General features: G+C 52.8%; 56 protein-coding genes and 1 pseudogene (1 of these 57 only partly in view). 18 read left to right on the forward strand and 39 right to left on the reverse strand.

The window, feature by feature from the left end; translation table 11 throughout:
* Window positions 1–582: 582 nt before the first annotated feature.
* From PJE062_RS23320 to PJE062_RS23370, 11 genes are all read right to left on the reverse strand, one after another.
* The gene (locus tag PJE062_RS23320) at window positions 583–1203 is read right to left on the reverse strand and encodes a TetR/AcrR family transcriptional regulator (RefSeq protein WP_008552665.1); all 621 of its coding nucleotides are present in this window, start codon (window positions 1201–1203) and stop codon (window positions 583–585) included.
* An 11-nt stretch (window positions 1204–1214) separates the two neighbouring features.
* Window positions 1215–2072 carry a crotonase/enoyl-CoA hydratase family protein gene (locus tag PJE062_RS23325; RefSeq protein ID WP_008552658.1) on the reverse strand — a complete coding sequence of 286 codons (858 nt, stop codon included), beginning with the start codon at window positions 2070–2072 and terminating at the stop codon, window positions 1215–1217.
* Between the two features lie 105 nt (window positions 2073–2177).
* Entirely contained in the window at window positions 2178–3278 is a 1101-nt protein-coding gene (locus tag PJE062_RS23330) for a serine hydrolase (protein ID WP_208982460.1), read from the reverse strand.
* A 305-nt stretch (window positions 3279–3583) separates the two neighbouring features.
* Window positions 3584–6808: a 2Fe-2S iron-sulfur cluster-binding protein gene (locus PJE062_RS23335; RefSeq protein WP_008552663.1), complete on the reverse strand. Its 3225-nt coding sequence runs from the start codon at window positions 6806–6808 to the stop codon at window positions 3584–3586.
* Window positions 6809–7278: 470 nt separating this feature from the next.
* Window positions 7279–7662 (reverse strand): hypothetical protein, encoded by a 384-nt coding sequence (locus PJE062_RS23340; RefSeq protein ID WP_008552632.1) that lies wholly within the window; start codon window positions 7660–7662, stop codon window positions 7279–7281.
* A 225-nt stretch (window positions 7663–7887) separates the two neighbouring features.
* A complete protein-coding gene (locus PJE062_RS23345) occupies window positions 7888–8424 on the reverse strand; it encodes an AAA family ATPase (protein WP_008552627.1) in 537 nt (178 codons plus the stop codon).
* Between the two features lie 24 nt (window positions 8425–8448).
* A complete protein-coding gene (locus tag PJE062_RS23350; protein ID WP_008552555.1) occupies window positions 8449–9582 on the reverse strand; it encodes a helix-turn-helix transcriptional regulator in 1134 nt (377 codons plus the stop codon).
* Window positions 9583–9632: 50 nt separating this feature from the next.
* A complete protein-coding gene (locus tag PJE062_RS23355) occupies window positions 9633–10763 on the reverse strand; it encodes a helix-turn-helix transcriptional regulator (RefSeq protein ID WP_008552525.1) in 1131 nt (376 codons plus the stop codon).
* Between the two features lie 8 nt (window positions 10764–10771).
* On the reverse strand, window positions 10772–11905 hold the full coding sequence (locus PJE062_RS23360) for a helix-turn-helix transcriptional regulator (protein WP_008552667.1): 1134 nt from the start codon (window positions 11903–11905) through the stop codon (window positions 10772–10774).
* A gap of 223 nt (window positions 11906–12128) precedes the next feature.
* A complete protein-coding gene (locus tag PJE062_RS23365) occupies window positions 12129–13445 on the reverse strand; it encodes a HAMP domain-containing sensor histidine kinase (RefSeq protein ID WP_208982461.1) in 1317 nt (438 codons plus the stop codon).
* A complete protein-coding gene (locus PJE062_RS23370) occupies window positions 13435–14139 on the reverse strand; it encodes a response regulator transcription factor (RefSeq protein WP_014287189.1) in 705 nt (234 codons plus the stop codon). Before PJE062_RS23370 ends, PJE062_RS23365 begins: the two co-directional genes overlap by 11 nt.
* 222 nt (window positions 14140–14361) lie before the next feature.
* On the opposite strand from PJE062_RS23370, the gene PJE062_RS23375 reads away from it, so the two are divergent.
* Window positions 14362–14772: an OsmC family protein gene (locus tag PJE062_RS23375; protein ID WP_008552626.1), complete on the forward strand. Its 411-nt coding sequence runs from the start codon at window positions 14362–14364 to the stop codon at window positions 14770–14772.
* 14 nt (window positions 14773–14786) lie between these two features.
* On the opposite strand, the gene PJE062_RS23380 is transcribed toward PJE062_RS23375, so the two are convergent.
* Together PJE062_RS23380 and PJE062_RS23385 are read right to left on the reverse strand one after the other, a co-directional pair.
* Window positions 14787–15812 carry an NADP-dependent oxidoreductase gene (locus PJE062_RS23380; RefSeq protein WP_037038122.1) on the reverse strand — a complete coding sequence of 342 codons (1026 nt, stop codon included), beginning with the start codon at window positions 15810–15812 and terminating at the stop codon, window positions 14787–14789.
* A 75-nt stretch (window positions 15813–15887) separates the two neighbouring features.
* Window positions 15888–16739: a PhzF family phenazine biosynthesis protein gene (locus PJE062_RS23385; protein WP_008552587.1), complete on the reverse strand. Its 852-nt coding sequence runs from the start codon at window positions 16737–16739 to the stop codon at window positions 15888–15890.
* A gap of 114 nt (window positions 16740–16853) precedes the next feature.
* Between PJE062_RS23385 and PJE062_RS23390 the strand changes: the two genes are divergently transcribed.
* A complete protein-coding gene (locus tag PJE062_RS23390) occupies window positions 16854–17309 on the forward strand; it encodes an Lrp/AsnC family transcriptional regulator (RefSeq protein WP_008552661.1) in 456 nt (151 codons plus the stop codon).
* Window positions 17310–17321: 12 nt separating this feature from the next.
* Here the strand turns inward: PJE062_RS23390 and plsY are convergent, their stop codons facing one another.
* Complete coding sequence (gene plsY, locus PJE062_RS23395; RefSeq protein WP_008552574.1) at window positions 17322–17945, reverse strand: glycerol-3-phosphate 1-O-acyltransferase PlsY; 624 nt, start codon at window positions 17943–17945, stop codon at window positions 17322–17324.
* An 11-nt stretch (window positions 17946–17956) separates the two neighbouring features.
* Window positions 17957–18547, reverse strand: a complete 591-nt coding sequence (locus tag PJE062_RS23400; RefSeq protein WP_008552581.1) for a TetR/AcrR family transcriptional regulator — start codon at window positions 18545–18547, stop codon at window positions 17957–17959.
* Between the two features lie 248 nt (window positions 18548–18795).
* On the opposite strand from PJE062_RS23400, the gene PJE062_RS23405 reads away from it, so the two are divergent.
* From PJE062_RS23405 to PJE062_RS23440, 8 genes are all read left to right on the forward strand, one after another.
* On the forward strand, window positions 18796–19944 hold the full coding sequence (locus PJE062_RS23405; RefSeq protein ID WP_174519224.1) for an isovaleryl-CoA dehydrogenase: 1149 nt from the start codon (window positions 18796–18798) through the stop codon (window positions 19942–19944).
* Window positions 19944–21551 carry a carboxyl transferase domain-containing protein gene (locus PJE062_RS23410; RefSeq protein WP_008552520.1) on the forward strand — a complete coding sequence of 536 codons (1608 nt, stop codon included), beginning with the start codon at window positions 19944–19946 and terminating at the stop codon, window positions 21549–21551. The genes PJE062_RS23405 and PJE062_RS23410 overlap by 1 nt, the downstream gene beginning before the upstream one ends.
* A 10-nt stretch (window positions 21552–21561) precedes the next feature.
* Entirely contained in the window at window positions 21562–21891 is a 330-nt protein-coding gene (locus tag PJE062_RS23415; RefSeq protein WP_008552510.1) for a hypothetical protein, read from the forward strand.
* Window positions 21891–23879, forward strand: a complete 1989-nt coding sequence (locus PJE062_RS23420; RefSeq protein ID WP_008552669.1) for an acetyl/propionyl/methylcrotonyl-CoA carboxylase subunit alpha — start codon at window positions 21891–21893, stop codon at window positions 23877–23879. Before PJE062_RS23415 ends, PJE062_RS23420 begins: the two co-directional genes overlap by 1 nt.
* A 3-nt stretch (window positions 23880–23882) precedes the next feature.
* Entirely contained in the window at window positions 23883–25514 is a 1632-nt protein-coding gene (locus PJE062_RS23425; protein ID WP_008552634.1) for an acyl-CoA synthetase, read from the forward strand.
* Window positions 25515–25520: 6 nt separating this feature from the next.
* Window positions 25521–26384: a hydroxymethylglutaryl-CoA lyase gene (locus PJE062_RS23430; RefSeq protein WP_008552556.1), complete on the forward strand. Its 864-nt coding sequence runs from the start codon at window positions 25521–25523 to the stop codon at window positions 26382–26384.
* Window positions 26381–27166: a crotonase/enoyl-CoA hydratase family protein gene (locus PJE062_RS23435; protein ID WP_008552609.1), complete on the forward strand. Its 786-nt coding sequence runs from the start codon at window positions 26381–26383 to the stop codon at window positions 27164–27166. The genes PJE062_RS23430 and PJE062_RS23435 overlap by 4 nt, the downstream gene beginning before the upstream one ends.
* A gap of 108 nt (window positions 27167–27274) precedes the next feature.
* Complete coding sequence (locus tag PJE062_RS23440) at window positions 27275–28555, forward strand: TCR/Tet family MFS transporter (protein WP_008552651.1); 1281 nt, start codon at window positions 27275–27277, stop codon at window positions 28553–28555.
* Between the two features lie 4 nt (window positions 28556–28559).
* Here PJE062_RS23440 and PJE062_RS23445 read toward each other — a convergent pair whose 3' ends face one another.
* From PJE062_RS23445 to PJE062_RS23460, 4 genes are all read right to left on the reverse strand, one after another.
* The gene (locus PJE062_RS23445; protein WP_008552582.1) at window positions 28560–29120 is read right to left on the reverse strand and encodes an isochorismatase family protein; all 561 of its coding nucleotides are present in this window, start codon (window positions 29118–29120) and stop codon (window positions 28560–28562) included.
* 152 nt (window positions 29121–29272) lie between these two features.
* Window positions 29273–29821, reverse strand: coding sequence for a cysteine hydrolase family protein (locus tag PJE062_RS23450; protein WP_008552628.1), 549 nt, complete (start codon window positions 29819–29821; stop codon window positions 29273–29275).
* A gap of 34 nt (window positions 29822–29855) precedes the next feature.
* A complete protein-coding gene (locus tag PJE062_RS23455; RefSeq protein ID WP_008552656.1) occupies window positions 29856–30416 on the reverse strand; it encodes a cysteine hydrolase family protein in 561 nt (186 codons plus the stop codon).
* A 159-nt stretch (window positions 30417–30575) separates the two neighbouring features.
* Window positions 30576–31124, reverse strand: a complete 549-nt coding sequence (locus PJE062_RS23460) for a cysteine hydrolase family protein (protein ID WP_008552568.1) — start codon at window positions 31122–31124, stop codon at window positions 30576–30578.
* A gap of 98 nt (window positions 31125–31222) precedes the next feature.
* Between PJE062_RS23460 and PJE062_RS23465 the strand changes: the two genes are divergently transcribed.
* Complete coding sequence (locus PJE062_RS23465; RefSeq protein ID WP_008552561.1) at window positions 31223–32158, forward strand: GlxA family transcriptional regulator; 936 nt, start codon at window positions 31223–31225, stop codon at window positions 32156–32158.
* Here the strand turns inward: PJE062_RS23465 and PJE062_RS23470 are convergent.
* From PJE062_RS23470 to PJE062_RS23510, 9 genes are all read right to left on the reverse strand, one after another.
* Complete coding sequence (locus tag PJE062_RS23470; protein ID WP_008552537.1) at window positions 32155–32712, reverse strand: cysteine hydrolase family protein; 558 nt, start codon at window positions 32710–32712, stop codon at window positions 32155–32157. The two genes, PJE062_RS23465 and PJE062_RS23470, sit on opposite strands and share 4 nt — an antisense overlap.
* A gap of 259 nt (window positions 32713–32971) precedes the next feature.
* Window positions 32972–33496, reverse strand: coding sequence for a hypothetical protein (locus tag PJE062_RS23475; RefSeq protein ID WP_157039316.1), 525 nt, complete (start codon window positions 33494–33496; stop codon window positions 32972–32974).
* A 6-nt stretch (window positions 33497–33502) separates the two neighbouring features.
* Window positions 33503–33955 carry an ABZJ_00895 family protein gene (locus tag PJE062_RS23480; protein ID WP_008552530.1) on the reverse strand — a complete coding sequence of 151 codons (453 nt, stop codon included), beginning with the start codon at window positions 33953–33955 and terminating at the stop codon, window positions 33503–33505.
* 117 nt (window positions 33956–34072) lie between these two features.
* Window positions 34073–35296, reverse strand: coding sequence for an NADH:ubiquinone reductase (Na(+)-transporting) subunit F (nqrF, locus tag PJE062_RS23485; protein ID WP_008552571.1), 1224 nt, complete (start codon window positions 35294–35296; stop codon window positions 34073–34075).
* Window positions 35297–35309: 13 nt separating this feature from the next.
* Window positions 35310–35918 (reverse strand): NADH:ubiquinone reductase (Na(+)-transporting) subunit E, encoded by a 609-nt coding sequence (nqrE, locus tag PJE062_RS23490; RefSeq protein WP_008552594.1) that lies wholly within the window; start codon window positions 35916–35918, stop codon window positions 35310–35312.
* Window positions 35919–35920: 2 nt separating this feature from the next.
* The gene (locus PJE062_RS23495) at window positions 35921–36577 is read right to left on the reverse strand and encodes an NADH:ubiquinone reductase (Na(+)-transporting) subunit D (RefSeq protein ID WP_008552607.1); all 657 of its coding nucleotides are present in this window, start codon (window positions 36575–36577) and stop codon (window positions 35921–35923) included.
* A complete protein-coding gene (locus PJE062_RS23500) occupies window positions 36577–37398 on the reverse strand; it encodes a Na(+)-translocating NADH-quinone reductase subunit C (RefSeq protein WP_008552579.1) in 822 nt (273 codons plus the stop codon). Before PJE062_RS23500 ends, PJE062_RS23495 begins: the two co-directional genes overlap by 1 nt.
* Window positions 37391–38599: an NADH:ubiquinone reductase (Na(+)-transporting) subunit B gene (locus tag PJE062_RS23505; RefSeq protein ID WP_008552528.1), complete on the reverse strand. Its 1209-nt coding sequence runs from the start codon at window positions 38597–38599 to the stop codon at window positions 37391–37393. The genes PJE062_RS23500 and PJE062_RS23505 overlap by 8 nt, the downstream gene beginning before the upstream one ends.
* A gap of 3 nt (window positions 38600–38602) precedes the next feature.
* Window positions 38603–39955: a Na(+)-translocating NADH-quinone reductase subunit A gene (locus PJE062_RS23510; RefSeq protein ID WP_008552523.1), complete on the reverse strand. Its 1353-nt coding sequence runs from the start codon at window positions 39953–39955 to the stop codon at window positions 38603–38605.
* Between the two features lie 533 nt (window positions 39956–40488).
* On the opposite strand from PJE062_RS23510, the gene PJE062_RS23515 reads away from it, so the two are divergent.
* Window positions 40489–41517: an FAD:protein FMN transferase gene (locus PJE062_RS23515; RefSeq protein WP_008552671.1), complete on the forward strand. Its 1029-nt coding sequence runs from the start codon at window positions 40489–40491 to the stop codon at window positions 41515–41517.
* A gap of 12 nt (window positions 41518–41529) precedes the next feature.
* Entirely contained in the window at window positions 41530–41763 is a 234-nt protein-coding gene (gene nqrM / locus PJE062_RS23520) for a (Na+)-NQR maturation NqrM (RefSeq protein WP_008552621.1), read from the forward strand.
* 55 nt (window positions 41764–41818) lie between these two features.
* Here nqrM and PJE062_RS23525 read toward each other — a convergent pair whose 3' ends face one another.
* Window positions 41819–42268: a hypothetical protein gene (locus PJE062_RS23525; protein WP_208982462.1), complete on the reverse strand. Its 450-nt coding sequence runs from the start codon at window positions 42266–42268 to the stop codon at window positions 41819–41821.
* Between the two features lie 96 nt (window positions 42269–42364).
* Window positions 42365–42580 carry a hypothetical protein gene (locus tag PJE062_RS23530; RefSeq protein WP_008552545.1) on the reverse strand — a complete coding sequence of 72 codons (216 nt, stop codon included), beginning with the start codon at window positions 42578–42580 and terminating at the stop codon, window positions 42365–42367.
* Between the two features lie 437 nt (window positions 42581–43017).
* Here PJE062_RS23530 and PJE062_RS23535 point away from each other — a divergent pair, with 437 nt between their 5' ends.
* Window positions 43018–44841, forward strand: coding sequence for a DEAD/DEAH box helicase (locus PJE062_RS23535; RefSeq protein WP_008552606.1), 1824 nt, complete (start codon window positions 43018–43020; stop codon window positions 44839–44841).
* Window positions 44842–45791: 950 nt separating this feature from the next.
* On the opposite strand, the gene PJE062_RS23545 is transcribed toward PJE062_RS23535, so the two are convergent.
* The 6 genes from PJE062_RS23545 to PJE062_RS23570 all read right to left on the reverse strand — a co-directional run bounded on the left by PJE062_RS23545 (window position 45792) and on the right by PJE062_RS23570 (window position 53014).
* Window positions 45792–46859, reverse strand: a complete 1068-nt coding sequence (locus PJE062_RS23545) for a hypothetical protein (protein WP_008552532.1) — start codon at window positions 46857–46859, stop codon at window positions 45792–45794.
* 148 nt (window positions 46860–47007) lie between these two features.
* Window positions 47008–47484, reverse strand: a complete 477-nt coding sequence (locus tag PJE062_RS23550; protein ID WP_008552584.1) for a YaiI/YqxD family protein — start codon at window positions 47482–47484, stop codon at window positions 47008–47010.
* Between the two features lie 71 nt (window positions 47485–47555).
* Window positions 47556–48875, reverse strand: coding sequence for an amidase (locus tag PJE062_RS23555; RefSeq protein WP_208982463.1), 1320 nt, complete (start codon window positions 48873–48875; stop codon window positions 47556–47558).
* 136 nt (window positions 48876–49011) lie between these two features.
* Entirely contained in the window at window positions 49012–49389 is a 378-nt protein-coding gene (locus PJE062_RS23560) for a CesT family type III secretion system chaperone (RefSeq protein ID WP_008552613.1), read from the reverse strand.
* The gene (locus tag PJE062_RS25880; protein ID WP_157039317.1) at window positions 49379–50260 is read right to left on the reverse strand and encodes a hypothetical protein; all 882 of its coding nucleotides are present in this window, start codon (window positions 50258–50260) and stop codon (window positions 49379–49381) included. Before PJE062_RS25880 ends, PJE062_RS23560 begins: the two co-directional genes overlap by 11 nt.
* Before the next feature lie 297 nt (window positions 50261–50557).
* Window positions 50558–53014: a Tex family protein gene (locus PJE062_RS23570; RefSeq protein WP_008552560.1), complete on the reverse strand. Its 2457-nt coding sequence runs from the start codon at window positions 53012–53014 to the stop codon at window positions 50558–50560.
* A 208-nt stretch (window positions 53015–53222) separates the two neighbouring features.
* On the opposite strand from PJE062_RS23570, the gene PJE062_RS26210 reads away from it, so the two are divergent.
* Together PJE062_RS26210 and PJE062_RS23575 are read left to right on the forward strand one after the other, a co-directional pair.
* Window positions 53223–53501, forward strand: coding sequence for a hypothetical protein (locus tag PJE062_RS26210; RefSeq protein ID WP_157039318.1), 279 nt, complete (start codon window positions 53223–53225; stop codon window positions 53499–53501).
* Window positions 53502–53526: 25 nt separating this feature from the next.
* A complete protein-coding gene (locus PJE062_RS23575; protein ID WP_008552668.1) occupies window positions 53527–54210 on the forward strand; it encodes an alpha/beta fold hydrolase in 684 nt (227 codons plus the stop codon).
* A gap of 57 nt (window positions 54211–54267) precedes the next feature.
* Here PJE062_RS23575 and rpiB read toward each other — a convergent pair.
* A pseudogene (gene rpiB, locus PJE062_RS23580) lies at window positions 54268–54717 on the reverse strand (ribose 5-phosphate isomerase B).
* Window positions 54718–54818: 101 nt separating this feature from the next.
* Entirely contained in the window at window positions 54819–55733 is a 915-nt protein-coding gene (locus tag PJE062_RS23585) for a DMT family transporter (protein WP_008552644.1), read from the reverse strand.
* A 76-nt stretch (window positions 55734–55809) separates the two neighbouring features.
* On the opposite strand from PJE062_RS23585, the gene PJE062_RS23590 reads away from it, so the two are divergent.
* Entirely contained in the window at window positions 55810–56148 is a 339-nt protein-coding gene (locus tag PJE062_RS23590; protein WP_008552529.1) for a helix-turn-helix domain-containing protein, read from the forward strand.
* A gap of 189 nt (window positions 56149–56337) precedes the next feature.
* A complete protein-coding gene (locus PJE062_RS23595) occupies window positions 56338–56760 on the forward strand; it encodes a thioesterase family protein (RefSeq protein ID WP_008552526.1) in 423 nt (140 codons plus the stop codon).
* A 37-nt stretch (window positions 56761–56797) separates the two neighbouring features.
* Here PJE062_RS23595 and PJE062_RS23600 read toward each other — a convergent pair whose 3' ends face one another.
* A protein-coding gene (locus tag PJE062_RS23600; protein WP_008552592.1) for an ATP-dependent RecD-like DNA helicase crosses the window boundary here: on the reverse strand, window positions 56798–57671 show its 3' portion. The gene runs 236 nt beyond the window's last position; only the last 874 of its 1110 coding nucleotides appear in the window; the start codon falls outside the window, past its right edge; it ends in the stop codon at window positions 56798–56800.

Raw genomic sequence — 57671 nt, forward strand, 5'->3', positions numbered from 1 at the left:
GTTGCTATGTCAGCAAAGCTCCAAACAAACGCGATTGACGGCCAGAGTTAAAGAGCTCACAGAGCGGGCAAGCCTAGGGCAAAAGGCCCGACCCTATGCCCCTTCAACCAACATTTATCGCCGCAATCACAAAACTTATGCCCGCGAAGACCAACACCACACAACAACAGGCATAGCCAGACCAGATGCCAACACCGCTGCTCAGACCAACGACCTGTCATTCCACCAAACGCTCAAACTAACCCCACCTCAAGCCCCAACTTCACGCCAATCGCAAACCGCAGCCCATTTCCAGCTACCAGTTCACCAGCACCAAAGTCTTAAGGAGAACATTACGGGAATAGACCACGACCAAAACACGCTCCATGCTCTAGCCATGCAAACAGCAGACGGACAAGTCCGGGATCTTTGACAACTGAAAAACGAAAAGCATCTCCTCAAGACAAAGCGGGAGAGGCTTGCAATGCAGGCTAGTCCCTCAGGCTTTGACCACACCTACGAGCGATCATGCACCAAACCGAAGCGGCGAATGACCGTCAGTAGCGCAAGCTAAAAAAGGAAGAACACCGAAAGTCAACATCATCACTTACGCAAAAACTGCTCCAATAGGTAACGCCCCTCAAACTGCCAATGCGACAGGCGTCCTGTATGTCCCATAATCAGCAAGCCCATACATTGAGCAATGGAGCCCGCAGTCCATTCCTTTGCTCGATCACCAAACTCAACGGCAGCACTGCATTCAATCATACGAACGGTTGCGCCGACCTGGCGATTGAGCACAGCATCAAGCTCACGCCCCAGACCAACCGGCTTGAGGCCGTTGAACAGATATAGGCCAAGAGCAAGGTCATCTGGGCGACTGTCATAAAAGTCAAAGAACGCAAGTACTCCGGCAGAGGCAGACTGCGCAGGAAATGCAGCACCCTCGATTGCTTCAGTCACCGCATGATGAAGCTGTTCAAGTGTTTCTTGCAGGACAGCACAATAGAGCTCTTCTTTGCCGTGAAAGTAAGGATAGATGGCTCCTGTCGTACAACCCACAGCGCGGGCGATGGACCGCATTGATGCTCCATCAAGCCCGTCTTGTGAAAACACGTCGCGGGCAGCTTTGGCAATGAGGGAACGGCGAGCTTCACGCAAATGCTCAGCCCGCTTCTGCCGTGCCTCAGCTTCTGCATCTTCCTGATGATTTAAGTTGGCCATAGTCACTTACATTATAGAGGAGCATTTATCGGTCTGTTTGCGGTCCAGTCAAAAGTACCTTGATCACGCTCACGAACGGCCTGCTTCCAGGAGACATCTTCAGCGCGCTTCTTGAAGTTCATCCCTTCCGGGCTATGGCGAGTAATACCATCAAACAGCGTGGCAATCATTTGCGTCTGGTAAAGCCCCATAGACTCGATTGCTTGATTGATCATGAGTTTTTGCATCATCAACTGGTTTATCGGAATGCCAGCCATGCGCTCGGCTAGTCTTTCAACTTCCGCATCAAGCTGATCAGCTGGCACTGCCTTGTGAACCAGTCCAATTCGCTCAGCTTCATGGCCATCAATCTTATCACCTGTCAGCAACATACGTTTCGCACGTTCAGCGCCAAGCCGATACACCCACATCGCAGTCGTTGGACAGCCCCAAACACGCACCGGCATATAGCCGATATGAGCATCTTCTGACATCACGATCATATCTGAACAAAGAGCAATATCAGAACCACCAGCAACGGCATGGCCATGCACCTTAGCGATAACAGGCCGATAACTGCGCCATAATGACATGAACAGGTCCGTGTTCTGCTTCATGAAGGCATAGTCCTTCATCGGGTCCCATGGCATTTCTTGTACACCCGGGTTACTGCCTTCGGTTTCGGCATAAGCCGTCAGATCATAACCTGCACAAAACGCCGGGCCGTTTCCTCCCAGCACGATCACATGAACACCGTCGTCTGTATTGGCTCGTGCCACACAGGCAGCCAACTCATGCGGAATATCCATATCAATGGCATTCATCACATCAGGTCGGTTTAGTGTAATGCGCGCAATCCGCCCGTCTTTCTCATAAAGTACCTTTGCCATGATCCCCTCCCATAACGACTCAACTAAAATATAACAGTGTTATATCGAGAGGAATTGGCCAAAAGAAGAACCCGGCAACACCATCAGTTACCGGGCTTTAATGAGCTAGAGCTCTTCCAGATTGGGAAGAGCCATACGATCAAGGACGAGAAGAGGTGTAATCCACTGATCCGGACGATTGTAAGCTCCACAAAAAACAGTAACGACAATATCAAGAGCAGGAACCACAAAAAGCCGCTGCCCACCATTACCAGCACCGGAGATGACAGGAAAAGCGCGATTGGCCGCTGGTACAAAATGCTCCTGCCAATACCAGGAGTTGCTGTACTGCGAGCCAAAAGCAGTTCTCACCTGTGGTGTCATGTAAGTCTCAAGCCATGTATCAGGAACAATCTGCCGCCCATTCCATTTTCCACCAGCAGCAACCATCTGGCCAATGCGGGTCAATCCCTCCGCCGTCAATCTTAGGCCGGAAGCTGGAGAAGGAACCCCATCCGAACCTCGCATCCAATGGAACTGCGAGATGCCAAGAGGTGCGAAAAGATTTTCTTTGGCAAACGCCTCAAGATCCTGCCCTGTTCCAGCAGAGATCAGGCGTCCTAACAACGCAGTGCAGCCACCGTTATAGTGCCACCGCACGCCTGGCTGCTCAATGATCGGGCGATCCAGAATAAAGCGATATCTGTCTGGAGCATTCTCCATCATAATTTCACTGTTGCGTGGATCAGAATACGGCAGATCTTCGTTCCACTCAGTACCCATCGTCATGTTAAGCGCATTGTTGATGGTCCAGGCAGCGCGCTGCGGGTCTTCTTTCAAATCAGCATAATCTGGGAAAGCATCAAACAAAGACGCATCCGGAGAAGGCACCTTGCCCATCCCCAATGCAATGCCATAAAGCAAACTGGTGATGCTCTTGGTTACAGAGCGCAGATCATGCAGCGTATCGCGTTGAAACTTCACCGTGCCCAGATCTTCTGCCCATGCAAAATCTCGTCCTTCAAAAAAGTGCTCAAATACAATTTTGTCGCCATGGGCAATCATCACCCCATGCAGATCGGTCAGCAGACCTGACTTCACGCCAAGTTCCAGCTTCTCAGAAAGATCATGTGCTGTTTTGAACTGAGCCTGTACCGCTCCAGTTCCGGCAGCCAAGGTCATGCTTCCAACCGCCATTTTCAGCACGCTCCGTCTGTTCATTGTCATTCTGATGATCCTATTCCAGTGCCGAGATGTCCCCTTGCTCGAAAAAACGCGCGATGAAAAAGCGTGAGAAGGTTGGAAGAGATTCCGGCAGAAAAGCCAACTGGCAAATTTCTAGTAGTGTTTATTGTGGTTCCAAAATGGAAAAATCAAAGATCTTGGAAAGTTCAGTAAAGGCACACCAACGTGTCACCCTACGCAGAAAACGCAAGATCCAGACCTAAGATAGAAACTACCTTTAGATCCATCAAGGTGGAAATCTACGCTTCCGCCTTGAAACCTCAAAGAAAACACCGCGAGTTTTTCACCTAAAGCTCAAGCAGAAGCTCTGCGCCTGCGTCCTTTGCACGTGAGCAGCATAGAACCAGAGTGTCTTCCTTCTCTTTTCCGCTCAGCACAAAGTCACGGTGCTCAACATCGGCACCCTTGTATTTTGCGGTGCAGACGCCACAAATACCGTCCGAGCACTTGGTTGGAACAGAAATACCGTTCTCGTTCAGTACATCCGCTGCGCTCTTGTCCTCAGGGATCTCAATGCGCTCACCTGTTGAGGCCAGTTTCACAAAGAAGCTGGTGTTCACGTAGTCGCCCTGATCCGGAACGGAGAAGTACTCTTTGTGCAGGCTTTCTTCTGCCCAGCCATTAGCAGCAGCCGTATCCAACACCCCATCCATGAAGACATCAGGGCCACACGTATAGACATGATAGCCATCCTCATAGTTGGCAAGAATGGATTTCAGATCAGCACGCGTGCCTTCGCTGGAACAATGAATGAAGGCTTTATCTGCCCACTGCGCATTTTGGATTTCTTCGATGAAGCCCGCTTTGTGGCGATGGCGGAAGCAGTAATGCAGCTCAAAAGGTTTGCCGAGCGCATGCAGTCGGTGCGCCATGGCGATCATCGGCGTTACCCCAATACCGCCACCAAACAAAAGCGTCTTCTTGGCATCTTCATGCAAAGGGAAATGGTTGATCGGCTTGGAAATGAACACACGGCGTCCTTCGTGGAAAATCCGATGCATCAGCGCAGAACCGCCGCGCCCTTCTTTTTCTTCCAAAACGCCAATAACATACTTGCTGTTATCTGCCGGATCACCCGCCAGCGAGTATTGGCGCAAGAACTCAGGCGCAACAACCACATCAATATGGGCACCCGCCTCAAATACAGGAAGCGGAGAACCATCATCCAATGTGAACTCGTAGCGCGACACGCCTTCAGCTTCCACATTCACTTTGGACAGGCGCACCGCTAAAACAGGCGAGGAGCTTGCACTCACCTTGTAAACAGGAGCAAGGTCGTTAGATCCGGAAGCGAGACGAGCCTTGTACTCTTCCGCAGAAATCATGCCCTGATAAGCCTTGATGCCCGCTTCACGGTCCATCATGAACGGGAACGGCCACGGATGCGGCGCGAGGTTGGCCGGGTACACGGCAAGGGTCTGGTCTTCGTATTTCAGATCGAGGTCCAGCTGCAACTCACGCGCGTTGGTCTCCTCCGCAATCACGTAGTTGCCTTCGCCGCTGGCAACCAGATCCCACCACCATTTCTTGACGGGGTTGATGGAACCGTTCCCCAGCTTGTCATCAAGCTTGGCAAGCATTTTGGCCGAAGAAGGCATCTTCATCGCAGTCCAGCGGAACGGGGCTTCACTGAACAAGCCCTCAAGGTTCCACGGACACGTCTTCATACAGCGGCCACACAAGGAACCCGCTGGCTGAGACACGCGGTAGCGAGCGCATTTTTCGGAGTCAGACTTCCAGATCTCATAGCCGTTGAACATACGTTTCGGCCCGGCAGTGATCGCGCCGGATGGGCACTCACGCGCACACTTGTTACAGCTTTCACAGAAACGCTGCAGGCCGAAGTCGATGGGCTTGTCATAAGTGAACGGCATGTCGGTGGTCACAACGCCGGACTTCAGGCGCGGGCCGAGATATGGGTTCAGAATAACCTCACCAATGCGACTCACTTCGCCAAGGCCGGAAAGCAGCAGCAGCGGAGGCTGGAGCACTTCGCCGTCCACGACAGAGTGACACCGCGCCGGATAACCTAGACGGCGGATCTGCTCAGCAACGATACCACCGATAATGGAGGTACGCAGATAGGCGCGCATAGACTGGGCGCCAGAGATCCAGTCGTCCCCGCTGGCACCCTCCATCGTCTCATGCCCCTGATCCACCAGAATGGAGATCGCGTTCTTATGATACGGCTTAATCGGCTCGCCGCGCGCATCATGGGAGTAATAGGCATAGTCTGGGCAGCGGGATAGGCCAACGGCATCAGCCCCGAGGAAATACAGCGCTGACTTCACATTGGCTGCATTCTTATCCGGATCCACCGCACTTGGTGAAATTTCCGACGCCGTATCACCGTCCTGCAGCAGGATCAGCGCGGCTAGGGCGCGGCGGGCGCAGTATCCCATCGGGTTTTTTGCCAGATAGCCACCGTTTTTGGCAGCCTCCTGCAACGGTTTGCCCATATCGCCGAACAGCGCACGTGCAAACATGTCGGTTCGCTTGGGAACGCGAGGCACACGCGGCTCATCAATGAAGGTGGTCGTCTCTTCAACCCGCTTGATCCGCTCAAACGGAAACGCCCCCATATGATAGTCGCGGTTTTCAAAGGGCTTACGGTTGAAGGCGTTTTTGAACGTCCCCATACCCAGCTGCCAGGCAGGGCCGTGTGAACTCCAGATATCAGCCAGGTTACGAGGCGCAAGCGGTTGATCCGGCGTCAGCTCCAGCGTGGTGGTGATGGCGGCCAGAGTGAACTCGCGGCCAACGTACGGATTGGAAACAACCGTCTCACCATCCTTCTCCACCACCTCAACAAGACCTGCTGAAACAGCCAGCCGGTTCAGATCCACATCCGCACTGCTGGTGGTATGCGCACGTGCCTCCACACCCAGCAAGCGCAGATAGTTGGCTAGTACTACGGCCACTTCTGCTGCCCGAATGGCAGAGCGCTGTTCGCAGGTGCCGGTGATCCAGTCCCCACCCGGCTCATCAGCTCTCGGTGCGCGTGGATGCTCCATCAACACAACGAGCGCAGATCTATGATGCGTCACAGGCCCCGGCGTGCCAGCTGCACTGTCGCGCACATCTGCCATGGTCACGTCAATACCGGCAGCAAGCGTCTTCGGCTGGAACGTCTGCAGATCTTTCGCAAGTTTATCCAGGTCAGGATTGCGCAATGGCTGATCGAGGAAGTGCTCAGGAACCAGATCACAGGTTCCCATCATGGTCGCATCAAAGAAGTAACCCGCAGCCTTGAGGTGATTGGCCCGATCCTGCGGATCATCAGGAATCTCAGAGAGCTTGGCATTGTGCGCGCCGTCACGGATCGCATCCATGATCGCGCTGAAAGACGCCATCGAGTTGCTCAGGATCTCGGGATTATCAGCTTGAGAGTAAATCGTCGGCTGCACACGGGGCACACGCCCCAGATCCACAGCCTCTTGCGTCCGCTTCAGTCGTTCAGAAGGATACGGTCCAAGATGAACCTTTCTGTTTTTGTATGAAAACAGACGCATAATATTCTCCCCAACCGGTGTGAGCTTGGCGATGCTCTTACTCCGGCTTTTTTAAGCAGCAGCAGTAGTACAGCCCTCCCCGACCGGACCACTGCGAAAATTCATCAATCAACTCATAGGCATTGCTGAGCTCATGTCAACAATAAGCACCCGGATCACGGCGACGTGAAAGGAAAGCCGCAGCTAAACGACAATATAATTGCCAGCAAAGCGACCACAATTGAGATTTTCACTCAAATCACCTCGCATTTGAGGGGATACTGCCAGTTTCAACCCTGCAACACCCTTTCTCAATTCCATCTGCCGGAACCGGCCAGAGGCACCCCAGCAAGCCGTAGAAGCAGCATATGATCACTAAATCCGCTTCAGCCAAATCACAGAGACGCGGAGGACTACGCCATCATCCGCACATAAAAAAAGAGGCTCAGCATTTTCAGCTGAACCTCTTATGCGATGGAGCCTGCGAGCTTTTACTTGATCTCAATCTCATAGGTATTTCCGCCGGAGATCACGCGACCCGACGTGTACATCCGAAACTTCGTCACCACTTTGTCTGTGCCGCGAAAGTCCTTGTCCGGCGAGTAGTACATGATCAGATCGTTCGTCACCTTACCCGCGCACTTACCTGCAGAACTTGGCAGCGCAGAGCGGGATTGCACAAAGCGCACAACACCATGCTCCGGCTTTTTGACGAAAGAGACCTTAGGCAGCTCTGCGGAGCCGCAGGTTTCAGGAACGTAATAGCTATAAACGTTGAGTTTTGCAGTGCGATTGGCTGCAACCTGCTTCCGGATGATCTCTGCATTTACACTGAATGAGAACATCACAAACACGAAGACTAAAAAATACTTCATCGCAATTCTCCCAAAATTTAAATCAAAATTATATAAACTAGAGAATCGACAAAGCACAATAAAACATATGTAATATTCATATTGAGCACACAGATAGATCTATTCTTTAATTTCAAGCATCTCCTTTACGTCAGGTTCTATTTTAGCAAAACAACACAAGCTAATATTTAGAATGCAAACTCTAGTTCTACATCGAATTCTTATAAATCATTGATTGTGCAAGGCTCATGCAGATATTCGTAGCACTTGAGCGACCAGTTCCTCTCGCGTAAGCCGTCCATCCAATCGCAAAGCGGGCTTACCGCAGCTTTTCATCCACGCCTCATGCCGATGCCGGCTTCTGCCAGTGAACTCAGGATTTTCGTATTGTGATGCCCATTTAAAGAAGGCGTCATGGATCTCAAACATGTCTCCACCTTCCAGAATGCGATCTCCAAAACGCTCTTGCTCTCGCTTCTTCAGGCGTCGCAACCGCAACTCTTGCGGCAAGCTGAGAAAAACAATAAGGGTCGCATCCGCTATAAAATCTTTGGCCCAGTTCTCGCAGGCACCAGTCAACACCCAACTTCCGTCTCCCAGAACTGGCGCCATAAGCTTCACCCGCTCTTCCTCAGGCCGCTTAATGGAAAACGGTGGATCTGTTTGCTCCCAAAAGTAATCGTCTGAATCTGCATGAGGAATGGAAAGGGCTTGTGACAAGCCACGCCCAAGCGTGGTTGACCCGGAGCAGGAAGCCCCGAAAACATAAATTCGATTGTGCATCGCTAAAACCTTTTGGAAAGGCAATCAGGAAGGGATCCGCGCAGCAAGATCACTGGCAAATCGAACAAGCTCGCTTTGCGAGACAAAGCCAACCTTCTCAGTTATTCGTGCCAGATGATTACGCGCAGTGTTATAACTAATCTGCATTTTGTCAGCTGTCTCCCGCATTGACAGCCCACCCACAAGACATTGCACCAACTCAGCTTCTCGCAGTGAAATGCTTAGATAGCTCTGCAGCATCTGAACGTCAGTCACCGGAAGATCTGCCGGATCAATGAGAATGCAAAGGACTGGCTGATATTCACCGAGAAAACAATCAAGATAGGGCTGTGTCGCCATTAAAGTTTCAAGCGGAACTGCGGCAAAAATCATTGAAGCTCGCTCTTCGCTCTGAAGCACACAAGGAACCTGAGGCATCTGTGTTGCGCGTGCCATGTGAACAGAACGCTCAATATGCGCACGATGAGAATGACACTTGCTTGAAAGGGAGACACTACGGTCAACAAGCAGTCTTTCTCCTTTACGCAGCACAGCTTCTCCCCGCTGGTTTGCAAGCGCTACATGCAGGCCATGGTCCAGCACGAAAGCAGCACTCGGTATGCGCTCCAGCCAAAACAACTGATCATCACACTCAAACCGCCGCCGCTCCAACTCCAACCCAAGGGCAAAAGCGGACTGAAAGCGCGGCCTGATAAACTCCAATATCGAGCAAAGTTCATCATCCTCCTGCCCCACAAACTTCTCTGGCATAGTCGCCGTGATGACAGCACCATCGGTTCCTTTCCGATGCAGGACAATGCCACGTGAACGATCACACTTGTTCTGTCTGGAAAGAACACGCTCATAGAACTCAGAGCGTTTGACTTGATCAGGACTAATGAAGCGCTCGCTGTAAATCACTTCATCAAAAGCCGCGGCATCCATCAAGGCTGGAAACGGGTTCACACTCTCCCCCTCCCGCATATCCTGCTCAAAGCCATCATCGCAGTTCCAAAAAGCAAGATGATGCGTTTTCAGCTTGCGAAAGCACTGGGCCTGCACGCCAAACAACACCTCCGGATACGTGTGCGCCATCGGTTCAAGCGCACTGAAGATATCCTCTCCAAGGGCCGCACAGGCATACATACGTTTCACAAGAGTATCTTGCAGGTTCTGCAACGGATTTCTCCAGAAAGTGCTGGCTGATCTGCGCCAACAAAACAGTCATTCTAGCGAGGTATTCTCGCTGAAAGGTCACTGGCCAAACGCACCAGTTCACTTTGCGAGCCTAAGGACACCCGGTCGGTAATACGGGCCAGATGGTTGCGGGCGGTGTTGTAGCTGATCTGCATTTTGTCGGCTGTTTCACGAACCGACAAACCAACCACAAGGTTCTGGATCAACTCCGCTTCTCGTTTAGAAACATCCATACACTCCTGCAGATAAGTCACCGGTGCAACGGACAAACTGGACGGATCGATGACAATCGCAAGCACCGCCTCATCCGCAGGAACAAAACAATCAAGATAAGCAGGCGAGCGCTCCAACACCCGAATGGGTGTCATCGCAAAAAGCGCGCCCGGCATAAACTCCCCGTGCAAGGCCAAAGGCCCTATAGGCCTCTTATTTAGCCGAACATTTGCCGCCGTATCTTCCAGCAATTTACGTTGGCTATGAGAGCGGGTGGAAAGCTCACCACGGCAATCCACGTCTATCAAATCTGAGGAGCGAAACATCCGTTCAGCCTCAGCATTGGCAACAGCAACATGCAAGCCGCGATCAAGGACCATCGCCGCACTGGGAATGCGTTCAAGCCAATGTGCACCAAGATAAGCCTTCTGCTCTCGCTGCCTCAACTCAAGAGCCAGAGAGAATGCCCGCTGAAAATGAGGCCGAATGCGCTCCAATGTATCGCAAAGGAACAGGTCTTCTTTGCCGACAAAATCATCCGGCATTGTAAACGCGACAATCGCCGCATCCCCATCCTTCCGATGCATCAGAAAGCCACGGGAGCGATCAAACGTATTTCGCTTGCCCAAAACACGCTCATAAAACTCCGAGCGCTTGACCATGTCCGGCGCGATATAGCGCTCGCTGTAAAGAACGGATTGAAACGGGATAATCGCAGCCAATGGCGGAAACGGATTGCAGCTCCCTGCCTCATCCATGTCTTGCGCCATCCCGTCCTCAGCATTTTGAAAGGACATGTAATAGTAGTCATTGTTCAGATAACACTGCACCTGAACACCAAACAAAACATCACGGTTAGCAGCAGCAAGACCTTCAAAAACCTGCCCAAGATCCTGCCCCAGTATCACACTGGAATACATTCTCCCGATCAGGTCTTCAGCAACGCTCATCTCACCCTCTATCGCGGCACTCTCGCTGCCAGATCACTCGCAAGCCGCACCAACTCACTTTGTGAGTTCACGGAAACCTTGTCGGCAATACGGGCCATATGATTGCGGGCGGTGTTGTAGCTGATGTCCAGCGCATGCGAGGTTTCTCCCATGGAAGCGCCGTGCACCAGATGTTGCAGCAACTCCGCCTCTCGCTTTGAGATGCCAAAGTAATGTTGCAGGTTCTCCAGCTCTGCCAGAGGTCGATCACCTGGATCCATAATCATGCAAAGCAATGGCTGCAGCCCGCGCACAAACGGTGCCAGATAAGCGGGCGTTTCAGCCAACACGTCGATAGGCATCACCACAAAGAATGGATTGGGTGCAGCTTCCCCGTCCAAGACCAAAGGCCCCAACGGCTTGCTCGTCACCCGGCATTTGGTAACCGCATCCTCAAACAACTTGCGATGCCCGTTGTGGCGGGAGGAAACCTCACCGCGTCGATCAATGAAAAAGCTTTCGTTACTGCCAAAGAACACCTCAGCCTGCTTGTTCGCAAAGGCAACATGCATACCCTGATCTAGAATGAAGGCAGCGCTCGGAATGCGATCCAGCCAGAACGTATATGCATCCGTCAGCCCCCGCCGCTGCTCCAAATGCAACGCCACCGAAAATGCACTTTGGAAATGGGGCCGTACCGTATCGAGGGTCTTATCAAGCTGCACGGCATCAGAACCGTCAAAGTCAGACTGCACGGCGACTGAAACCATGGCTGTGTCCATACCATTGCGATGGATTAGAAAGGCTCGAACACGGTCAAACGTGCCATAGTCGCTGAACACGAGGTCAAAGAAGTCCGTATCACGGATTTCATCCGGACTGATGAAGTCCTCAGTATGGATCAAGCCATTCATAGGCGCGAACTTGGCAAAACGCGGAAGTGGGTTGCTCTGCCCAGCGGCAACAATCTTCGCCGCCATGTCATCCTCTGTATTGTGCAAGGCCATGTGATGATATTGGAGCGAATTGAGCGAAACGATCTTGTAGCAGAGCAGGGTTTCGCGAAAAGAGGATGCCATTGGTGCAAAAGCCTGACCGATATCCTCTCCAAGAGCGATATTGGCGTAGAGCTTCCTCACCATCTCATCATGCACACCCTGCATCAGCCCACCCGAATCGAATAAACACCCCTTCTGTCTCTACGTAAATTAAATAGTAAAAATTCCAGATAGCAATAAATTGAGATAATATTTTCTTCGGATGCCGATGCGAAAAACAATTCACACCGATATCTCTCGAGGAATACCCCTGAAAAAACTCAGATATTCATGATGAATACAGACAAATACGCACTCTGCTTAGCAAACAACTGCTACTCATCATCACTTAAGGCTTGTGCGTCTCTTTCAACACCAGTCGCGTCACAATCGCATTATCACGCTCTTCCAGAGTGAACTCCCACCCCATCCTCCGGGCAATGCGCTCACACAGGGAAAGCCCGAAGCCAAAGCTCTCCTCATAGACTGAGGCAGCCCCGTCTTTCTTGCTTGTAGCAACCGGGTTTTCGATCATAAACACACCATCACGATAGCTGATTGTGATCTCCCCTTTTTGGGCATGCTGGAACGCATTTCGGATCAGGTTGCCAAACAGAATAAGCAGCGGTGCCTTCGGAAGCTCAGCCTCGTCCTCACTCAGATCCAGATGCTCCGTCAGCGGTTTGTTGCCCTTCAGATAATCCAGCTCCTCAATGCAGCCCATGATCAGCTTCGCAGGCACAAGCTTCTCCACTCGCGGCGGCGCAGAACTCTCCCGGCCCAGCCACAACAGTGTCTCAACAATGATCCGCATATTGAGGTTCGCCCGCTGGATGCGCTCCACCGGCACCGCGTCCTCCGGATCACTCTCCCGGCTCTTCAGCAACGAGATATTGCCGGCAATCACCGTGATCGGCGTCCGCAGCTCATGGCTCGCGTAACGCAGGAACGTCTGCTCCCGCTCCACAAACTCCGAAATCCGCGCCACGGTACGAGAGAGCTTCACAGCAAGATTGTTTAGCTCCCGATACCGGAAGTCCGGCGGCGCTTCACCCACATTTTCGCTATCCAGAGACTGGGCCCAGTTCTCTAGCGCTGCGATGGGTTTGATCAGACGCTTGGAAAGAATGCGGGCACACACAAAAGTCGCCAGCAGGTTGATGAACCCAACAATCGCGAAAGCTATGATGACGACCTGATCCTCTTCAGAGCCTTCAACATATTCCTCTGTACTCTCAAGCGTGATATAGAGGTTCCGCCCGTCTTCAAGCGGATAGATGTAGAGATAGAGGTAATACGTCGACTTGCAGTTGCCCTCCGCATCACACTCCTGATCTTCCTCATCAAAATACAGCTCCAGCGGCTCCAGCGTTTCGTCTTCAAAATGACGTGCCATGTCCGGCGGTAATGTCTCCAAAGAAAATGCACTTCGGATCAGATAAGTTTCGGGCAGCGGAGCATTCGGATCGACCTGCGCGGCCTCCTCATAGGACCGCCCCAGATCATCCATCATGTAGATGATGCTCTCATCAGAGCCAGCGATAAAGAAGATCGGCAGCAAGAACGTATAGAGCAGCAGCAACAGAATGACGCTGATGAAGAACGTGATGCCAAGCTCACGAAAGATGCTGCGTCCGCGCACCCCAACGGCTGCCTTACTCGCCATCCACTTTCTCCCGAAGACTGTATCCCCCATTGGCATCGCGATAGATCACCTCAACCTCATCGGGTTGCTGAAGTTGCTGGCGGAGTTTGTAGAGATGCACATTCAGGCTGTTACTTTCTGGCGGTTCATCCCCCCACAACGCCCGTTCCAACTGCTCCCGGCTCACAGAGGCCGGACTGTGCTTGACCAGAACACTCAGGATCTTCCAGGCCGTTGGCGACAAACGCAGCACCCGATCCCCACGCTTGGCGATGTTGCGTGCAAAATCCACCTGCAGATCCGCAAGCTCAAACAGCTTCGACTGCGCACTCCGCCGACCCGACAACGCCCGTATCCGCACCACAAGCTCTTCAAAGGCGAAAGGCTTGACCAGATAGTCATCCGTCCCAGCCTCAAACCCGGCCAGCTTGTCAGAAAGCTCATCCCGCGCTGTCAGCATCAGCACCGGTCGATCAATCCCTTCACTACGCAAGGTCTCGCAAACAGTCAGCCCATCCATCTTCGGCAATGTCAGATCAAGGATGATGACATCGAAGTATCCTTCCCGCGCAAACTCCAGCCCCGCCTCACCGTTATAAGCATGATCGCAGCTGATGCCGTGCATCTTCAGCACATCAGAAATCGTGCCCGCCAGATCCAGATCATCTTCGATCAGAAGCGCAAGCAGGTTCTCTTTTTCGGTTTGTGCCATCATCTCATTTGCCCAACGTGCTCATCCACCACAAAACTCTCAGGTACACAGCACCCCATGGCAGCATGCATCCCACTCTCAGCGTTCATCAATAGGCCATCGCCAATAACCAACGAGTGAACGCTGCCGCACTTTCTGCCAACCACAGATATTTACCTTGAGCCTCCACAGGTCATATACATAGCCAAACAACACACCACCCGGAAATGTACCTGAGAAGTCGATATGCCAATCAGAATGAAACCCAAGTCCTATGGCCCCCTCACCGTTGCGTCTCATGAGTACGGCCAGTTCTGGGTGACCAACGAGTTCGGGCATCAATACTCAGCAGGTCTGGGAGACTCCGATGAATTCTCCGCTCCATCAGACCTGATCATGTCCGCCCTTGGGTCGTGTATGGCAATCTCATTGGAAATGGTGGCCAAGCAGCAAAAGGTGGCACTTGGCAATGTCTACATTACTGTAAACGCGGAAAAGGCATCCACATTGCCCCACCGCTTTGGCAGCTTCCATCTGGAGTTTGCTCTCCCGGAGTTTGAGGACCACGAGAAAGCAGAGGCCATGCTCAAAGCTGCCAAAGAAATTTGCACAGTGTCCAACACGCTCAACGCAGAGATCAGCTTCTCACTCGTTTAGCGCAGAACACCAGCTCAAGCTTTCACAATCATCTTGCCGGTATTGGCACCAGTGAACAAACCACACAGCGCCTCTGGCAATTTCTCAAAGCCATCAATCACGGTCTCGTTGTACCTGATCTTGCCGTCCCGCACCCACGGCCCCATCACTTTCAGCATTTCATCCATGCGAGCGGTGTAATCCCGCGCTAAAACCCCAGTCATGGTCGCGCGTTTGTAAAGGAAGTGATGCAGCAAACGTGGCCCCATGTTCGGCACCTCAAGACCAGACTGATACTGACTGATCTGACCACAAATGATGATGCGCGCCCGCAGGTTCATGCTCTCGATGAAAGCGTCAGTCGTAACTCCGCCTGTGTTGTCATAGTAGATATCGACACCGTCCGGAGCATGTTCCGTAAAAGCCTGCTTCATGCCCTCAACATCACTCACTTGCCGATAATTGATGGCCGCATCAAACCCGAGTTCTTCGGTGATCCAGCGCGCTTTCTCATCAGAGCCAACCACACCAATCACCCGAAGCCCAGCCAACTTGCCGATCTGGCCAACGATGGAACCAACCGCACCGGCAGCGCCGCTCACCACCAGAGTTTCACCCGGTCTTGGCTTTCCAGCTTCCAGCAGACCGAAATAGGCAATCCGCCCCGGCATACCAAGCACATGCAACGCTGTTGAGGGCGAAACCTCATCAGCATCCAGCAAGCGGCAGTCTGCAACGGCCCGAAGCCCCGCACTGCGCCAGCCCATATAGGTTTCAACCCAGTCGCCGACCTTGAGCGCCGTAACACCCTCGCCCACTCGGGTGACCCGGCCAACAACAGCTGCACCCTGTACTTCTCCGGTTGGATGCGGCGCTTCCCAGGTATCTTTGGAACTTTGCTGAATACGCATATATGGGTCGACGGACCAGTATGCCCCTTCAACCACAACCTCACCCCGCACAGGTGTAAGGTCCTGCTCCACTTCCTCATACCGATAATTCGCCGGAGACACGTCCGCCTCTGGCCGCACCTCATAAATCCACTGTTTAACCAGCACCATGTTCTTCTTCTTTTCAGTAAGAAGCCCGAAGCAGATCTGCCCCGGGCCAAAATATCAGCTAATCAAAAAGCAGTATCAGCGCATCTGGCGCGCACTGCCGGAAATGCGAATGGAGGAACCTGCTTCAGCTGGGATATGAGCAGTAATGAGAGACTTTGATCCCATATCCTCACCCTGCACAATGTGGATTTCACCACCATGAGCCCAGCCAATATCTCGTAAGTAGCCGGAAAACGCCGCAGCAGCAGCGCCCGTGGCAGGGTCTTCAAACACACCCGCTGAGGCAAACGCATTGCGCACATCAAACTCTTGCGGTCCACGAACATGAACCAGCATGATCGTCACCAGCCCCTGTCCAAGCATAAACTGCTTCATGACTTCCAGATCATAGGCCATCCCAGCCAGTTTAGCTCTGTCCCTCAAAGCGAGCACCAGATGGTTTGCACCACCATGAATACGAGCTGGCGGGATGCGAAGGTCCAGATCACTTTCATTCAAACCAAGCAGCCCAAGCAGCTCAGCTTTCACGTCATCTTCCAAACTCGCACTCTTAGTCTGCGGAGACTGCAAAGCAGCTTGTAGCTGCCCATTCTCCTGCCAGCTCTCAACGGAGATAACGGTTTCATTCAGTTCAAGCTGATGCGTTTTTCGTCCATGCTGCTGAGCCAGCACCGCACCCAATGCAATCGTTGCATGCCCGCAAAACGGCACTTCATTTTCTGGCGAAAAATACCGCACCCGATACCCGTCTTTGTCAGCAAGAGGCACCGCAAACACGGTCTCGGAATAGCCGAGATCAGCCGCAATAGACTGCATCTGCGCATCTGGAAGCATCGCCTCCCCCACAAGAACACCAGCAGGGTTGCCCCCCTCCTCTCCATGGGAGAATGCCGAGATATGTTGAAGCGCTAAAAGATCTGTCTGCATGAGAACCTCCAATCGTCATGACTGAAAAAATAGCCAGCAACGGCTCTCTGCTATATAGAGAATGAAAGGCGAATTGCACGAAATGCCCTCACATTTTAAAGCGAGAGAACAAAAGTGCCTAAAGAGATAAAACAGCTGGACGAAACTGCCTGCAAAATCCTCGAGATTCTGGAGCGTGATGCCCGCATATCCATCAGCGAACTGGCCAGTCGCATCGGCCTCTCCGCCCCCAGCACAACAGAGCGCGTCCGCAAGCTGGAACAAGACGGCATCATCACAGGCTTTACGGTAGAGATAAACCCTAAGGCGCTTGGCTACATTCTGGAAGCAATCGTGCGCGTCAAACCAAGCCCGGGCAACCTCCATGTAGTGGAACAGCTCATCCTCAATGAGCCCCGCTTCACCTCCTGCGATAAAGTCACCGGAGAAGATTGCTTCGTCACCCGCATCTACCTAAAAGACGTCAGCGAACTCGACGACCTGCTCGACCCACTCCACGAAAAAGCAATGACCAACACCTCAATTGTGAAGGCTTCTCCGATTAAGAACCGGATGGTACCATTGCGGTAAGCGTATCTGGCTTCAGAAGCTCAGTTTATTCTCAGTACCGGAGAGCAGTCTGCCGATATTCGCGCGGTGTTTGGCAACCACCATGGAGGCCATCGCCAGTGCGAAGATCTGGAAATAGATTGTATGACCAAATAGCGGGATAAAGGAAAGCACTACGAACAGCAGCGCTGCGCAGATGGAACCCAGAGAAACATAGCGGGTCACAGCAACGATAAGCACAAAAGACCCCAGACAACTTGCTGCAATAATCGGATCCAGCATGAACAGCACAGCGGCAGCCGTCAGCACACCTTTGCCGCCTCTGAAGCCGAAAAACACAGGCCAGTTGTGACCAACTATCGCCCCAGCTCCTGCAAGCAACATGCTCACACTGTCCACCGAAACACCAGAACCTGCATAAACACCAAGGTACAGGCCCACCAAACAGGCAACAACGCCTTTCAGAATATCACCGACAAGAACAACCAGAGCAGCAGGTTTTCCCAGAACACGCAGTGTGTTGGTTAATCCGGCAGACTTACTGCCATGCTCACGGATATCCTTGCCATAGGCTTTGCCAACCAACACAGCCGTGCTGATACTGCCCAGCAGATAACCCGCTCCAAGAGCTGCAATTAGCTTAATCAGATCAATCACAGAGTTAGCCCCTAGCCCACAACGCCCTGTAGCACCAGTTTCTGGTGCACCTCGATAATCTCATCGATACTAAGACGTCCGTCGGGACGATACCAGAAGCAAACACCAGTCAGCATGGCGATAATGGCGAAAGCAGCGACTTCTAAATCCACTTTAGGGAACGCACCAGTCTTCACACCATCAGAAAGGATGTTTCGCAGGTTCACCTCATACTGACTACGCTTGGTAACCACATCTGCACGGTACTCCTCCCCCAGAGACCGCAGTTCCAGATTCGCAATCACGACATCTGCACGGCGTTCAATGTGGTAGCGAATGTGAAACGCAACAAAGGCTTTGAGACGAGAAACCGGGTCATCCCCTTTGCGTTCCAGCTTTTCCCAGTTCTCAATCAGGCTCACCATATGCTGGTTCATCAGCGCCTGAAGCAGCTCATCCTTACTCTCCACATAGCGATAAACGGACCCTGGCTGCACCCCAACCTCAGCCGCAAGCTGACGAAGTGTCATCGCTTCAAAGCCCTTGGCTTCAATCAGCTTTTTCGCTGCGGAGTAGATTGCAGTCTTCGTATCTGCGCCAACGGAGCCTTTGGTTCGTGCCACGATCTGAGCCTTTATCATTCAACATAGGAGACGCAGTGTGTCTGCGCATGCCCGAGAGTTGCCTAGCAGTTTTCGGGAAAGAATACGCAACAGGAAATGCGCCCTAAGGGTTATTGCATAGTAACTGAGCGCCTGCTATTAATCAAACGAACGTTCGTTTAATTAATTTGCGATCCACTGGGAAGCTCAACAAAGAGCGTGGATTGACTGGATCGGTAGCAGGAGGAAGCGCCGTGTTTGACGCCGTAATGAATTTTGGTCTTGGTGAAGACATTGATGCTCTGCGCGAAACCATTCGCCGTTGGGCACAGGACAAACTCGCACCGCGCGCCGCTGAGATCGACGAGACCAACGAGTTTCCGAATGACCTCTGGACAGAGATGGGAGAACTCGGTGTGCTGGGCATGACGGCTGACCCGGAATACGGCGGCACCGGCATGGGCTACCTCGCCCACGTTGTTGCGGTTGAGGAAATCTCCCGCGCCTCCGCTTCCGTCGGCCTCTCCTACGGCGCACACTCCAACCTGTGCGTGAACCAGATCAACCGCCACGGCACGCCTGAGCAAAAGGCAAAGTACCTGCCAAAGCTCTGCTCTGGAGAGCATGTCGGCTCGCTGGCCATGTCCGAACCGGGCGCTGGTTCTGACGTTGTTTCCATGAAACTGCGCGCTGAAAAGCGCAACGACCGCTACGTGCTCAACGGCAACAAAATGTGGATCACAAACGGCCCGGACGCCTCCACTCTGGTCGTCTACGCCAAAACCGATCCAGACGCTGGCCCACGCGGCATGACAGCCTTCCTCATCGAAAAAGGCATGAAGGGTTTCTCCACCGCACAGAAGCTCGACAAACTCGGCATGCGCGGCTCCAACACCTGTGAGCTGGTCTTTGAAGACTGCGAAGTCCCTTACGAGAACGTCCTTGGCGAAGAAGGCAAAGGCGTGAACGTGCTGATGTCCGGTTTGGACTACGAGCGCGTCGTTCTCTCCGGCGGCCCACTGGGCATCATGGCAGCAGCTATGGACATCGTTGTGCCTTACATCCACGAGCGTAAGCAGTTCGGCAAGTCCATCGGCGAGTTCCAGCTGATGCAGGGCAAGATCGCTGACATGTACACCCTAATGAACGCCTCCCGTTCCTACGTGTACGCCGTGGCTGCCGCGTGTGACCGCGGCGAAACCACTCGTAAAGATTCTGCTGGCTGTATCCTCTACTCCGCAGAAAACGCAACTAAACTGGCGCTGGAAGCCATCCAGTCCCTCGGCGGCAACGGTTACATCAACGAGTACCCAACCGGTCGCCTGCTGCGTGATGCAAAACTTTATGAAATCGGCGCAGGCACATCCGAAATCCGCCGCATGCTGATTGGCCGTGAGCTCTTCCAGGAAACCAAATAATGGCTGTCATCAAGTCTCAGGCTGCAACGGGTTCGGAAAGTTACAAAAACAACCGCACCCAGCACCTCGCCGCAATGGATGAGGTCCGCGCAGCAAGCCAGCAAGCACTGTTAGGCGGGGGCGAAGGCCCTCGCGAGCGGCACGTGTCTCGTGGGAAAATCCTCCCGCGCGAGCGCGTTGCCCGTCTGATCGATCCAGGTTCTCCATTTCTGGAAGTCGGTCAGTTTGCTGCCCATAACATGTACGATAACGCCTCCCCTTCGGCTGGCATTGTCACCGGCATCGGTCGGGTCAACGGCATCGAATGCATGATCGTTGCCAACGATGCCACGGTTAAGGGCGGCACTTATTATCCGCTGACGGTGAAGAAGCACCTCCGCGCCCAAGAAATCGCCATGGAGAACAATCTCACGTGCATTTACTTGGTAGATTCTGGCGGAGCTAACCTGCCTCAGCAGGATGAAGTGTTCCCGGATAAAGAGCATTTCGGCCGTATTTTCTACAATCAAGCCAACATGTCCGCAAAGGGCATTCCGCAAATCGCGGTGGTTATGGGCTCCTGTACCGCTGGCGGCGCATACGTGCCAGCCATGTGCGATGAGACCATCATCGTGAAAGAGCAAGGCACCATCTTCCTCGCCGGTCCTCCACTGGTGAAAGCCGCCACGGGCGAAGTGGTTTCTGCTGAAGACTTGGGCGGCGGGGATGTTCACACCCGCCTCTCCGGTGTGGCAGACCACTTGGCCCGTGACGACGCTCATGCGCTGGCACTGGCCCGTCAGGCCGTCTCCAACCTTAACCGCCGCAAGCCGGATCAACTTCTGCTGCAAGCACCAGAAGATCCGCTCTACGACCCGGAAGAAATCCTCGGCGTTGTCCCGGCTGACCTAAAAACCCCATACGACGTGCGCGAAGTCATCGCCCGCGTGGTGGACGGTTCCCGTTTCGACGAGTTCAAAGCCCGCTACGGCACCACGCTCGTTACTGGTTTTGCGCACATTCACGGCATGCCAGTCGGTATCATCGCCAATAACGGCATCCTGTTCTCTGAAGCTGCCCTGAAAGGCGCGCACTTCGTTGAGCTATGCTGCCAGCGCAAAATCCCGCTGGTCTTCCTGCAGAACATCACCGGCTTCATGGTCGGTCAGAAGTACGAAGCAGGCGGCATCGCAAAAGACGGCGCAAAGCTCGTCACCGCGGTAGCATGTGCCAAAGTTCCAAAGATCACCATGCTCATCGGCGGCTCCTTCGGGGCTGGCAACTACGGCATGTGTGGCCGCGCTTACTCACCGCGCATGCTCTGGACGTGGCCAAGCTCCCGCATCTCCGTCATGGGCGGCCCTCAGGCCGCTGGCGTTCTGGCAACCGTGCGTCGTGATGGCATTGAGCGTAAAGGCGGCACGTGGTCAGCAGAAGAGGAAGCAACCTTCAAGCAGCCGATCATTGATCAGTTTGAAGAGCAAGGGCACCCGCTCTACGCGTCTGCACGCCTCTGGGATGATGGCATTGTCGACCCGCGCAAAACCCGCGACGTGCTGGCTCTGTCCATCGCAGCAACCCTCAACGCACCAATAGAAGACACGCCCTTCGGCGTCTTCCGCATGTAAGGGGCTCGGTATGCACGGAGAAGTCAGAGATGTTTGGCCTGTTGATGAGGCAATTATGAGCATTCTTCAGAAGAATATCCCAGATTTGGGTCTGAAAGACGAGCTATCAATCCTCTTCATCAGAGTCTTGGAAGGTCTCATCAAAGCAGGTGATCTCCTCTCAGTTTCCCAACGCAAGGCTTATGTATATGAAGTCGGCAAAGGAGACTTATTACTAGAAGATTCCAGAGAAATCATTACTGCGACCTGTGACATTCCTTATTCAGAAGCCTGCACTTTTAGACCGAATAGAGTAACAGGTGCTCCCGGCGCCACTGTTTCGCATTGGGGGACAGCATAATGTTCAAGAAAATCCTTATTGCGAACCGTGGCGAGATTGCTTGCCGTGTTGCAAAGTCTGCAAAAGCCCTCGGCATCAAAGTTGTGGCTGTCTACTCAGACGCCGACCGCGATGCCCGTCATGTGCAAATGGCAGATGAAGCTTACCGCCTCGGCCCAGCGCCAGTGGTAGAAAGCTATCTCAACATTCCTGAGCTGCTCGCAGCAGCTAAAACCAGCGGCGCAGACGCCATCCATCCGGGCTACGGTTTCCTTTCAGAAAACCCAGAGTTCGTGGAAGCAGTTGAAGCAGCTGGCCTCGTCTTCATCGGCCCTCCAGCAGACGCAATCCGCGCGATGGGTTTGAAAGACGCAGCGAAGAAGCTGATGGAAGAATCCGGCGTTCCTGTTGTACCAGGCTATCACGGCGACAACCAAGACGGCGAGTTCCTGAAAGCGGAAGCTGAGAAGATTGGCTATCCAGTTCTCATCAAAGCCCGTGCAGGCGGCGGCGGTAAAGGCATGCGCCGCGTTGATGATCCGGCAGACTTCATTGAAGCGCTGGAAGGCGCTCAACGTGAAGGCCAGTCCAGCTTTGGCGATCCACGCGTCCTCATCGAAAAGTACATCCTGTCCCCTCGCCACATCGAGGTTCAGGTCTTCTGTGATGGCCATGGCAACGCTGTTCACCTGTTCGAACGCGACTGTTCTCTACAGCGCCGCCACCAGAAGGTGATCGAAGAAGCTCCTGCCCCAGGCATGACCGAAGAGATGCGGAACGCCATGGGTGAAGCCGCTGTAAAAGCTGCTCAAGCCGTTGGCTATGAAGGGGCTGGCACCGTTGAGTTCATCGTTGATGGCTCTGACGGCCTGCGTCCTGATCGTTTCTGGTTCATGGAAATGAACACTCGCTTGCAGGTGGAGCATCCAGTTACCGAGGCAATCACCGGGCAAGATCTGGTCAACTGGCAGCTCTCCGTAGCAGCTGGCGGTACTCTGCCTCTGATGCAGGACGAGCTCACCATCTTCGGACATGCCTTCGAAGCGCGTATCTACGCTGAGGATGCTGAAGCAGGCTTCCTACCAGCAACAGGAACGCTGAACGAGCTCAAGCTGCCAGAACTGTTTGCCCGCATCGATAGCGGTGTGCGCAAAGGCGATACGATCACCCCTTACTACGATCCAATGATCGCAAAGGTGATCTGCCACGGCGAAACTCGTGAAGCCGCTCTGGCAAAGATGTCTCTGGCATTGGAAAAGAGTCACGCTGTCGGCTGCACCACCAACATCACCTTCCTGCATCGTCTATGTAACCACAAAGGCTTTGCAAAAGGAGAGATGGATACAGGTCTCATCGACCGTGAGCTGGAAGCTCTCACCAAACCAACAGCCCCAACCCGGCATGCTTTTGCAATGGCCGCTCTTATTGAGCTAGGCTTTGCAGCTGAGACTGCCGTAGTAGATGATGATCCATGGGTAAGCCTCACCGGTTGGCGTCACTGGACCGCTGCAAAGCAGTTCGCACACCTCTCATGGCGTGATGAAGTGACCGAGGTTGTTGCAAGCCGTCATCATGATGGCAGCCTGACCGTGACGATTGATGGTGAGACCTTCGATCTGCAGATCCTCTCCGTAGATAACAACCACATGCGCGTGGATTTCTCCGGTCAGATCACCTCTGCAGATTTCTTCGTCGAAGACACCAGCCTCACACTCTTCTCCGATGGTGTGACATGGCGCTTCGACCTGCCGGATCATCTGGCAGAACAGGACGACAGTGCAGCATCAGGCAATGCAATCACCTCTCCAATGCCGGGCCTCGTGCGTGCAGTAAACTGCAAGCCGGGTGATAAGGTATCTGAGGGCGACACCCTGATCGTCACTGAAGCCATGAAGATGGAACACTCTCTCAAAGCACCACGTGATGGTGTGGTAGCAGAAGTGATGGCGAACGCAGGTGACCAGGTGGAAGAAGGCGTTATACTCCTCACGCTTGAGGAGGAGGAATAACCGTTGTTGCCATCTGCGAATACCTATGAGGAACTCCGAGAAAAGTTTCAGTGGGACATCCCGGAGTTCTTCAACATTGGCGTAGATATCTGTGACAAGTGGGCGGACAAAGATGCCGCCCGCGAAGCACTCATCTTCGCTGAAGAAGAAGGGCCAACAACCACCTACACGTTCGGTGACTTGAAAAAGCTGAGCAATCAGCTGGCCAACCTGCTCGTTTCACAAGGCATCAATCGCGGTGATCGTGTCGGCATCCTGTTGCCGCAAGCACCAGAGACAGCCTTCTCCCATATCGCAATTCACAAGCTCGGCGGCATCTCCATTCCGCTCTTCTCCCTGTTCGGCGAAGAAGCACTGGAGTACCGACTGGGCAACTCCGGCGCCAAAGCTCTCATCACCAACAACGCTGGTGCTGCAAAGCTTGAAAAGATCCGTAGCCGCCTGCCAGAGCTTGAACTAATCCTGAACATCGAAGGCGCTGACTTCGGCACCCGCTCACTCCATGCTGAAATGGCAGAGCAGAACGAAGACTTCACACCCGTGAAGACCAAAGCCGAAGATCCTGCCATCATCATCTACACCTCTGGCACCACAGGCCAGCCGAAAGGCGCGCTGCACGCACACCGCACGCTGCTCGGCCACCTGCCCGGCGTAGAGATGCCGCACAACATGTTCCCGAAGGAAGGTGACCGTTTCTGGACGCCTGCGGACTGGGCATGGATTGGCGGTTTGATTGATGTTCTCCTGCCAAGCCTGCACCACGGTGTTACAGTCGTCGCCTGTCGCTTTAAGAAGTTCAGCGGTGAAGCAGCTTTCCAGCTGATGCAGGATCTGAAAATTCGCAATGCCTTCATCCCACCAACAGCGTTGAAGATGATGCGGCAGGTTGAGAACCCGAAGGACCGCTGGAACTACTCTCTCCGCTCTCTCGGCAGTGGTGGCGAAGCCCTTGGCGCTGAACTGATCCAATGGGGCCGAGATACATTTGGCCTGACAATCAGCGAGTTTTACGGCCAGACAGAGTGCAATCTGGTTGTCTCCACCTGCGCAGAGCTGATGGAAACCCGTCCGGGTGTTACCGGCAAAGCCGTGCCGGGCTTTGATGTGCAGATTGTAGACGACAACGGCACCATTCTGGAAACCGGTCAGCTCGGCAACATCGGCGTTCGCGCGCCGAACCCTGTTATGTTCCTGCAGTATTGGAATAATCCGGAAGCCACGAAGAAAAAGTTCTCCGGCGACTTTCTCATCACAGGCGATAAAGGCGTGATGGATAAAAACGGCTGGATCCAGTTTGTTGGCCGCGATGATGATGTCATCACATCTTCCGGCTATCGCATCGGCCCGGGCGAGATTGAAGACTGCCTGCTGAAACACGACGCTGTCGCCATGGCGGGTGTGATCGGTAAACCGGACAAACTGCGGACTGAGATCGTCAAAGCCTACATTGTGCTCAAGGAAGGCATTGAGCCCTCTGATGAACTCGCCAAAGAACTTTCTGAGTTTGTTAAGCAGCGTTTAGCTGCCCATGAATATCCAAGAGAACTGGAATTTGTCGAAGCCCTGCCAATGACAACAACCGGTAAGGTGATCCGCAGAGAACTTCGTGCCCGCGCTATCGACGAGGAGGTTTGATCAGCGATGAGCAAGAAACTAAACATTTTTGAAATGGGTCCACGCGATGGCCTGCAAAATGAAAAAACGCTGATCCCGACAGCAAGCAAAATCGAACTGATCAACCGCCTTTCCGAATGCGGGTTTGAGAAGATCGAGACATCTAGCTTCGTATCTCCTAAGTGGGTGCCACAAATGGCAGATGCTTCAGAAGTGTTTGCAGGCATCGCTCGCAAACCCGGCATTCGCTACACCGCGCTGACGCCAAACATCAAAGGCTACGAGCGCGCCAAAGCATCTGGTGCAGATGAAGTTGCAATCTTCGCATCAGCATCTGAAGGCTTCTCTCAAAAGAACATCAACTGTTCCATTGAAGAGAGCTTTGAGCGGTTCGCTCCAATCGTGGAAGCCGCAAAAGCGGACGGCATTCCGGTTCGAGGTTACGTCTCCTGTGTTGTCGAGTGCCCCTATGATGGCCCGACACCGGTTGAGAACAGCGCAATGGTCTCCGAACGCCTGCTGCAGATGGGCTGCTACGAGGTATCCCTCGGCGACACCATTGGTGCAGCTACGCCGGAAACAACCGAAGCCATGCTGGACGCAGTGCTAAAGGTTGTTCCTGTTGAACAGCTTGCCGGTCACTTCCACGACACCAAGGATCTGGCTCTGGCCAACATCATGTCCAGCATCAAGATGGGCCTGCGGACATTTGACTCCGCAGTCGGTGGCTTGGGCGGATGCCCGTATGCTCCAGGTGCCAAAGGCAACGTCAGCACACTGGCAGTCGCCAAAATGGCAAAACTGCTGGACTACGACACTGGTCTGGACATCAAAAAGCTGGAACAAACGCAAGAGTTCATTCTCTCCATTAAAGAGGCAGCCGCCGCATGACCTTTGAGAACATTCGCATCGAGAAAGCCGAAAACGGCATCACCACTCTCTGGCTGGCACGCTCTGAAAAGCACAACGCCATGAATGCTGAAATGATGGACGAGCTTGCAGCCGCAGCCGAGGAGCTCGACAACTGCGAGCAAACCCGCGCAGTCATTCTGGCAGCAGACGGCGAAACCTTCTGCGCTGGCGGCGATCTCAAATGGATGCAGGCACAGGCTGAGAAGGACCGCATCGGCAAGATGCAGGAAGCCAACCGTCTGGCAGGCATGCTCAAACGCCTCGACAGCATGAAAAAGCCTCTGATCGCCCGTGTTCACGGCCCGGCCTACGGCGGCGGCGTCGGTATGCTCAGCGTGTGCGATCTGGTAGTCGCAGCCGACAACACCAAGTTCGCCCTCACCGAAACCCGCCTCGGCCTGATCCCGGCAACCATCGGCCCATATGTTGTACGCCGTCTGGGTGAAGGTCATGCCCGTCAGGTCTTCATGAACGCCCGCCCATTTGGCGCAGAAAGAGCCCACCATTTGGGTCTGGTTTCACTGGTAACAACAGCGGAAGACCTGCACGCAGTAACGCAGAAAGAAGCAGCAGCTTATCTGAACTGCGCACCGGGTGCAGTGGCAGACGCAAAAGCACTCTGCCAGAACTTGGCACGCATGCCAGTAGAAGATCAGATTGACTACACAGCAAATGCCCTAGCGGACAGATGGGAAACATCTGAAGCACAGGCCGGAATTGCTGCCTTCTTCGCTAAAGAAACACCACCTTGGCGTAAATAAATCTTCATGACGACTGTTTGACCTGCGGCATATGCACAAATGCTGAGTTTTTTCTTTACTTGCTGGAGCGCTTTGTTACATAGCATTTAGCGAAAAAACGAGAAAAGAATGCTGCCGGCACTGCAAGCTATCAGGTCAAAACAGGATTTTCATACCCTTGTCTTCATTGCAGGGACTGTTTTGCTGAACGCGATTGGTGCTGGTTTGATCATACCGGTGACCCCGGCACTACTCGCAGAGCTTAGCCAGACCACCATCGCAGATGCAGCCCTTTGGGGTGGCTACATCGCAGCGAGCTACGCTGCCATGCAGTTCCTATTCGGCCCAGCCGTTGGTGCAATTTCAGACCGTTTTGGCCGTCGTCCGGTACTGCTGATCTCGCTGGCTGCCCTCACAATCGACTACCTGATCATGACCTTCGCAGGCTCGCTCTGGGTCTTGTTCATCGGCAGGCTACTCGCCGGAGTGGCCAGCGCTACCTACGCCACCGCTTACGCAGCCGTCTCCGACATCTCCCACAACGGCAAACGCGCCACCCGCTTTGGCATGGTCGGTGCAGCCATCGGCTTCGGCTTTGTGATTGGCCCTGTCATTGGCGGCACCCTCGCCCTCTTCGGCATTCGTGTACCGTTCTACATTTCCGCGATCCTGATCGCCATCACCTTCGTCTACGGTCTGTTCTATATGCCAGAGACCCTGCCAAAAGCAGCGCGAAAAGCCATCCGCTGGCGCAGAGCAAACCCTGTTGGGGCGGCTTTGGACATCGCCCAGACACCTGTACTGATGTGGCTGTTCATCGCCCTCTTCCTGTTTGAGATGGCGAACTTCGTATACCCAGCCATCTGGCCTTACTACACCATCGAAGCCTTCCACTGGACCACCGCACAGGTCGGCCTCTCCCTTGCCATCGTCGGCATCGGCTTTTCAAGCGTCAAAGGCGGCCTCATCCGCTGGATCATCCCTCGCAAAGGGGAAGCTAAAACGGTTCTCTACGGCTTCTTCTTCGCCGTTATCGCACTGCTGGGCTTCGCCTTCGCACCTAACACGCTCACCGTCATCCTGCTGCTTCCACCAGCTGCGCTTGGTGCCATGATCCCACCCGCTATGATCGCCCTGATGAGCCACCACGTCTCACAGGACAAACAAGGCCGTCTGCAAGGCGCATTGACCAGCATCATCGGCCTTACACTGGTGCTCTCTACGCTGATGATGACCCAGCTTTTCACCCACTTCACAGCTGATGGAGCAGAGCTTTATTACCCTGGCGCACCATTCCTGCTCGCAGCCACATTCATGGTGCTTGCCATCGGTCCATTCCTGATCGGCTTGAAGAAAATCAGCGGCAACTCCCAGCCCGTTGCCCTACCAGAAAGCACGCTCGCAGAGTAACCTCTCAGGCTATCGAATTTCGCTGCAGGTACTCTGTTGTTGAGACGATATTGCTGCAAATAAACGACAGCGAAGCCATGATCGCAGCCTGTACAAACTCCTGCTGCGACGACTGGTCATTAGCCCCCGGCTCACGCGTCGCGCAAGCATCATAGATAATCGTAATCGGATACCCCAGTTCCGTCGTCGCATGCGCTGCCGCAGCTATACAGTCCTTGCTCATGGACCCACATATCACCAGCTCCTCAACATTCTCATCATCCAGAATTTGCTTGAGATTGTTATTGAGGAAGATGTTGGAGGTATACTTGGTCACCACGGGCTCATGCGGCAACGGCTTGGCCATATCATGGATCTCCGCCCCGATGGTTCCCTCAACGGTAAACGGCGCATCCTTCTCTTTGAAATGGTGCTGAATGTGAACGATGGTCTGATCCTGAGCGCGTGCATTTGCAAGCAACATCTGAATGTTCCCTGCAGCTTCCAACTGCCCCTCTAACTCACATTTCCCACCGGGAAAGAAGTCGTTCTGACAGTCAATTATCAGCAGCGCTGTCCTCGTCATTTTCCGTTCAACACCTCCTGTCACAGGCAGTTCACTAACACTCTAATAGATATCGATTGACGGAACTGAGCCAGAAAAATCCGCATTTTTCATAAAATCTAGAGGTAAGCGCCAGACCTTATAAAGAGCGGGCAGCACACATGCAGCCAGGTTCAGACGGCTAGATATTCTTCGGTAGTAATCACTTTGCCATAAGCGAAGGAAAGTGCAGCCATGATCGCCCCTTGAACGTACTTTGCAGGCACAACTTCCCCCTCAAATTCAAGGTCACAAGTCGCACAAGCATCATAAATAACGGTAATAGGATACCCCAGATCAACGGTCGCCCGCGCCGCTGCATCAATGCATAGATGAGACATGCCCCCGCAAATCACAATCTCCTCGACCCCAGCATCCTCAAGGATTTGCTGAAGGTTAGTATTGAGATAGCTGTTCGCCGTGTACTTCACCACCACATGCTCCCCTTCCACCGGCTTGCAGCTGTCATGTAGCTCAGCTCCAATGGTTCCTTCAGCCAGGAAGGGTGCATACTTGTCTTTGAAAAAATGCTGAATATGGACAACGATATCTTTGTTGTCGCGCGCCGCTTTGAGCAAGCGCTGAATGTTTGCTGCAGATTCGACCTGCCCCACCAACTCACACTTCCCACCCGGGAAGAAGTCATTCTGACAATCAATGATGATAAGGGCCTTTTTGGTCATATCCCCTCTACAAGTTGTTCATGAAAAAAGTCGCTTACGCTCCATTCACCGTGTCCAGAAACTCATCCGTCGAAATCACGTTGCTATGCGCAAACCGCAGCGATGCCATCATCGCGGTATGAACGTGATCTGCAGGCACTTTCACACCATTGAACTCAAGGTCTTCCGTCGCACAGGCGTCATAGATAATCGTCAGCGGATATCCCAAATCCAGAGTTTGCCGAGCGGTCGCGTTCACGCAGTTCTGGCTCATGGAACCACACATCACGATTTCATCGATACCCGCCTCAACAAGGATCTGCTGCAGGTTGGTATCCTTATAGCCATTCATATAGTTTTTAACGACAACCGGCTCCCCATCGACGGGCTTGGCACACTCGTTAATCTCTACCCCGGGAGATCCTTCAACCAGATAAGGCTCTGACTTATCTTTATACATATGCTGGAGATGAATGACGTTTTCGTCGTTGTCACGAACCACCTCCAGAAGACGAGCAATGTTTTTTCCGGCTTCAACTTGCCCAGCTAAAGGGCAGGCACCACCTGGAAAATAATCGTTCTGGCAGTCGACAATAATTAGGGCCCTTTTTGGCATAAGCACACCTCAGTCCTATTGGTCTTTTCAGCGCAGACAATAAGGGCAACACGTTTAAGCATGCCGGATTTTAAGAAGCAGATTTTATAAAATCCCGAGCTAACAACGCCAAAAGCCAGCTTGAACAGCTGGCTCCTGAACTCATCTGAAAGTGCACGCTTATCCCGCCAGATAGTCGTCTGTCGTGATCACCTTGCCATAAGCAAATGCCAGAGACGCCATGAAGGCACCGTGCACGTACTTTGCAGGGATCACTTCACCATTGTGCTCCATGTCCAAAGTTGCACAGGCATCATCAATGATGGTTGCGGTGTAACCCAGATCAACAGCGCCACGCACAGTCGCATCAATGCAGTTGTGAGACATGGAACCAACAACAACCAGATGCTCAATGCCCTGCTCGTCCAACACCTCTTTCAGATTGGTCTCAAGGAAGCTGTTTGCAAACTGCTTCACAACAAGCGGCTCACCATTCTGTGGCAACACAGTCTCATGGATCTTCACGCCTTCAGTACCTTTGTTGAAGAACGGGGCATCACCTGCTTCCACCACATGCTGGATATGGATGATTGGTGTGTTCTTGCTGCGGCTGTCTTCCAGCAGGCGCTTTACGTTCTGAGCAGCTTCAACCTGCCCTTTCAGTTCCCAGGCACCGCCCGGGAAGTAATCGTTCTGCACATCGACAATAACCAGTGCTGACTTAGACATGTATGCCTCCATCGGTTTGATCTTATGCAGCCAACCTAATCCGCATCCTCTAATCACTCGATTGGCATATACGACATAAAACATGCTATAATTGCCAAATGAGCAACTCAAATAAGCATCATCGCATCGGCATCATCTCCTACCCGGGTGCCCAGCTTTCAGCTGTTTACGGCCTCGTTGACATGCTCAACGCCGCAAACAAGGGAGAAGCAACGTGCATAGAGGCTACGATCCTTCAGCAAGATCAACTGCCGACTATGGAGAGCTGCACGTTCTCCGCAGTCATCCTCCCTCCCAGTCTGGCAGCTCAACAACCAACTGTTTCCTCTGCTCTGACTCAATGGCTCAAACAACAGCATGAACATGGCGCAATCCTCTGCTCCATCTGCGTGGGCGCTGTCTTACTTGCTGAAACAGGCATTCTTGACGGAAGACCAGCAACTACCCATTGGGCGATTACAGAAAGCTTCGCAGAACGGTTCCCGCTTGTGAAACTCGACACAGACAAGATGATCGTGGACGAAGGCGATGTTATCACCGCCGGCGGTATCATGGCCTGGACGGATCTCGGCCTCAGGCTTATCGACCACTTTGCAGGCCACGCAACCATGTTGGACGTCGCCCGCCATTTTCTCATAGATCCGGCAGGACGGGAGCAAAAAAACTATCGCCGTTTCTATCCCAACCTCTCCCATGGCGATCAAGCAATCCTCAAAGCCCAGCACTGGCTGCAGATGGCTTATAAGCGAAAGCTGACGGTGCCCGACATGGCAGAGAAAGCCGGCCTCACTGGCAGAACATTCCTACGCCGTTTTGAAACCGCAACAGGCCACACACCCAACGCTTACCTCCAGCAACTGCGCATCACTGAAGCCCGCCAACAACTGGAGCAAACCAAACGCTCTTTCAATGAGATCGCATGGGAGGTTGGCTACGACGACCCAACCGCCTGTCGCCGTGTCTTCATCAAAACCACAGGCCTAAGCCCCGGTCAGTACCGTCAGAAGTTCGGCTACCAAAGCCATGCCGCTTAGTGCGGATGTGTCAGAAACTCATCCGTTGACACCACAGATGCATTAGAGAAGATCAGCGAAGCCATGATCGCAGCTTGAACATCATCAACGGAGACTTCGCGTCCACGGAACTCCATACAACTCGCCGCACAGGCATCATAAATCACAGTCACCGGATACCCCAGATCCATGGTGGCACGCGCTGTCTCAACAATGCAGTACTGGGTCATCGACCCGCAGATCACCAGATCATCAATCTTGTGCTCCGTCAGCAACTGCTTGAGATTGGTGCCTTCCAAAGCATTGAAACTGTACTTGGTGACAATCGGTTCGTCTTGTTTTGGCCAGACCATCTTGTTGATCTCAGCCCCAAATGAACCCTCAGCCATGAAAGGCGAGTTGGGGTCTTTGTAGACATGCTTGATATGAATGACGAACTCGTGGTGCTGCCTCGCATCTTTCAGCAGTTCAACAATATTCCCCGCAGCTTCCATCTGCTTGGGCAACTCAAACTTCCCACCCGGGAAATGGTCATTCTGACATGCAATGATGAGCAAAGCGGTGTTATGCGTCATACCCAACCCTCTACAGCGCATCCCTGCTGGACGGTTCAGCACCCGCAAAGGAAACGCGCAACAAGCGTCAGAGCCTGAAAAAAGATGCTCACAAGCGCGTCAGGCCCTAGTGAAAATTCACCAGCCCGCATACTAGGCCCCAATTCATTTAGGCGACGCGCACGCAATCAGTCGGATTTTAGAGAACTCAATAGCGAAGTAGAACTGGTTAGAATGAAACCCGACTATGAAGCTTCCAGTTCAATCTCTATTGAGAAAATCAAATTACTTCTTGTTGCTCTTTTTTCACCGCAACCCAACCGCCTAACAAGAGCCCAATCCAAATCACAACAAGGTACACACAGTAAGACACTACAAGCTGCATGGCCTCGATTATGAAGCTAACTCCACTGGCCACAGGAACGGGTTCATTCAGCAGCAACAACCCTTCTTGTAATTGACCATGTGAAAAATATGCTTGGAGCAGCTTAAATTGTAAGGCAATGCACGCTTCTCTCATCAACAAAGCGAAAACTGCAAACAAAGCAGCGAAAACCCCAAAACTCAAACCGCTGATCTGACGTCGATGTTTTCTAACCAGAACATAGGCGTAGGCCACTGCTAAAAAACCAGCAAGCAAATACAAGGCCTTAGCACTAAGCGTATACAAGTTTAAGTTCAGCCCAATTATGGGTGAAATATTCAGCCATGTAAGCACAGACAGAAAATAAACTACTGCGAAGAGCAGCACATGATGAGTTCTAGAGAACTGTTTTGATTTCAATATGGTATCTTCAACCTTCATTGTTAATCAACCAGCATTACGCGCATCACGCTTGGCAGCTTCTTTCTCAGCTGTTCCAAACCCAATTCTGTATCCGAAGAAAATGGACCAATAAGCCAGAAAGGCAAAGAACAATACAAGACCAATTATCAGTCCCATAATGTCAGAAAGGCCTTCGATATCTGGGAACGCCAGATAGCCAAGAGGAGCATCAATAGCGATAATGATCAAAAGACATAAACCCGTTAGCTTATGAAGCTTCCCTCCTATCAGGCGAGCGCCTTCTCTTTTGAACAACCTTTGCCCAACAAGCATCGCTGTGACTAACGGAGCTACAAAAGCAACATGCTTTACGGGAATCTCTGTCTGGAAAAATTGTAGCGCAATAAAAAGTACTGCAAATAGAACCACCTTAATGAGAACGTAAATCGCAGCAAATCTGCCTGCGTATCTGAGTAAATTAACCTGCAAAGTACCCATAAATTATCCAATCAATATAACTACAGATTGCATTATCTCACACACTTCCCCCAAGGCAATAAAAAACCCGGCATCTCTCGACACCGGGTCTCTTAATTCTCGCAGTACTTTCAGCGGTTAGCCGCCGAAGTCGTCCAGCATGATGTCTTCACGTTCCACGCCCAGATCAAGCAGCATGTTGATCACGGACTGGTTCATGATTGGAGGACCACACATGTAGTACTCACAGTCTTCTGGCGCAGCGTGGTCCTTCAGATACTCGTTGTAGAGCACGTTGTGAATGAACCCGGTGTAACCGTCCCAGTCATCATCAGGCTGAGGATCAGAAAGCGCCACATGCCATGTGAAGTTCGGGAACTCTTGCGCCAGCTGGTCGAAGTCCTCAACGAAGAACATCTCTTTCTTGGAACGAGCACCGTACCAGAAAGTGATCTTACGATCACGGTTCTCAAGACGCTTTAGCTGATCGAAGATGTGTGAGCGCATTGGCGCCATACCAGCACCACCACCGATGAACACCATTTCCTTGTCAGTTTCGCGAGCGAAGAACTCACCGAACGGACCGGAGATGGTCACCTTGTCACCCGGCTTCAGGTTGAAGATGAACGAAGACATCTTACCAGCCGGAATGCCTGTGGTACCAGGAGGTGGAGAAGCAACACGAACGTTCAGCATGATCATGCCTTTTTCGTCCGGATAGTTCGCCATGGAATAAGCACGCTCAACAGGCTCGTCCACGATGGACTCATACTGCCACAGATTGAACTTGTCCCAATCTTCACGATACTGCTCTTCGATGTCGAAGTCGGTATACTTCAGCTTGTGCGCAGGCGCTTCAATCTGAATGTAACCACCAGCACGGAAGTTCACGTCTTCGCCTTCTGGCAGGTCCAGAACCAGCGCTTTAATGAAGGTCGCAACGTTTTCGTTGGAGCGAACAGTACACTCCCACTTTTTCACGCCGAACACTTCTTCAGGCACTTCAATCTTCATGTCCTGCTTCACAGCAACCTGACAGGAAAGACGGTCACCACAGCGCGCTTCACGCTTGGTGATGTGGCTTTCCTCAGTTGCCAGAATGGAACCACCGCCCTCGTGCACTTTCACGCGGCACTGAGCACAGGTTCCACCGCCACCACAGGCGGAAGGAACGAAGATCTTCTGATCAGCCAGAACGTTGAGAAGTTTACCGCCCGCAGGAACGGAAACAGTGCGCTCACCGTTAATTTCGATGTTAACGTCGCCGGAAGCAACCAGCTTGCTGCGCGCCATGAGAATGACGATCACCAGCGCAAGCACGATCAGAGTGAAGAGCGTAATGCCCCAGGTAAAGTCTTGCATCTGCTCGTCTCCCTTACAGCTTCACGCCTGAGAAAGCCATGAAACCCATAGCCATCAGACCAGCGGTGATGAAGGTGATGCCAAGACCCTGCAATCCATCAGGAACGTCAGAGTACTTCAGCTTTTCACGCACACCAGCCATTGCAGTAATCGCGAGCGCCCAACCAATACCGGAAGCAACACCGTAAACAGAGGATTCTGCCAGGTTGTAGTCACGCTCCACCATGAACAGAGAACCACCCATGATGGCGCAGTTCACAGTGATCAGCGGCAGGAAGATACCCAGCGCGTTGTAAAGCGCAGGAACATAGCGATCGAGGAACATTTCCAAAATCTGCACCACAGCAGCGATAACGCCGATGTAAGAGATCAGCCCCAGGAAGCGCAGGTCAGTACCTTCAAGACCAGCCCACTCCAGCGCGCCTTCGTTCAGCAGCGTGGTATAGAGCAGGTTGTTGATTGGCACAGTCAGAGCCTGCACAACAACAACAGAGATACCCAGACCCAGCGCAGTCTCAACCTTCTTGGAAACCGCAAGGAACGTACACATTCCAAGGAAGAAGGAGAGCGCAAGGTTTTCGATAAAGATCGCCTTTACGGCGAGGGAAAGAAGCCCTTCCATAATCAGTGAGCTCCCTCAGTTTCCATGATTTTATATTCGCGCTTCTCAACCTGCGCAGGCTTCCATGTGCGGAAACCCCAGATCAGCAGACCAATCACGAAGAACGCGGAAGGAGGCAGCAACAGCAGGCCGTTTGGCACATACCAGCCACCGTTGTTCACGGTCTCAAGGATCTGAACACCAAACAGGGAACCTGAGCCGAACAGCTCACGAACAACACCAACCAGCAGCAGGATCAGGGAGTAACCCAGACCGTTACCGATACCATCAAGGAAGGATGGAATTGGTGGGTTCTTCATCGCGTATGCTTCAGCGCGACCCATCACGATACAGTTGGTGATGATCAGACCAACAAACACGGAAAGTGTCTTGGAAATCTCATAGAGATACGCCTTCAGGATCTGGTCCACCAGAATAACGAGAGACGCAATAATCACCATCTGCACGATAATGCGGATAGAAGATGGGATCTGGTTACGCAAAATGGAGATGAAGAAGTTGGAGAACGCTGTCACAAGCGTCACCGCAATCGCCATCACCAGCGCAACCTTCAAGGAAGAGGTTACCGCAAGTGCGGAACAGATGCCAAGAACCTGAAGTGTGATCGGGTTGTTATCGACCATCGGGTCCTTGAGCATGGAGAAGTCTTTGCCAGCCATTACGCCTCTCCTTTTTTCAGATTGTCGAGGAAGGTTTTGAAGCCCTGCTCGCCCATCCAGAATTTGACCAGGTTGTCGACACCACGGGAGGTCAGCGTTGCACCTGCAATCGCATCAATGTGGTGTTTGGAGCCATCAATACCTGCTGGTGCAGCTTTGCCGACGCCAATGTTAACTGCGCCGTTGTCACCATAAACCAGCTTACCAGGCCACTGAGCCATCCATTTTGGATTGTCTACCTCAGCACCAAGACCAGGAGTCTCGCCGTGAGCGTAGAAACGCAGGCCGTAAACTTCATTGCCATCAGCATTCAGTGCGATGAAGCCATAAAGCGTGGACCACAGGCCGTAACCGTGAACCGGCAAAACGATACGCTCAATTTTGCCTGCATCATCCCGAAGCAGATAAACTGAAGCCAGCTTAGCCTGACGCTTGATGGATGCCGGATCGTTTGCCAGAGTGATGGAACGAGCTGGATCTTTCGCAGCAACACGCTGGTCATAGGTCGCAGCATCTTCTGCATCAGAAAACTTGCCGGTCGCAACATCAACAAGGCGAGGTTCGAATGCACCAAATGCCTTCTCAACATCGATGCCGTCCTGATACAGGCCAGCAACCTTGAGAATGTTGGTCTTCTTATCCAGTGTCTTGTTGATTTCCTGCTGTGGCTTCAGCATCACCGCAGCGCCGGAAACAATCATGGAACAGATCAGACACAGAACCACAGCAACGGTAATCGTGCGCGGTGCAGAGTCCAGAGGCATCGCGTTGAAGCGCGCCCAAAGACCTGTTGGAGCTGTTGTGTTTTCAGCATTATGCATGGCGCTTCATCCTCCGTGTGATGTTCGCCTTCACAACGAAGTAGTCGATCAGCGGAGAGAAGATATTGCCGAACAGGATCGCCAGCATCATACCTTCAGGGAAGGCCGGGTTGATGACGCGGATCAGGATACACATCACACCAATCAGCGCAGCGTAGATGTAACGGCCCGGATTGGTCATTGCAGCCGTCACAGGCTCAGTCACCATGAACACAAGGCCGAACATGAAGCCGCCAGTGACAAGGTGCCAGTACCAAGGCATTGCAAACATTGGATTGGACTCAGAGCCAATCAGATTCAGCAACAGGCTGAAACCAATCATGCCGCCCAGACAGCCAAGAATGAGACGATAGTTCGCGATACCAGTGGTCACGAGGAACACACCGCCAAGCGCAATTGCAATCGTGGAAGTCTCACCAAAGGAACCCTGAATGGTGCCGATGAAGGAGCTGGTCCATGTGATGCCGTTTGCAGCCAGACCCTGCATGCCGTCAGCTGCAGCAACACCCAGTGCAGTCGCACCAGAGAAGCCGTCAACTGGCGTCCACACCGCATCACCGGACATTGCTGCCGGATAAGCGAAGTACAGGAACGCACGGCCAACAAGCGCCGGGTTCAGGAAGTTCTTGCCGGTACCACCGAACACTTCCTTACCGATAACCACACCAAACGCGATACCAAGACCAACCTGCCACAGCGGAGTGGAAGCTGGAAGGATCAGCGTGTAGAGCATGGAAGAAACGAAGAAGCCTTCGTTCACTTCGTGGCCACGCACAATGGCGAACAGCACTTCAAAGATACCACCAACACCGAGCGTTACGATGTAGATTGGCAGGAAGTACAGAGCACCATGCGCCATGTTGGCGAAGATGTTGTCCGGATTAAAGCCGATACCCAGCAGAGACAGGATCGCAGCACGCCAGCCTGCTGGCTCGGTGATGCCCATCGCAGCCAGTGCAGAGTTGGTCTGCAGGCCGGTGTTGTACATACCAAACAGGATCGCAGGGATCGTCGCCAGCACAACATAGGTCATGACACGCTTAAGGTCAGCATGGTCACGAGCGTGCGGCGCAACGCTGGTCACTGTTTTTGGAGTGTAGATGAAAGTATCCACCATCTCGTAGACGGCGTAAAACTTTTCGTATTTGCCACCCTTTTCAAAGAGCGGCGCAATACGATCAAACTTATCGCGCAAGCTCACGGGTTAGCCCTCTTTCTCGATTTTATCAAGATTTGCACGCAGCGCAGCTCCGTATTCATTCTTGGAATGGCAGATGAAGGTGCATAGCGCCAAATCTTCCTCGTCCAACTCCAGGGCACCAAGCTTCTGCGCCATGTCAGTGTCCAGCACCATCAGGGCACGGAGCAGCTGAGTTGGAAGAACATCGAGCGGCATTACCTTCTCGTAGGTACCCAGTGGAACGATCGCGCGGATGGAGCCGTTCTTGTTGGTGCCAAACGGGAACTTCAGCTTGCTGCGGAAGAAACCGGAAGGATGCACATTAAGGTTAGACCACTTGGTCATGAATGGGCGAACCCAGCCAACAACGTCTTGCTTGCGGTCTTCTTCCATCAGCGTCACCTGAGTGTGGTAACGACCAAGGAAGGCAAACTGGTCTTCGGCAATTGTGCCGGAGAGAATAGAGCCGGAAACCACACGGGCAGGAATACCCGGTTGAGTTTCACCAGCCAGCAGATCGGTCAGATCAGCACCAACGCGAGTTGTTACCAGACGCGGCTTTGAAGCCAGCGGACCTGCAACAGAAACAACGCAGGAAACATCCAGCTCACCTGTCAGGAACAGGTTACCGATTGCGATGACATCCTGATAACCGATGGTCCAGACTGTCTTGCTCTCGTTGACCGGATCGAGGAAGTGAATGTGAGTACCCGCATTACCTGCTGGGTGCTTACCTTCAAAGCTTTCCATCTGCACATCAGCAACGCCAGCACCTGGGAGCTTGTCCTTAGGGCTGTGGCATACGAATGTGCGGCCATCGGTCAGTTTAGAGACAACCTGAAGCCCAGCTTCAAACGCGCCAGCATTCGCATTGATGATCACACCAGCATCCGCTGCAAGCGGGTTGGTGTCCATCGCAGTTACGAAAATGGAACGCGGCTGCGTTTCAAAAACCGGAACCTTGGAGTATGGGCGGGTGCGGAAGCTTGTCCAAAGACCAGACTTGGCAAGCTGCTCACGAACGACAGTTGCGTCCAGAGTTGCCAAAGCGCCAGCTTCAAACTTTGAGAAAGCGACCTGTTCTTCGTTGCCATCATCCAATTTGATAACGATGGTTTCCAGAACGCGACGTGCACCACGATTGACTGCTTCAACGACACCAGCACCCGGAGCAACATAGTTGATTTCTGGAGAGCGTTTGTCGATGAAAAGTGGTTGACCCTTTACGACGCGATCGCCTTCAGCAACCAGCATACGCGGTTTCAACCCGTTGTAATCCCCACCATTCACGGCAACACGACGAACCGCTTGACCCTTGTGGATCTCTTGGTTCGGAGCACCGGTGATCGGCAGATCCAATCCTTTTGTAATCTTCATCCCTTACCCTGTCAGGCTTCTTATAGGGCAAACCACTAGATGTTCACGGGATATCTACGGGTAAGTGATGCTAAGTCATTCTGCTACGTACAAAATGCCGCGCATGCGGATTATTGACTTTGGCAAGTCGAACCGAGATAAATCCCCCCACAGATCGCATTTTCAGCAACAAAGCCCGAGCATTGCTGAACGTAACTCATCCGTGGCTCCGGTTAGGAGTAACCGCCCGCATACCATTAAAGTGTGCCGCGGTCAGCTATTCCTACGGATTTATGCGGGCCAATACCCTGATATACCGCAAATTTCAATAGGGATTCGTGATATTGACGTAACGGCAATAAGGGTGTTTCGCGAAAATTTTATCTCAAATAAGTTTTCCCCGAACTTTTCACATGCACGTAGTACCACCTACGACTTTCTTCATCTTCAACTAATGCTGATCTTGGTCGCGGCAGTAACCGCCCCCTATTTAACTTGACAGAAAACCAGAATAAGCCGATTACGCGGGGAAATGAAAAAACTCTGAGGCCGAAATGCGCTTCCTCATTACAGCTCTCGTACTCATCTTTGTCACTGCATGTGTACCCAATGACAAAAGCCGCGAAGAAATCGTACTTCATGGCAAAACCATGGGCACAACATTTAATGTCAAAGCCATCAAAGGGTCGTCTTCTGTAACCCAGCAGGAGCTGCAAAAGCAGGTCGATGATGCTCTCGTCGGCGTCAACAAGGCCATGTCCAACTGGGACAAAAACTCAGAGATCAGCCGTTTTAACCGCTCCACCAGCACTGAATGGACGCCAATCTCCCGCGACTTCAGTATCGTGATGCAGGAAGCTTTGCGCATCCATAATCTGACGGGCGGCTACTTTGATGTCACCCTCGCACCGCTCATCGAGCTGTGGGGCTTCGGCACCAAGCAGGATACCCCACCACAGCCTAGTCCGCGTGAAATCCGCGATGCACTGGAGTCTGTCGGCATGAGCACCATGCTTGAGTTTGAGACCGATCCACCAGCACTGCGCAAGGTCAACACGGACACCTCCGTGAACCTCTCCGCAATCGCGAAAGGCTTCGGCATCGACAAAGTTGCCTCCGTTCTGGAGCAAAACGGCATCAACGAATACCTCGTCGAAATCGGCGGTGATCTGGTCACCAAAGGCAACAACGCCAAGAATGAACCTTGGGTCGTTGGCATCGAAAAGCCGGATTCCGCGACGCGAACAGTTCAGCAAATCGTTCGCATCAGCGATAAAGGCATGGCAACATCCGGCGATTATCGCATATATAAGGAAGTCAACGGCAAGCGCTTCTCACACATTATTGATGCTGCATCAGGGCGTCCTGTGACGCATAAACTTGCATCAGTAACTGTAATTGCTGACAATGCGATGCGCGCTGACGGTCTGGCAACAGCTCTCCTGGCAATGGGAGACAAGCGCGGCATGGCTCTGGCAGAGCGTGAAGGGATTGCCGCATTTTTCATCGTTCGTGAAGGGGACCACTTCATCACCCGGTCTTCCAGCGCGTTTAGAAAATTCGAGCAGTCTGCAGAGAAGTAACGGAATATCGAAATGGCAACTTTCATCATCGCGTTTGTCATGCTGATCCTGATCGTAGCAGGAATGGCAATTGGCGCCGTTTTCAGAAACAAGCCGATCACTGGCAGCTGCGGCGGCTTGAATGCTATTGAAGGCGCAGACCATTGCGTCGTCTGTAAGCGTGAAATCGACCCGAACAGCCCGCTGCGTGAAAAGCTGCAGCCTTGCAAACGCAAACAGGCGATGGAAGAGCAAAGCGCAGCTTAACGGCACTCCATTTTAGCAAATCCGAAGGGGCCACACGGCCCCTTTTTCATGCCTGCTATCTGTCGGCTGTGTAATCCCGCGCCGCATCCGGCCCTTCTCCGCCAATCAGTTTGGCAAAGAAACCGGCCACGATCCCAAAGCCAACGCCAATAGCGACAAAGCCAATGCCGAGGAACAAGCTTCCCAGTGTCGGAAAGATCCCCTGCCCGATCGATGTCAGGCTATCTCCACCAATCAACCAGAGCAGCAAATTCATCCATCCGCAGATGAAACCGCCAGAGAACCAGCTCGGCATACTCGACTTGAGCAGTGGGTGATAGTTGATCACGCCAATCAACGCCACCAGACCACCAAGCGTAATGCACCAGAGGATCAGACCGAACTGAACCACAAACGTCACATTCAGATTAAGCCAGGCAATGAGGTAGAGACACAGAAGCCCAAACGCCAGTCCAAACAACTTGGCTGTGATCCCTCGTCTGAGCAGTGACGGTTTAGAAAACATAACTTCTGGCTCCCATCGGTTCATGCGGCTGGCCAATGCCATGAGTATACCACCATAAACCAAGGGTCTTAAAACTAGTTTTCTGCAATCAGAAGATTATCTGTTCGCCCAGCCAAAATCGAAAACGCCGAACACCATCAGGCAGAAGCTGACAAGCGCCAGCAGACCAAACACCCAGCACTTAAGCTTCCAGCGACCAGTCTGGCCTTTCCAGGCATCACGGAACAGGCGACCGCTCAGCACAAACACCACAAGCAGGATCACGCCGACCCAGGATGGTATGTCGCTAAAGAAGTTTGAGAGCTGATCCATTGTGCCTCCGCCTTGTTATTGCCTCTCTTTAGTTCTGCCTTTCCAAAAAGGCAAACGCTCAAAGCAATCACGCCACCACCTTGCCAAAGCCAAAAGTCAAAACACTCACCTGCCCCAGCACCACATCCACCATCAAAGCCTCATTTCCTGAGGGAGCAAAACAATGTCAGGACTTCGCCAGAGCAATCAACCTCCCCATTACCTGGTCCTTCTAAACGCCCAAATACAGCCAACTTACATGCATCTTTCATATCTATTTTTCATATTTCATTGACCTTTTCAGCTAGGCAGACTACAAGGCCCACGAAGAAAAGAGCTCGCTTGCCATTTGCCGCCTCATGATCTCCCCGTTACGGTTCATGAGTGAGCGGAAGCGATGGGTAGGGCAACAAAGCTCTTGCTTTACAGATAATGACCCTCCTCGAAAGAAATACTAAATGACGATACCTGAAGGGGTTTCCCCGGCGCTTTCTACCGCACTAGAAAAGCGCGAATACACGTCTCTCACCCCGGTCCAGACCGCCGTTCTTGATGAAGAGCTGAAAGGCAAAGACCTTTTGGTTTCTGCTCAGACAGGCTCTGGTAAAACCGTTGCATTCGGCATCGCAATTGCGCCGGAACTGCTGGGTGACGAAGAGCGTATGGGCCGGGCAAACGAACCTCTTGCATTGTGTGTTGCGCCAACCCGTGAGCTGGCAATCCAGGTCTCCAAAGAACTGGAATGGCTCTACGGCGAAGCTGGAGCTCGTATCACCACCTGTGTGGGTGGTATGGACATGCGCCGTGAACGCCGCAATCTTTCTGCAGGCGCACACATCGTAGTCGGCACCCCAGGCCGCCTGCGTGACCATATTGAACGCGGTTCTTTTGACACCTCCGCTCTGCGCACTGTTGTGCTCGACGAAGCGGACGAAATGCTGGACCTCGGCTTCCGCGAAGACCTCGAATTTATTCTCGACGCAGCACCAGAAGAACGCCGCACTCTGCTGTTCTCTGCAACTGTACCTCCGCAGATCGAAAGCCTCGCGAAGCGTTTCCAGCGGGATGCACAGCGCATCTCCACTGTAACCAATCGCGAACAGCACGCAGACATTGAATACCGCGCAATGCAGGTCGCTCCCAACGACCGCGAAAACGCAATCATCAACGTCCTGCGTTTCTACGAAGCACAAAACACCATCATCTTCTGCGGCACCCGCGAGATGGTGAAACACCTTTCCGCACGCCTCGGCAACCGTGGTTTCGCAGTTGTGGCTCTCTCCGGTGAGCTGAGCCAGGCTGAACGTAACCATGCGCTTGGTGCAATGCGTAATGGCCGTGCCCGCGTTTGTGTGGCAACCGACGTCGCAGCACGCGGCATCGACTTGCCAAACCTGGATCTCGTGATCCACGCAGACTTGCCAAACAACGCAGAAACCCTGCTGCACCGTTCTGGCCGTACCGGTCGTGCAGGCCGTAAAGGCGTTTGTACGCTGGTTGTGCCTCACACCCGCCGCCGCTCCGCAACGCGCCTCCTTGGCTTTGCGAAAGTGAAAGCAGAATGGGGTCCGGCACCAACAGCGCAGCAAATCCGCGACAAAGACCGTGAGCGCATCCTTGCGTCTACCGATCTGCAGGAAGCACCAAGCGAAGAAGATCTGCCAATGGTTCAGGAGCTTCTTGAAAAGTTCACACCAGAACAGATCGCAGCCGCTTACATGCGCCAGATCCACCAGGGTCTGCCTGCACCAGAAGAACTGCTGGCAAGCTCCTTCGAAGACCGCGAGCGCAAGCCGCGTAAAGACTTCGACAACGGTGTTTGGTTCCGTCTCAATGTTGGCCGTAAGCACAACGCAGAACCTCGCTGGCTCCTGCCAATGATCTGCCGTGCAGGTCACATCACCAAAAAAGACATCGGCTCCATCCGCATCTTTGATGCAGACAGCCGCTTCGAGCTCGACGCAAAACTCGCTGACAAGTTCCAGGAAACCGTCAAAGAAAACGGCACCGGTGAAAAATCAATCACCATCACCCGTATCGAAGGCAATCCTGAGCGCGGTAGCAGCGGTCGTCCAGGCGGTCGTCGCAACCACCGTGGCGGTGGCGGCGGTGGTTACCGTGGCGAAGGCGGACGCGGCGAAGGTCGCGGCCGTGGTCGTGGTGGCGAAGGCGGTGGTTACCGTGGTCGTCGTGATCGTGATGGCGAAGGTCGTGGTCGTGGCCGCGGCGAAAACAAGCCAGGCGGTGGCAAAAGCTTCCGCGACAACCGCGGCGGCGAATAAGCCTCACATCTTAAGATTTGCAAACGGGCCTCTCGAGGCCCGTTTTCTTTTGCAGAAAGCTTGCCGACCAAACTGCACAAACACGAACAGCACCGCATGGCATCCCATGCAGTGGTGAGGCTGAAAGTCCCCGCAAGGCGGGTGGAGCAAGACGAACAGGCTGAGCCTGCGCTACTTGTTAGAAATGAGTCTTCGGCAACAGCTGGTCGCCTCGCTCGGGTCTTTTAATATGGACAACATCGCCTCTTATCCTGAAAGACACGATGGCCAGTTTCCTGGAAAGACAAAGCTGCCCTCGCAACGGGTTTCCCCAAAAGCAAAAGCTCTCTGCCTCTGGCATTCACCGCTCTGACCAGTAAATGCCACCGCTTGATGCCCTTCAGGCTTGGGCCCTTCCTCCCAGACCATGCGGTCACGCCTGAAAATCGGTTCCACCGGACAACCGAAAGATGCGTTACTTCTCCCGAAAGCCCAACCCCGCCCACGCCGCGAGATGGACGGTCCACCCCGGCCCGATTGCGTGGGCACACAACAAAGATAAAGCCGTAAACAGGCAAGGGGGATAAGTTTTCTGGCCCCCTCATGTCCTGACCCCCAATCAGCTTTCGATGCAGGAGGCTCCCCTTCCTTCGTCATCCCGCACAAACGCAGTGCGATGCGGGACCCAGAGCCCCACACCCGAACCTCTCTGCTGGATACCGGATCTCCACTTCGCTCCGTCCGGCATGACGGCAGAGGCACGGCAGCCCACACGAAGCAGCACCTTCCCCTCCTCCGTCATCCCGCACTCGATGCGGGACCCAGAGCCCCACATCAGAACGTCTCTTCTGGATACCAGATCTCCACTCCGCTCCATCCGGCATGACGGCAGGGCGCCCATTCCGGTGTTATCCCGGCCACCGAGCCGGGATCCATTACCACAAACGCCTCTCCCACGGCTTCCTCAACACCTACTCAAAGCAGCCAAGAACGTCTTTCTCAAAATACGGCTCCTGATTGACCCAGAACATGTAATCCACCTTCAGAAAATCCTCTGCAAATGCGTGCAGCAGGGGGACGATGTTTTGTTTGCTGTCAATCACTTCGGCGGTTCCGGTGCGGCCCGTGTAGTTGCCGTCCTGAATAGCGATGCCAAGGGGGGCGGTGTAATCCCGCTCGTGCATCATCGCGATGGGGTGGTTCAGCTGTCCCTTGCGCTTGACCATCAAGTCCGGAGAACCCAGACCAACGCCAATGCTCTCGCCATGCTCATAGACGGACTTCAGATAGCCCTCGTCCTCAAAGGGAAGCCACTCACCCGGCATAAAGTTGGCATACTGCATCACCACCGAGGTTGAGAACGCAGCCTTCATGGATGACATGTTGTGTTTCAGTCCATCAGCATACTTGGCTGGCGTGAACTGCTGGTCCTGCTTTTTGGAAACACCAATCGCAGACTCTTGCAGGTTGATCCCTTCAATCCGCCCATCAAAGGCTTCTCCAAGCGCCAAAAGCAGCTTAGCAAACCGCTCTTGCACCTTGCTGTTCCAACGCTTCGCAACCCAGCCTTCTGTGCGGTTGTCATCATCAAACTGCTGAACAGCCCCGCCAGCATACGCATCTGCTAAAAGATAATCAGGAACAGGCACATAGTCAGGATTAAACGAAGCATCCTGAAGCTGGACAAAGAGTGTCTTCCCCTTGGACTGAAGATAGGCAAGATCAGCTTCGATCAGGGAGAAATCGTAGTCCCCCTCACCTTTCTCAAGTTCCCGCCACGGATACATGATCTGCGCGCCCACAAACCGCGCATGATCAAGAAACGGATGATCCTTAATCGCCTCGCGGTCTCTGGCAAAATAAACGAAGTGCTTCATGCCATCTTGAGCAATCGGGCAAGACGCCCCCAGATACTGCTTGTAGGCCTCAGCATACCGGTCAGCAGGGTTCTTCCACTTGGCAAATGCAGATGGGGCGGAGAATGAAAAAAGCGCAACAAGGCCAATGGCAACAGAGGTGCGCACATTAAGAACTGGCATAGAGGAATAACCTGACATCTATAGAAAATAGATCATCAGAAAACCGCGCAACTTTGTCGACAAAGAGGCTTACAGCACGGCGGACACCACTTACACCAAGCTAATGCGTCAACGCCGTACTCTTACATAAGGGAGGGGAGCCTCTTCCTTAAACAGCAAAGCCCTGACGCTTCAACTGCTGCACAATCTGGTCCATCTTTTGCAAAAACTGTGAGCGATCTTTCTGAGAGAACGGTCTCGGCCCACCTGTCTGCTCCCCAAAGCTGCGCAGGTCTTCCATCAGGTTACGGGTTGCCAGAGCCATGCCGATGGATGCCTCATCAAACACCTTCCCTTTTGGCGAAAGCGCAATCGCACCAGCTTTCACAACACGGTCTGCCAGCGGAATATCCTGAGTTACGACGATATCACCCGGCACAGCGCGCTCAGCGATCCAGTCATCCGCCACATCAGGTCCATCCGGCACAATCACCCGCTCAACATCCATGTCGCGCGGTGTGTTGATGAAGCTGTTGGCGACAACGAACACCTTCAGGCGATACCGGTCCGCAACCTTGTAGACCTCGTCTTTGACGGGGCAAGCATCGGCATCAATGTAAATAAGTATCTTTTTCGCGCTGGTCACAGCCGCATATCTCCTGCAATGCAGCGCACGCCCCAATGTAGTTCTGATCTTCAGGCAGGAATGCGCTCAACTCACGCCTTTACTCGCGCAGGAGCTATCACCTTGTCAATCAGACTTGCCATTTCAAGCACATGCCAGTCACTTCCGGCCCGCCCAAACAGCATCAAACCCGTACCCGGCGTGCCATAGGTGTTCATCGGAATAGTCACAGCACAACCATCTACCCAGTTCACCGCCCGCGTATTCTGCGAAAGCTGAGAACCAATCTTCTCCAGATTGCTGTCAATATCACTCAGCATCGGCGCAATGATCGGCACAGTCGGTGCAATCAGAATATCAAACTTGCCCGCCATCTCTTTAAAGGCCCGAATAGCTTCCACCCGCTTGGACCGCGCCTCTTCCATCTCTTTGCTCGTCACTTCAGCAGACTGGAGGATCCGCTCAAGCACATAAGGATCTGCGGTTTGCTTGAGCCCTTCCAGATACCCGGAAACCAACGCAGTCGCCTCATAACTACATATCGTACCAAGGCAAGTCGTGCTGTGACACAAAGCTGGCTCCGAAACCGGAGCGATGATAGCTCCAGCATCCCGGATCGCCAGCATCGCGCGATCAAAGTCAGCGCTGACTTGAGTGTCCAGCCCCTCAGCCAAAGGCGAAGCAACCAGCCCCACATGTAAACCATCGAGACTGCTGATCTTGCGTGGCACAAGGCATTGGCCGGAAAGCACCGCATGCAATCGGGTACACATATGCAGTGATCGTGCAATAAAGCCGACCGTATCAAACGAGGGGCAAATCGAGAAAACGCCCTTGGTAGAGATCGCCGCACGCGTCGGTTTGAATCCATAAAGACTATTCAGAGCTGCCGGAATACGCACAGACCCGCCCGTGTCCGTCGCCAGCGCGGCATCACACAGCCCAAGCCCAACACTCGCCATCGCACCGGAGGACGACCCACCAGGAATGCGCAGTGCATCAAGAATATTCTCGGGAGATCCAAAGTGAGGATTGAGCCCTAACCCGGTGAAGGCCAGCTCACTCATATTGGTACGGCCACATGTAAAAGCCCCAGCAGCCTTCAGCGCAGAAACCACCTTGGCATCTTCACAGGCCGGAGCCCGATTGCGCAGGAAGGACGAGCCTGCACTGGTGACAATGCCAAACTCATCAAACAGATCCTTGAGAGAAACCGCGACACCATGCAGAGGCAGCGTGCCATACGCATCCTTCTGCCTCTGATCAGCCGCCTCAGCTGAACGCATGATCCGCTCTGCATCAAACTCCAGAAAGATACGCTCAACATATCCATCAGGCAGGTCCATTGCCCGATCAATATACCGGCGTGCTACATCTACCGCTCTGAAGTGTATACGAGGATCCGTCGACAAGTTAGCTCCACTCATCACACATGCATATTATCGCAGTCTGATGGTTGTCGCTTGTTTTGCGCTTAAGTTCAATCATCTCCAAACAAAAGAGATACCAGTCTGTTAATCCGCCAACGTGAAGCGCAGCAAACCTCGTTTATGCAGCGAGGGAAGAAGCGGCAGAGCTTAACGCGTCAACACTCTCCAGCAGATCCGGCAGGGCCAACCCGCTCAGAGCCAAGCGAGACCACAACACCACGGAGCCATCCTCCCCTTGCCCGACGATGATGGGATGCCCCTCAACATCAGGCAAGTTCAGCGTCAGCAGATTGCCATCACTCAGGCTTTCATGAATGGCCTCACGCTCTACCCGAACCAGCAGTTTAATGTAATCCGGCTCATTCCCCACAAAGTACATGCTGAACTGGCCATCAACATCCACCTGATAAACCTCATTCTCTTCATACTCATTGATCAGGTACTGGCGCATGAGATCTTTCATCAGATGATGGAAGTTCACATTCTCAGAAACCATGCTTCTTCCCTGCCTTCAGCCCCGCATACTTCTCATTGAAATACGCACCCGTTATCTCATCCGCCTGCACGGTATCCGCAGTCCAGTCCGTCACATAAGTCGTAGCCGGGTTCTCCATGGTGCTCAGGTGTGAAGACATAAATTTGGATCTGGAGTTTTGCTCGACAATAAAACGCTCAAGTTTCTTGCCCGGCTCACTGGGAACATCCAGTGACTTGAAGAAGCCCTGAATCTCCTCGAAGGGAATAGGCTTCAGCCCTTCAATATCCAGCGTCAGTGAAGGCTTTGGCCCAGCTTTCGTCCACGACACCACGGTCGGTGCCTCTCCCATGATCGTTTGCTTCCCGTCCTGAAGCCGAAAAGCCCCCGGAAACGTCGGCCATGCATCAACTACAACAGCCTCTTGCGTGGGGTCTCTGGGATCACCAATCATGCAAAACGCATGGTCAACCATCGAAGAGGAAACGCGAGCCACCGGACGCTCCGTTTCAGATGCTGCCAGAAGCTTGTAACTCACCTCCGCATGCCCAGAGCAGTTTCCGGCCTGCACACGCAAAGAACTCTCCGCTAAACCGCCATTTTGTGATGCTTTAGCCAGCCCATAATTAGCCCGCAGATAGCTCTCACCGCGCGAAGCAAAGACGTCTGACGGCAAGTTACCTGCTCCATGAGGCAACAACTGCTTGGTCTGCCAGATAACTTTCTGCGCAGTCTTCAAGTCCTCAAAAGTCTGCGCAGACACACGCACTTCTTGCCCTTGAAACTCACCAAGGTACTTCTGTGCTTTCTTCACTGTTGTGAAATTAACAGTATCAGGTGTCTCAGCAGTATTCGAACGAAGACAATGAACAAGCGAACTAAACGTCGGCACCTGAACCTCCCATTACACAACCTAAACTAGAAATAATCTCTCAAAATCGATAGTAATAGCGAGAGAAAATCTAACTGTCAGATTCAGCACAGGAGCCGATTACATAAAATTGAAGATCAGAAACCAAAAATTCGATAAAGCATACAACCATATGATTTTCATAAGCTTTGCCAGATCTTCATCCCAACCGTCCAATCCAAAACAAATAAAATTTATTTAAAACAACTGTATTTTAGCCATCAAAAAAGCCCGCCAGAAGAACCGGCGGACTCTTTGAAACTCAATTAAAGAGCGAACTTAGCGCTTCGGCTTATTGAACGCCGCAGCCAGTGCAGCAGCCATGGCGTTGTTGCCACCACCACCATTATCAGCTGGCTTATTACCACCACGACCACCACCGCGAGGCCCACCACCACGGTTGCCACCATTCGGGCGATTGCCGCCACCCGGACGACCACCACCGTGATTGCGTCCACCGCCACGCTCAGCCTGACGCTCCCGTGCATTTTCGCGAGCATCCGCGCTGTCTTTGCGCATGGTCAGACCGATACGTTTGCGGGCAATGTCCACCTCAACAACACGCACCTTCACGATATCACCAGCCTTCACCACCGTATGCGGATCATCCACGAACCGGTCTGCTAGCTGAGACACGTGCACAAGACCGTCCTGATGCACGCCGATATCAACGAAGGCGCCGAAGTTGGTCACGTTAGTCACCGTGCCTTCCAGCATCATACCCGGCTTCAGATCCTGCATAGTCTCAACACCGTCCTGGAAGGAGGCCGTTTTGAACTCAGGACGCGGGTCACGGCCCGGCTTTTCCAGCTCTGAGAAGATGTCCTTCACAGTCGGCAGACCGAATTTCTCGTCCGTAAACTCTTTTGGATCCAGATTGCTCAGCAGGTTGGAGCCCATGATCTCACGAATATCACGACCACACGCCTTGATGATCTTCTGTGCCACTGGATAAGCTTCCGGGTGAACAGAAGACGCATCCAACGGGTTATCGCCATCTGCAATCCGCAGGAAGCCCGCGCACTGCTCAAACGCTTTCGGCCCAAGGCGAGCCACTTTCAGCAGCTCCTTGCGGTTTTTGAAAGCACCAACCGTATCGCGATACTCAACCACCGCCTTAGCAAGGCTCTCAGTTAGGCCAGAGATATGCGAGAGCAGCGGAGCAGACGCGGTGTTAAGATCAACCCCAACCGCGTTCACTGCATCCTCAACTACACCATCCAGAGAACGCGCCAGCTTGGTCTGGTTCACATCATGCTGATACTGCCCCACGCCAATGGATTTCGGCTCAATCTTCACCAGCTCCGCCAGTGGGTCCTGCAAACGACGACCGATAGACGCCGCACCGCGAAGCGACACATCCACATCCGGCATTTCCTTCGCAGCCAACGCAGAAGCTGAGTAAACAGAAGCTCCCGCCTCATTCACCATCACCTTGGTTGGGCGATGCTCAGCAGGAATGTCCTTCAGCAGATCAGCAGCCAGTTTATCCGTCTCACGGCTTGCGGTGCCGTTACCAATCGCAATCAGGCTCACACCATGCTTAGCAACCAGCATCCGCAGCGTTGCAAGCGAACCCTGAATGTCATTGCGTGGCTGGAATGGGTAGATCGTTGCCGTATCCACCAGCTTGCCCGTTGCATCAACAACAGCCACCTTCACACCGGTACGAATACCCGGATCAAGCCCCAGCGTCGCACGCGGCCCAGCAGGAGCGGCCAAAAGCAAGTCTTTCAGGTTACGAGCAAAAACCTTGATCGCTTCTTCTTCCGCCTTGTCACGAAGCTCACTCATCAGGTCTAGCTCAACATGAAGGCCAATCTTCACCTTCCACGTCCAGCGGCACACATCAGAAAGCCACTTGTCAGCAGGACGGCCCTTGTTCTCGATACCCGCAGCATCCGCAATCATCTGCTCAACAGGCTTCACAGCGGAAACGTCGTCTTCGTCCACCTTCAGGTCCAACGCCAGAATGCCCTCATTGCGACCACGCAGCAGCGCCAGTGCACGGTGGCTTGGAATGTTCTTCCAGTTCTCGGAGTAACCGAAGTAATCTGAGAATTTCGCACCTTCCTGCTCTTTGCCCGCAACAACTTCCGCCTTCACAGCCCCCTGACGCGCCACATAGTTACGCAGCTTACCAACCAGCTGAGCGTTCTCGGAAAAACGCTCCATCAGGATCTGACGCGCCCCATCCAGCACGGCCTTGGTGTCCGCAAAGCCTTTCTCCGCATCAACAAAGCTGCCCGCTTCACTCTCAGGCATCTTATTCGGATCACCGAGCAGCAGATCAGCCAGTGGCTCAATGCCAGCTTCACGTGCAATCTGCGCTTTGGTGCGACGCTTCTTTTTGTAAGGCAGATAGAGGTCTTCCAGCGCGGCTTTGTTGTCCGCCGTCGCGATCTGCTTTGCCAGCTCGTCGGTAAGTTTGCCCTGCTCATCAATGGATTTCACAATCGCTTTGCGGCGATCTTCCATCTCACGCATGTAAATCAGGCGCTCTTCCAACGTACGCAGCTGGCTATCATCCAACCCGCCCGTCGCTTCTTTACGGTAGCGCGCAATAAACGGAACCGTAGAGCCTTCATCCAACAACTGCACCGCAGAATTCACCTGCCCCGGCGCACAGCCAATTTCACCAGCAATCCGCTGAGAAATCCGCAAAGCAACATCCGCAGGCAATGCACCAGCTTTGGCAGAAGAGGAAGAAGAAGCAACAGAGCTCAGATCAGACATTCAAATCTCATAGGCTTATTAATATTGAAAGCCCACCCTAGGTCCCCAATGCGGGCAAAACTAGGTGCGAGAAGGGAATATGAACAGGGAAAGAAAGGGGTGATACCTGCAAGAGCATCATTCGGAAGATCAGCTCCATTTTCTGTCTTCTCAAGACAACACAATTTGTAGATGGTGATACTATAAATCATACAAATGGAGCTTTGCTATGAAATCACGGATCACATTATCAATAAGGAGCGACGGCTCTTTTGAAATGTTTCTCAATGAAGCTGGCCGTGATGATCTTGTAGAACTGCTTCAATCTCTCTCCAAAGAGAATGATCACTTCCATCTTGCACCTAAGGAACTTGAGTTGGATTGCGAGATATCAGAGATCCCCTATCGAGAATCCGACCGATTATTGTCGAACGGTAAAGTACTTTTTCGCCCCGACGATTGGGACCGTCTTTACTTCCCACACGTGATGAATGGCGAGCCTTGTTGAGTGTGTGAATTAAGAGGGATTTCTCATGGAAATGAAAATCGTCATTTTACCAGGTTTAGATGGCACAGGAGTTCTCTCCTGCAAGATCCGTGAGTCTCTTTCTGCAAATTACAAAGTTGAGACGATTTCATATCCGCCAAACCTATCCCATTATAATGAGCTTTTAGACTGGCTTTATGCGTTACTTCCCAGTGAAGATTTCATCATTGTAGCTGAGTCATTCTCAGGCCCCCTCGCAGCCATGATCGCTGCAAAGCACCCCAAATTCTTAAAAGGTGTTGTGTTCGTCGCAACCTTTGCTCAAAGGCCACGAAACCTGCCCGCATCATTCGCGTACATCCTTCAAGTTGTTCCAATAAAATCTAGTTACCTAGCGCAGATGGTACAGCCAATCTTGATGGGAAAGTGGTCTAACCGTGATTTTACGAGCACATTCAAACAGGCATTGAATAAGGTTCCAGCATCGACTCTTTCCAAACGGCTGGCGGAAGTTCTTAAAGTTGATGTGATTTCGCAACTTACTGAGATAAGCGTACCTACATTGTATTTGCAGGCAAAACACGACCGATTGGTACCACAGAGAATGTCAGCTCCCTTTAATCGCACGTCAGCTACATTCTGCACGATTGAGGGGCCGCACTTCCTACTGCAAGCAAATGCTGGAGAGACTGCTACAAAAATATCGGAGTTCATAGGAAGTCTGAATTGAACTTTAACTCACGAAGACTGTGATAGTTGAACTTGTTACTACCATAGCCAGCTAACACTACCCTTCCAGCGCCTCAATCATCTCCACGCGCATTGCATGTCGTCCGCCTTCAAACTGAGCGGAAAGGAATGCGTCCACGATATCGAGTGCAACTCCTTCGCCAATCACGCGAACACCCATAGAAAGCATGTTGGCGTTGTTGTGCTCACGGATCATGCGAGCGGAGAATGTGTCACTACAAACCCCACAGCGAACACCTTTGATCTTGTTTGCTGCCATCATGATCCCTTGGCCAGTACCGCATAAAACAAACCCAAACCGGCAATCACCGGAGGCAACAAGCTGCGCAGCCGCTTCTCCATGCTTTGGATAAGGCGTGCTTTCAGGCGTTGTCGGCCCAATATCGACGACTTCTCAACCCTTCTCAGCGATATGAGCAGCAACGACATGTCGAAGCTGAATACCTGCGTGATCACTGGAAAGAACAACCCGTTTGTTGGATGGCATGAAGAAAAAATCCCGTTTCTTGAAGGCTGAGGCAATTCTCGGATGAGATTGGTACCTTGTTTCACGTCACCGCACCACATCTATCAGTGTCGCCCTCTCAATCACACCGTCTCACCAGTCTGCTCAGCAACTCTCCCCCTCCCCTTCGCCGTCCCCAGATAGACCGAACCGATGATGACAAGCAGCGCGATAAAGCGCTGAGGGGTCATCACTTCCCCTAGCAGAATAACACTAAGAATAGCGCCGCCAACGGGTACGGCAAAGTTGACCTGAGACATTCTGTTGGCACCAATTTTGGGGACCAGATAGAAGTAAATCAGATTGGCGCAAGCTGTTGAAATCACGCCCAGATAGACAACTGCGCCCAGAGAAGAACCAGTCAGCTCAATGGCTGAAAAGTCTGTGCCTGTAGCCACAGCATAAATCCCGATAGTGACCGTCCCCACAATCATTGAACCAGCCGCCATCTCCAACGGCGGGCGCTTCACATACTTTCTGATGTAAACCGTTGAGGTTGCGTAAGAAGCTGTCGCAGCAAGGATGGCGAACTGCCCCGTAACCTGCACGCCCAATCCAGAAAGTGCACCTGGCCCAACAAGGATCGCGACACCAGTCAATCCACCCAACACACCAAGCGTGGTTCTAAGCGTGAGTGCCTCTTCAGGAACAAGCCACGCGGCAAGTAACAGTGTCACCATTGGCGATGTCCCCATGAGGATGGAGGTCAAAGCACTATCAACCGACTGCTCTCCATAACTGATAAGCAGAAAAGGAAGTGCACTGCCCAGAAGCCCTGTCACCGCATAGGAAACCCAGTCGACGGGATCTTTGGAAAGAGAAAGGCCACGTATTTTCAAAGCACTAAAGATAATCAAGCTACCAACAAGCATCCGTCCGAAAACCAGAAAAGCGGGCTCAAGGGAAGCAACGCCAATCTTGATCACAACATAAGACGAGCTCCACATGGCAGCGAGCAGTAGCCATAAGGAAAGATGAAAAAGAGTTGTCTTGTGCATTCTCTGAAATCCGATAAATTGCTACTATATTAGAAGCATTACACCGCTTCGATTTTAGAAGCAAGGAACATGCACCATGAGTGAAGAAGATCGTCCCGTCGCAAAACATGGCGAACCAGTGCCCGGCTCTCCAAGCGGGCAGCCGATCATGGTCCTCTTCGACCTGCTCAGCAGGCGATGGGCTATGGGCATACTGTGGGGGCTGAGCGAGAAAAACCGCACATTTCGCGAGCTTCAGGCCTATTGCGGCTCAGCTTCGCCAAGCGTTCTGAACACACGCCTCAAAGAACTACGCAGCGTCGGCCTCATCGAAAAAGCCTCTGACGGCTACACCCTGACTAAGACAGGCCGGGAACTCTATAACCGCCTGGAACCTCTAGGCGACTGGGCGATGGAATGGGTTCCGACAATTTAGAGAGCCTATCTGACAGCACAAATGCAGCTCAGAAACGATCTCAATAAATTATCGGCTCACGCAAAAAGCCTAAGAAAACATCATTACTTTTTGCCTGGGCTTCTAAACTTGGCGAGCAGCTGGCACACCTATACCATCAGCAGCATTTGAATCACGGGTACAATACCCCAGACGGAATGGAGCATAAGCATGGCAGTTTCTAAGAGTGATCTAGAGAAGTACGCTTCAGTGACCACGGATAAACTCCGCTATTGCGATGCGGACAGCCAGGGCCATGTCAACAATGCCGTGTTCAGCACATTCTTAGAAACCGGACGTACCGAACTGTTCATCCATGAGAAGCTAAACCTGTTCACCAAAACCAGCGGCTTCGCACTGGCAAACCTCAATATGGATTTCTTGCGCCCTGTGTTCTGGCCCGGAGAAGTGCAGATCTACACCGGCATCGCCAGAATTGGTGGAAGCTCACTGGAGCTTCAGCAGCTCGTTGTCCAAAACAACGAAGTCGCCGCCTCAGCCAAAACAACCATGGTTCAGATCGATCTGACCACAAACAAAGCCAAGAAGTTCACCGATGACATTCGTCAGGAACTGTCGAACTATCTTCTTTAGGGAGTCTTACCGTGAGGCGATGACGTTACATCGCCTCTCACCGCACCACTGTAATCTTCTTTGCAGCACGGGTCACAGCGGTGTAGAGCCAGCGGGTTTTGTGCTCGCGGAAGGCCCAGCTTTCGTCGAACAGCACCACATCATCCCATTGAGAACCCTGAGATTTATGCACGGTCAGCGCATAGCCGTAGTCAAACTCGTCAGCCCGGCGGCGGATGGCGTAAGGGAGCTGCTCGCTGCCTTCCTCAAACATCGCTGGCAGCACCTTCACCTTGACGGCTTTCTTGGAAAAATCATCCTCTGAAATCACGTCAAAGCGTAGCGTATTGCCGCGTGGCGGACGCAGGCGGGAGACTTCCCAAAGGCCACCATTCAGCAAGCCCTTGGTCTTGTCATTGCGCAAGCAAACCAACTTGTCACCTACAGACGGCATCTGCGTGGTGAAGCCTTTCAGATCACGGATACGGCCATTGTAAAGTCGGCGCGTCTTGTTGGTACCAACCAGCACCTGATCAGAGGCAAGGATGCGCTCCTTATCGATCTCCCGGCGGGAAATCACGGCGCTGTCACCATACTGGCCAAAGTCCAGTTCTTCCCCATCACGAATATCCATGGACATGCGCACGATCGGATTGTCTTTCGCCTGACGGTGAACCTCGGTGAGCATGATGTCCGGCTCAGCCTCGGTGAAGAAACCACCACCACGAACAGGTGGCAACTGCGCAGGATCACCCAGCACCAGCACCTTCTTGCCGAAGGAAAGCAGGTCGCGTCCAAGTTCCTCATCCACCATGGAACATTCATCGATGATGATCAGATCCACTTTGGCAGCAGGACTATCGCGGTTGATGGCAAACTGCGGGCTTTCATCCTCGTCTTCATCATCCTTCTTCGTCCCCTTGGGGCGATAG

The sequence above is a fragment of the Pseudovibrio sp. JE062 genome (assembly GCF_000156235.1).
GTDB lineage: Bacteria > Pseudomonadota > Alphaproteobacteria > Rhizobiales > Stappiaceae > Pseudovibrio.

Excerpts from the sequence above, each read along its gene's own strand:
- PJE062_RS23470 (WP_008552537.1), bottom strand. The coding sequence starts at position 32,712 with ATGACGCATAACACCGCTTTGCTCATCATTGCATGTCAGAATGACCAT.
- nqrF (WP_008552571.1), bottom strand. The coding sequence starts at position 35,296 with ATGCAAGACTTTACCTGGGGCATTACGCTCTTCACTCTGATCGTGCTT.
- PJE062_RS23455 (WP_008552656.1), bottom strand. The coding sequence starts at position 30,416 with ATGCCAAAAAGGGCCCTAATTATTGTCGACTGCCAGAACGATTATTTT.
- PJE062_RS23535 (WP_008552606.1), top strand. The coding sequence starts at position 43,018 with ATGACGATACCTGAAGGGGTTTCCCCGGCGCTTTCTACCGCACTAGAA.
- PJE062_RS23360 (WP_008552667.1), bottom strand. The coding sequence starts at position 11,905 with ATGCAGGGTGTGCATGATGAGATGGTGAGGAAGCTCTACGCCAATATC.
- PJE062_RS23320 (WP_008552665.1), bottom strand. The coding sequence starts at position 1,203 with ATGGCCAACTTAAATCATCAGGAAGATGCAGAAGCTGAGGCACGGCAG.
- PJE062_RS23545 (WP_008552532.1), bottom strand. The coding sequence starts at position 46,859 with ATGCCAGTTCTTAATGTGCGCACCTCTGTTGCCATTGGCCTTGTTGCG.
- PJE062_RS23385 (WP_008552587.1), bottom strand. The coding sequence starts at position 16,739 with ATGCAGACAGATCTTTTAGCGCTTCAACATATCTCGGCATTCTCCCAT.
- PJE062_RS23340 (WP_008552632.1), bottom strand. The coding sequence starts at position 7,662 with ATGAAGTATTTTTTAGTCTTCGTGTTTGTGATGTTCTCATTCAGTGTA.
- PJE062_RS23355 (WP_008552525.1), bottom strand. The coding sequence starts at position 10,763 with ATGAGCGTTGCTGAAGACCTGATCGGGAGAATGTATTCCAGTGTGATA.
- PJE062_RS23430 (WP_008552556.1), top strand. The coding sequence starts at position 25,521 with ATGAGCAAGAAACTAAACATTTTTGAAATGGGTCCACGCGATGGCCTG.
- PJE062_RS23510 (WP_008552523.1), bottom strand. The coding sequence starts at position 39,955 with ATGAAGATTACAAAAGGATTGGATCTGCCGATCACCGGTGCTCCGAAC.
- PJE062_RS23335 (WP_008552663.1), bottom strand. The coding sequence starts at position 6,808 with ATGCGTCTGTTTTCATACAAAAACAGAAAGGTTCATCTTGGACCGTAT.
- PJE062_RS23465 (WP_008552561.1), top strand. The coding sequence starts at position 31,223 with ATGAGCAACTCAAATAAGCATCATCGCATCGGCATCATCTCCTACCCG.
- PJE062_RS23375 (WP_008552626.1), top strand. The coding sequence starts at position 14,362 with ATGCCAATCAGAATGAAACCCAAGTCCTATGGCCCCCTCACCGTTGCG.
- PJE062_RS23365 (WP_208982461.1), bottom strand. The coding sequence starts at position 13,445 with ATGGCGAGTAAGGCAGCCGTTGGGGTGCGCGGACGCAGCATCTTTCGT.
- PJE062_RS23495 (WP_008552607.1), bottom strand. The coding sequence starts at position 36,577 with ATGGCTGGCAAAGACTTCTCCATGCTCAAGGACCCGATGGTCGATAAC.
- PJE062_RS23345 (WP_008552627.1), bottom strand. The coding sequence starts at position 8,424 with ATGCACAATCGAATTTATGTTTTCGGGGCTTCCTGCTCCGGGTCAACC.
- PJE062_RS23330 (WP_208982460.1), bottom strand. The coding sequence starts at position 3,278 with ATGACAATGAACAGACGGAGCGTGCTGAAAATGGCGGTTGGAAGCATG.
- PJE062_RS23380 (WP_037038122.1), bottom strand. The coding sequence starts at position 15,812 with ATGGTGCTGGTTAAACAGTGGATTTATGAGGTGCGGCCAGAGGCGGAC.
- PJE062_RS23410 (WP_008552520.1), top strand. The coding sequence starts at position 19,944 with ATGGCTGTCATCAAGTCTCAGGCTGCAACGGGTTCGGAAAGTTACAAA.
- PJE062_RS23500 (WP_008552579.1), bottom strand. The coding sequence starts at position 37,398 with ATGCATAATGCTGAAAACACAACAGCTCCAACAGGTCTTTGGGCGCGC.
- PJE062_RS23590 (WP_008552529.1), top strand. The coding sequence starts at position 55,810 with ATGAGTGAAGAAGATCGTCCCGTCGCAAAACATGGCGAACCAGTGCCC.
- PJE062_RS23445 (WP_008552582.1), bottom strand. The coding sequence starts at position 29,120 with ATGACGAGGACAGCGCTGCTGATAATTGACTGTCAGAACGACTTCTTT.
- PJE062_RS23435 (WP_008552609.1), top strand. The coding sequence starts at position 26,381 with ATGACCTTTGAGAACATTCGCATCGAGAAAGCCGAAAACGGCATCACC.
- PJE062_RS23560 (WP_008552613.1), bottom strand. The coding sequence starts at position 49,389 with ATGGTTTCTGAGAATGTGAACTTCCATCATCTGATGAAAGATCTCATG.
- PJE062_RS23525 (WP_208982462.1), bottom strand. The coding sequence starts at position 42,268 with ATGTTTTCTAAACCGTCACTGCTCAGACGAGGGATCACAGCCAAGTTG.
- PJE062_RS23575 (WP_008552668.1), top strand. The coding sequence starts at position 53,527 with ATGGAAATGAAAATCGTCATTTTACCAGGTTTAGATGGCACAGGAGTT.
- PJE062_RS23480 (WP_008552530.1), bottom strand. The coding sequence starts at position 33,955 with ATGGGTACTTTGCAGGTTAATTTACTCAGATACGCAGGCAGATTTGCT.
- PJE062_RS23570 (WP_008552560.1), bottom strand. The coding sequence starts at position 53,014 with ATGTCTGATCTGAGCTCTGTTGCTTCTTCTTCCTCTTCTGCCAAAGCT.
- PJE062_RS23440 (WP_008552651.1), top strand. The coding sequence starts at position 27,275 with ATGCTGCCGGCACTGCAAGCTATCAGGTCAAAACAGGATTTTCATACC.
- PJE062_RS26210 (WP_157039318.1), top strand. The coding sequence starts at position 53,223 with ATGAAATCACGGATCACATTATCAATAAGGAGCGACGGCTCTTTTGAA.
- PJE062_RS23370 (WP_014287189.1), bottom strand. The coding sequence starts at position 14,139 with ATGATGGCACAAACCGAAAAAGAGAACCTGCTTGCGCTTCTGATCGAA.
- PJE062_RS23475 (WP_157039316.1), bottom strand. The coding sequence starts at position 33,496 with ATGAAGGTTGAAGATACCATATTGAAATCAAAACAGTTCTCTAGAACT.
- PJE062_RS23405 (WP_174519224.1), top strand. The coding sequence starts at position 18,796 with ATGAATTTTGGTCTTGGTGAAGACATTGATGCTCTGCGCGAAACCATT.
- PJE062_RS23460 (WP_008552568.1), bottom strand. The coding sequence starts at position 31,124 with ATGTCTAAGTCAGCACTGGTTATTGTCGATGTGCAGAACGATTACTTC.
- PJE062_RS23420 (WP_008552669.1), top strand. The coding sequence starts at position 21,891 with ATGTTCAAGAAAATCCTTATTGCGAACCGTGGCGAGATTGCTTGCCGT.
- PJE062_RS23450 (WP_008552628.1), bottom strand. The coding sequence starts at position 29,821 with ATGACCAAAAAGGCCCTTATCATCATTGATTGTCAGAATGACTTCTTC.
- PJE062_RS23585 (WP_008552644.1), bottom strand. The coding sequence starts at position 55,733 with ATGCACAAGACAACTCTTTTTCATCTTTCCTTATGGCTACTGCTCGCT.
- PJE062_RS23325 (WP_008552658.1), bottom strand. The coding sequence starts at position 2,072 with ATGGCAAAGGTACTTTATGAGAAAGACGGGCGGATTGCGCGCATTACA.
- PJE062_RS23595 (WP_008552526.1), top strand. The coding sequence starts at position 56,338 with ATGGCAGTTTCTAAGAGTGATCTAGAGAAGTACGCTTCAGTGACCACG.
- PJE062_RS23515 (WP_008552671.1), top strand. The coding sequence starts at position 40,489 with ATGCGCTTCCTCATTACAGCTCTCGTACTCATCTTTGTCACTGCATGT.
- nqrM (WP_008552621.1), top strand. The coding sequence starts at position 41,530 with ATGGCAACTTTCATCATCGCGTTTGTCATGCTGATCCTGATCGTAGCA.
- PJE062_RS23415 (WP_008552510.1), top strand. The coding sequence starts at position 21,562 with ATGCACGGAGAAGTCAGAGATGTTTGGCCTGTTGATGAGGCAATTATG.
- PJE062_RS23530 (WP_008552545.1), bottom strand. The coding sequence starts at position 42,580 with ATGGATCAGCTCTCAAACTTCTTTAGCGACATACCATCCTGGGTCGGC.
- nqrE (WP_008552594.1), bottom strand. The coding sequence starts at position 35,918 with ATGGAAGGGCTTCTTTCCCTCGCCGTAAAGGCGATCTTTATCGAAAAC.